This window comes from Halobacillus seohaensis, assembly GCF_042663045.1.
Classification (GTDB): domain Bacteria; phylum Bacillota; class Bacilli; order Bacillales; family Halobacillaceae; genus Halobacillus_A; species Halobacillus_A seohaensis.
Genome location: NZ_JBHSZV010000004.1, coordinates 115343 through 164723 on the forward strand (window position 1 = coordinate 115343; position 49381 = coordinate 164723).

The 49381-nt window shown below is 37.6% G+C and carries 52 protein-coding genes (1 of these 52 only partly in view); 4 read left to right on the forward strand and 48 right to left on the reverse strand.

Annotation, left to right across the window (positions count from 1 at the left end; translation table 11 throughout):
- On the forward strand, window positions 1–1419 hold the 3' end of the coding sequence (locus tag ACFQIC_RS00840) for an efflux RND transporter permease subunit (protein ID WP_204706347.1). 1650 nt of this gene lie to the left of the window's left edge; only the last 1419 of its 3069 coding nucleotides appear in the window; the start codon falls outside the window, past its left edge; the stop codon is at window positions 1417–1419.
- A 363-nt stretch (window positions 1420–1782) separates the two neighbouring features.
- Here ACFQIC_RS00840 and ACFQIC_RS00845 read toward each other — a convergent pair whose 3' ends face one another.
- Together ACFQIC_RS00845 and ACFQIC_RS00850 are read right to left on the reverse strand one after the other, a co-directional pair.
- On the reverse strand, window positions 1783–2148 hold the full coding sequence (locus ACFQIC_RS00845) for a YppE family protein (RefSeq protein ID WP_204706349.1): 366 nt from the start codon (window positions 2146–2148) through the stop codon (window positions 1783–1785).
- 57 nt (window positions 2149–2205) lie between these two features.
- Window positions 2206–2472: a hypothetical protein gene (locus ACFQIC_RS00850; RefSeq protein WP_204706351.1), complete on the reverse strand. Its 267-nt coding sequence runs from the start codon at window positions 2470–2472 to the stop codon at window positions 2206–2208.
- Window positions 2473–3041: 569 nt separating this feature from the next.
- Here ACFQIC_RS00850 and recU point away from each other — a divergent pair.
- Both recU and ACFQIC_RS00860 read left to right on the forward strand, forming a co-directional pair.
- The gene (gene recU / locus ACFQIC_RS00855) at window positions 3042–3626 is read left to right on the forward strand and encodes a Holliday junction resolvase RecU (protein ID WP_390216894.1); all 585 of its coding nucleotides are present in this window, start codon (window positions 3042–3044) and stop codon (window positions 3624–3626) included.
- A gap of 16 nt (window positions 3627–3642) precedes the next feature.
- Window positions 3643–6288, forward strand: coding sequence for a PBP1A family penicillin-binding protein (locus ACFQIC_RS00860; RefSeq protein ID WP_204706355.1), 2646 nt, complete (start codon window positions 3643–3645; stop codon window positions 6286–6288).
- Window positions 6289–6333: 45 nt separating this feature from the next.
- On the opposite strand, the gene nth is transcribed toward ACFQIC_RS00860, so the two are convergent.
- From nth to ACFQIC_RS00940, 16 genes are all read right to left on the reverse strand, one after another.
- Complete coding sequence (gene nth / locus ACFQIC_RS00865; RefSeq protein ID WP_204706357.1) at window positions 6334–6993, reverse strand: endonuclease III; 660 nt, start codon at window positions 6991–6993, stop codon at window positions 6334–6336.
- A gap of 12 nt (window positions 6994–7005) precedes the next feature.
- Entirely contained in the window at window positions 7006–7710 is a 705-nt protein-coding gene (locus ACFQIC_RS00870) for a DnaD domain-containing protein (protein ID WP_204706359.1), read from the reverse strand.
- Window positions 7711–7776: 66 nt separating this feature from the next.
- Window positions 7777–9069, reverse strand: coding sequence for an asparagine--tRNA ligase (asnS, locus tag ACFQIC_RS00875; protein WP_204706361.1), 1293 nt, complete (start codon window positions 9067–9069; stop codon window positions 7777–7779).
- Window positions 9070–9084: 15 nt separating this feature from the next.
- On the reverse strand, window positions 9085–10269 hold the full coding sequence (locus ACFQIC_RS00880; protein ID WP_204706363.1) for a pyridoxal phosphate-dependent aminotransferase: 1185 nt from the start codon (window positions 10267–10269) through the stop codon (window positions 9085–9087).
- Window positions 10270–10291: 22 nt separating this feature from the next.
- Window positions 10292–10720 (reverse strand): hypothetical protein, encoded by a 429-nt coding sequence (locus tag ACFQIC_RS00885; RefSeq protein ID WP_390216895.1) that lies wholly within the window; start codon window positions 10718–10720, stop codon window positions 10292–10294.
- Between the two features lie 46 nt (window positions 10721–10766).
- Window positions 10767–10937, reverse strand: a complete 171-nt coding sequence (locus ACFQIC_RS00890; RefSeq protein ID WP_204706367.1) for a YpmA family protein — start codon at window positions 10935–10937, stop codon at window positions 10767–10769.
- Between the two features lie 88 nt (window positions 10938–11025).
- Complete coding sequence (gene dinG / locus ACFQIC_RS00895; RefSeq protein WP_204706369.1) at window positions 11026–13815, reverse strand: ATP-dependent DNA helicase DinG; 2790 nt, start codon at window positions 13813–13815, stop codon at window positions 11026–11028.
- 169 nt (window positions 13816–13984) lie between these two features.
- Window positions 13985–14386 carry an aspartate 1-decarboxylase gene (gene panD / locus ACFQIC_RS00900; protein WP_204706371.1) on the reverse strand — a complete coding sequence of 134 codons (402 nt, stop codon included), beginning with the start codon at window positions 14384–14386 and terminating at the stop codon, window positions 13985–13987.
- A gap of 21 nt (window positions 14387–14407) precedes the next feature.
- A complete protein-coding gene (gene panC / locus ACFQIC_RS00905; protein ID WP_204706373.1) occupies window positions 14408–15271 on the reverse strand; it encodes a pantoate--beta-alanine ligase in 864 nt (287 codons plus the stop codon).
- Between the two features lie 12 nt (window positions 15272–15283).
- The gene (gene panB, locus ACFQIC_RS00910) at window positions 15284–16105 is read right to left on the reverse strand and encodes a 3-methyl-2-oxobutanoate hydroxymethyltransferase (RefSeq protein ID WP_204706376.1); all 822 of its coding nucleotides are present in this window, start codon (window positions 16103–16105) and stop codon (window positions 15284–15286) included.
- Window positions 16095–17090 carry a biotin--[acetyl-CoA-carboxylase] ligase gene (locus ACFQIC_RS00915; protein ID WP_204706378.1) on the reverse strand — a complete coding sequence of 332 codons (996 nt, stop codon included), beginning with the start codon at window positions 17088–17090 and terminating at the stop codon, window positions 16095–16097. The genes panB and ACFQIC_RS00915 overlap by 11 nt, the downstream gene beginning before the upstream one ends.
- Window positions 17066–18259 carry a CCA tRNA nucleotidyltransferase gene (locus tag ACFQIC_RS00920; protein WP_204706381.1) on the reverse strand — a complete coding sequence of 398 codons (1194 nt, stop codon included), beginning with the start codon at window positions 18257–18259 and terminating at the stop codon, window positions 17066–17068. The genes ACFQIC_RS00915 and ACFQIC_RS00920 overlap by 25 nt, the downstream gene beginning before the upstream one ends.
- On the reverse strand, window positions 18249–19379 hold the full coding sequence (gene bshA, locus ACFQIC_RS00925; RefSeq protein WP_204706383.1) for an N-acetyl-alpha-D-glucosaminyl L-malate synthase BshA: 1131 nt from the start codon (window positions 19377–19379) through the stop codon (window positions 18249–18251). Before bshA ends, ACFQIC_RS00920 begins: the two co-directional genes overlap by 11 nt.
- Before the next feature lie 5 nt (window positions 19380–19384).
- Window positions 19385–19798 (reverse strand): methylglyoxal synthase, encoded by a 414-nt coding sequence (gene mgsA, locus ACFQIC_RS00930; protein ID WP_204706385.1) that lies wholly within the window; start codon window positions 19796–19798, stop codon window positions 19385–19387.
- Window positions 19799–19813: 15 nt separating this feature from the next.
- Window positions 19814–20614 (reverse strand): 4-hydroxy-tetrahydrodipicolinate reductase, encoded by an 801-nt coding sequence (gene dapB, locus ACFQIC_RS00935; protein ID WP_204706387.1) that lies wholly within the window; start codon window positions 20612–20614, stop codon window positions 19814–19816.
- Window positions 20607–20948: a nucleotide pyrophosphohydrolase gene (locus tag ACFQIC_RS00940; protein ID WP_204706389.1), complete on the reverse strand. Its 342-nt coding sequence runs from the start codon at window positions 20946–20948 to the stop codon at window positions 20607–20609. Before ACFQIC_RS00940 ends, dapB begins: the two co-directional genes overlap by 8 nt.
- 145 nt (window positions 20949–21093) lie before the next feature.
- Here ACFQIC_RS00940 and ACFQIC_RS00945 point away from each other — a divergent pair, with 145 nt between their 5' ends.
- Window positions 21094–21969: a YitT family protein gene (locus ACFQIC_RS00945; RefSeq protein WP_204706391.1), complete on the forward strand. Its 876-nt coding sequence runs from the start codon at window positions 21094–21096 to the stop codon at window positions 21967–21969.
- A 39-nt stretch (window positions 21970–22008) separates the two neighbouring features.
- Here ACFQIC_RS00945 and ACFQIC_RS00950 read toward each other — a convergent pair whose 3' ends face one another.
- The 30 genes from ACFQIC_RS00950 to ACFQIC_RS01095 form a co-directional block, all read right to left on the reverse strand.
- Window positions 22009–22683, reverse strand: a complete 675-nt coding sequence (locus tag ACFQIC_RS00950) for a zinc metallopeptidase (protein WP_204707544.1) — start codon at window positions 22681–22683, stop codon at window positions 22009–22011.
- A gap of 67 nt (window positions 22684–22750) precedes the next feature.
- Window positions 22751–23440, reverse strand: a complete 690-nt coding sequence (locus ACFQIC_RS00955; RefSeq protein ID WP_204706393.1) for a sporulation protein YpjB — start codon at window positions 23438–23440, stop codon at window positions 22751–22753.
- Between the two features lie 57 nt (window positions 23441–23497).
- The gene (gene lhaT, locus ACFQIC_RS00960) at window positions 23498–24073 is read right to left on the reverse strand and encodes a lipoprotein heptaprenylglyceryl N-acetyltransferase LhaT (RefSeq protein ID WP_465260864.1); all 576 of its coding nucleotides are present in this window, start codon (window positions 24071–24073) and stop codon (window positions 23498–23500) included.
- Window positions 24074–24152: 79 nt separating this feature from the next.
- Window positions 24153–25004, reverse strand: a complete 852-nt coding sequence (locus tag ACFQIC_RS00965) for a menaquinol-cytochrome c reductase cytochrome b/c subunit (protein WP_204706397.1) — start codon at window positions 25002–25004, stop codon at window positions 24153–24155.
- Between the two features lie 29 nt (window positions 25005–25033).
- A complete protein-coding gene (gene qcrB / locus ACFQIC_RS00970; RefSeq protein WP_204706399.1) occupies window positions 25034–25708 on the reverse strand; it encodes a menaquinol-cytochrome c reductase cytochrome b subunit in 675 nt (224 codons plus the stop codon).
- A gap of 12 nt (window positions 25709–25720) precedes the next feature.
- The gene (locus tag ACFQIC_RS00975; protein WP_204706401.1) at window positions 25721–26218 is read right to left on the reverse strand and encodes a QcrA and Rieske domain-containing protein; all 498 of its coding nucleotides are present in this window, start codon (window positions 26216–26218) and stop codon (window positions 25721–25723) included.
- 131 nt (window positions 26219–26349) lie between these two features.
- Window positions 26350–26805: a DUF2487 family protein gene (locus tag ACFQIC_RS00980; protein ID WP_204706403.1), complete on the reverse strand. Its 456-nt coding sequence runs from the start codon at window positions 26803–26805 to the stop codon at window positions 26350–26352.
- Between the two features lie 95 nt (window positions 26806–26900).
- Window positions 26901–27458: a ReoY family proteolytic degradation factor gene (locus ACFQIC_RS00985; protein ID WP_204706406.1), complete on the reverse strand. Its 558-nt coding sequence runs from the start codon at window positions 27456–27458 to the stop codon at window positions 26901–26903.
- A 26-nt stretch (window positions 27459–27484) separates the two neighbouring features.
- A complete protein-coding gene (locus tag ACFQIC_RS00990) occupies window positions 27485–28738 on the reverse strand; it encodes a tetratricopeptide repeat protein (protein ID WP_204706408.1) in 1254 nt (417 codons plus the stop codon).
- A gap of 20 nt (window positions 28739–28758) precedes the next feature.
- The gene (locus ACFQIC_RS00995; RefSeq protein WP_204706410.1) at window positions 28759–29634 is read right to left on the reverse strand and encodes a hypothetical protein; all 876 of its coding nucleotides are present in this window, start codon (window positions 29632–29634) and stop codon (window positions 28759–28761) included.
- Window positions 29635–29693: 59 nt separating this feature from the next.
- Window positions 29694–30983 (reverse strand): 3-phosphoshikimate 1-carboxyvinyltransferase, encoded by a 1290-nt coding sequence (gene aroA / locus ACFQIC_RS01000; protein WP_204706412.1) that lies wholly within the window; start codon window positions 30981–30983, stop codon window positions 29694–29696.
- Between the two features lie 13 nt (window positions 30984–30996).
- Window positions 30997–32097, reverse strand: coding sequence for a prephenate dehydrogenase (locus ACFQIC_RS01005; protein ID WP_204706414.1), 1101 nt, complete (start codon window positions 32095–32097; stop codon window positions 30997–30999).
- Window positions 32094–33188, reverse strand: coding sequence for a histidinol-phosphate transaminase (hisC, locus tag ACFQIC_RS01010; protein ID WP_204706417.1), 1095 nt, complete (start codon window positions 33186–33188; stop codon window positions 32094–32096). Before hisC ends, ACFQIC_RS01005 begins: the two co-directional genes overlap by 4 nt.
- Window positions 33189–33203: 15 nt before the next feature.
- The gene (aroH, locus tag ACFQIC_RS01015; protein WP_204706419.1) at window positions 33204–33566 is read right to left on the reverse strand and encodes a chorismate mutase; all 363 of its coding nucleotides are present in this window, start codon (window positions 33564–33566) and stop codon (window positions 33204–33206) included.
- Window positions 33550–34641: a 3-dehydroquinate synthase gene (aroB, locus tag ACFQIC_RS01020; protein WP_204706421.1), complete on the reverse strand. Its 1092-nt coding sequence runs from the start codon at window positions 34639–34641 to the stop codon at window positions 33550–33552. Before aroB ends, aroH begins: the two co-directional genes overlap by 17 nt.
- Entirely contained in the window at window positions 34641–35807 is a 1167-nt protein-coding gene (gene aroC / locus ACFQIC_RS01025) for a chorismate synthase (protein WP_204706423.1), read from the reverse strand. Before aroC ends, aroB begins: the two co-directional genes overlap by 1 nt.
- Window positions 35808–35916: 109 nt before the next feature.
- A complete protein-coding gene (locus tag ACFQIC_RS01030; protein ID WP_204706425.1) occupies window positions 35917–36693 on the reverse strand; it encodes a CheR family methyltransferase in 777 nt (258 codons plus the stop codon).
- A gap of 144 nt (window positions 36694–36837) precedes the next feature.
- Window positions 36838–37284, reverse strand: a complete 447-nt coding sequence (ndk, locus tag ACFQIC_RS01035) for a nucleoside-diphosphate kinase (RefSeq protein ID WP_204706426.1) — start codon at window positions 37282–37284, stop codon at window positions 36838–36840.
- A gap of 94 nt (window positions 37285–37378) precedes the next feature.
- Window positions 37379–38347 (reverse strand): heptaprenyl diphosphate synthase component II, encoded by a 969-nt coding sequence (gene hepT / locus ACFQIC_RS01040; protein WP_204706428.1) that lies wholly within the window; start codon window positions 38345–38347, stop codon window positions 37379–37381.
- Window positions 38348–38362: 15 nt separating this feature from the next.
- Entirely contained in the window at window positions 38363–39076 is a 714-nt protein-coding gene (locus tag ACFQIC_RS01045; RefSeq protein WP_204706430.1) for a demethylmenaquinone methyltransferase, read from the reverse strand.
- Between the two features lie 3 nt (window positions 39077–39079).
- Entirely contained in the window at window positions 39080–39859 is a 780-nt protein-coding gene (locus tag ACFQIC_RS01050; RefSeq protein ID WP_204707547.1) for a heptaprenyl diphosphate synthase component 1, read from the reverse strand.
- A 113-nt stretch (window positions 39860–39972) separates the two neighbouring features.
- On the reverse strand, window positions 39973–40197 hold the full coding sequence (gene mtrB / locus ACFQIC_RS01055) for a trp RNA-binding attenuation protein MtrB (protein WP_204706432.1): 225 nt from the start codon (window positions 40195–40197) through the stop codon (window positions 39973–39975).
- 123 nt (window positions 40198–40320) lie between these two features.
- The gene (locus tag ACFQIC_RS01060) at window positions 40321–40593 is read right to left on the reverse strand and encodes an HU family DNA-binding protein (protein WP_082233987.1); all 273 of its coding nucleotides are present in this window, start codon (window positions 40591–40593) and stop codon (window positions 40321–40323) included.
- A 349-nt stretch (window positions 40594–40942) separates the two neighbouring features.
- Window positions 40943–42421 carry a stage IV sporulation protein A gene (gene spoIVA / locus ACFQIC_RS01065; protein ID WP_204706435.1) on the reverse strand — a complete coding sequence of 493 codons (1479 nt, stop codon included), beginning with the start codon at window positions 42419–42421 and terminating at the stop codon, window positions 40943–40945.
- A gap of 1103 nt (window positions 42422–43524) precedes the next feature.
- Window positions 43525–44247, reverse strand: coding sequence for a hypothetical protein (locus ACFQIC_RS01070; protein ID WP_204706437.1), 723 nt, complete (start codon window positions 44245–44247; stop codon window positions 43525–43527).
- Window positions 44248–44262: 15 nt separating this feature from the next.
- Entirely contained in the window at window positions 44263–44460 is a 198-nt protein-coding gene (locus ACFQIC_RS01075) for a DUF2768 domain-containing protein (protein ID WP_204706439.1), read from the reverse strand.
- A 191-nt stretch (window positions 44461–44651) separates the two neighbouring features.
- On the reverse strand, window positions 44652–44912 hold the full coding sequence (locus ACFQIC_RS01080; RefSeq protein ID WP_204706441.1) for a stage VI sporulation protein F: 261 nt from the start codon (window positions 44910–44912) through the stop codon (window positions 44652–44654).
- A gap of 59 nt (window positions 44913–44971) precedes the next feature.
- Window positions 44972–46012, reverse strand: coding sequence for an NAD(P)H-dependent glycerol-3-phosphate dehydrogenase (locus ACFQIC_RS01085; RefSeq protein ID WP_204706443.1), 1041 nt, complete (start codon window positions 46010–46012; stop codon window positions 44972–44974).
- 20 nt (window positions 46013–46032) lie between these two features.
- Window positions 46033–47343: a ribosome biogenesis GTPase Der gene (der, locus tag ACFQIC_RS01090; protein ID WP_204706445.1), complete on the reverse strand. Its 1311-nt coding sequence runs from the start codon at window positions 47341–47343 to the stop codon at window positions 46033–46035.
- Window positions 47344–47561: 218 nt separating this feature from the next.
- The gene (locus ACFQIC_RS01095) at window positions 47562–48161 is read right to left on the reverse strand and encodes a YphA family membrane protein (RefSeq protein ID WP_204706447.1); all 600 of its coding nucleotides are present in this window, start codon (window positions 48159–48161) and stop codon (window positions 47562–47564) included.
- Window positions 48162–49381: the final 1220 nt, after the last annotated feature.

Here is a 49381-nt window from a genome sequence, read left to right on the forward strand (position 1 = left end):
GATCGTCCAGAAGTCACAGTTTCGGTGGAATTTCCTCAAGGTACAACCTTAGAAAATTCTCTGAACCAGTTAGGAGAAATGGAACAATATATTTCCACTAAGGAAGATACAGTGACGGAAACCGCAATCTATGCGGGCGGTGGGTTACCTAATCTTTTTAACGAAACGTTAACACAATCCGGGAAAAATACTGGTCAGTTATTAATACGTGTAGACCGAGATGTAACTAGTGCAACAGCATTTATTAGCAAGTGGGAAGACTCGTTACGAAAAGAATTCCCTGAAGCAGAGATTTTCCTAAATACCATTGTATCTGGTCCTCCCCCCTCACCACCAATTGAACTTAAAATACAAGGTCCAGAAACCGAAGTAATAGTCGACGAAGCTAAGAAGGCTCAAACTCAATTAGAATCCTTAGCTGAAACAGAAATCGTCACTCTCAATATAGGAAGTTTACAACCAGTAGTTCATTACCGTCCTGATCGAGAACGGCTAGCAGAAAGTAATATCTCAATTGCCAGCGTCACTTCTCAGCTTCAACTTGCAAACAGAGGAATCCCATTAGGGACATATGATGACGGCAATAATCGGTTGCCTGTACAACTAATTGTAGATGACGGGGAGCCCGATGGAGTTAACTTAAAAACAGTTACTGTAGGAAGTATGGAAAATACTGATGGACCACCTGACTTTTTAGCCCTTGATGAAGTGATTGAACGGGAGGAAAGCGAACAAATAGGTGTCATACCTCACCTCAACGGGGAGAGAACGATAACAATTGAAGCTTATCCTACCGAAGATGGAGCTGACAATTTTGCTTCGCAAACAACTGATGTTATCGATTCAATTGCTAACGGGTTGCCAGAGGGATATAAAGTAACTGAAGCAGGAGACTCGAATGCTCAAACTGAATTCTTTGTGGAAGTTTCCAAGTTATTTCTGATTGTTTTATTCTTAATTTATATTACGATTGCTTTGCAGTTCAATTCCTTAACCATGCCTTTACTGGTAACAAGCTCTGTATTCATTGCAATAACAGGTGCCATAATCGGACTATTTGTTTCCGGCGAACCTCTTAGCTTTTTAGCTGTATTAGGTATCGTATCGCTATCGGGTATTGTTGTTCGTAATTCTGTTATTCTCATAGAGTTTATCGAGCAAAACAAACAGCGATATAGCTCAACCGTGGAAGGTGTTATTGAAGCTGGACGTGCGCGCATGCGTCCTATTGTATTAACATCTCTTACGTCAATCGCTGCACTTACACCGATTATTTTTACCGGAGATGTGTTATTCAAGCCCTTAGCTATTTCAATTGTATTTGGTCTCATGTTCTCGACCGTACTCACCCTCATTTTAGTTCCGGTATTTTATTTGATATTAGACCGATTAAGAAGTAAGTGGAGAGCAAAGACATGAAAATGAATACACCAGTTACTGATAAATAGTTCAGAATTGAGATGCAAATATTTAAAAATGGAGCCAATTAATTACAAAGCAATTTAATGCTCCATCACAATAGCTTGCGAGCTAAAATTCATAGATGCCAATAAATATTGCAATTCAGGACATAAAACAAGAGTAAATCCTTAAAGGCAAATGTTTTTTGCCCCAATAGGCCGTGTTGATTGAATGGGAGTACCTGTTCGCTTTCCGCTGTAGTATTCAAAATATAGAATGTTTTCCTGTCCTAAATCAACTCTCTTTCAATTTTCCATAAAAATAGTTCAGTAAAGGGGTACAAGATGCGTCTTGTACTCCAGAACTGAACTACTTAAGTTACTAAGAATGTTCTCTTTTATTTACATCATCCAAAATCATATCTAAGACGTAATGGGAAGATTGATGTAACTCCTTAAACCTTTTTTTTTCAACATCTAAATAATAACTGTGTAAAATTAACATTTCCAAGTTCTCAAACGTTGATTGAACTTGATTAGGGTGAACATTGACTCCACGAGCTTTAACAAACTCCTCCGCTTCACTTAACCACTGGTTTGTTAAATCGAACATCGGTCTTGTTTCTTCTTTTACTCTATTAAAAAATTCGAAATCCTTTTTATCAATAGGACCTTCCGTTGTTAAGAACTTTTGATGAAGTTGATCAATTAATTCTTTCATTTCAATCGTTAGTTTACGGACGACCATAAAACACCACACCTTTTTTCCTAACCATACCATTTTTAAAAAGGAACAGGCAAAAATTTATCCTACAGACTTCTTTCTAGAAGACAAAGGAAAATGGCTTCTATATTCTCCTTTTTGATTCCTCTTCACTTCTTTCAATTGTTCTCTAAGTCGAATGACTTCATCTTTTAGTTGGTCGATTTCTTTACGATGCGAGACTGCCATTGTAAAAACAATTTCATCCGCTTTTAATGACAAACGTTTTTCCAGTAAAACAAATTTCTCACGTAACTGATTAAGTTGTTGATCATACGTATTACGGGAAACAACTTGATTTTTTCGCATAGATATCTCCTCCTAATGATAGCTCTTAACACAATATTTCTCTATCCCTTGAATAACTCCTTTAAGGTTGACAAAACTAGAACCAATGCAACAAATAAAGACATTATGAACAAAAGTCTAACGATCAAGAATTTACCCAATCAAATGGGAAGGAGGTGCCTCCAGTGAGTGAACAGAAAAAAAGAAAACAACGTGAGCAAAAACAACATAAACCTACCCCAGCAAAAACTGATAATCCGAAACTAGCTGGTGAAAACAGACCTTCCACCTAATCATTTTTCTTTCAAAATTCTAATTATCATTAAAGACGCTGCTTATTAAAGCAGCGTCTTTTTAAACAAACATCCCCTTAAACATCCATCCTTTTTCGAATAGTCTTTTGGTGGATATTTAACCTGATCAATATAAAATTTGTCGTTAAATGGCTAACATCGTATAATTAAGTGAAACATTCTATTGTTCTTAAACGTTAATGATCATAAGGGATGAAAATGAAGAAAGGAAATTTTGTTCACACCTAGTGGTAATTTTTTGATATGATACCCTCATGACGTTAGGAGGGAATGTTTGTGAAATACCCAAATGGGAAAAAGTCTTCTAGTCCTCTTTCTAAGAGTAAATCAAAACCAGACTTCAGTAACAGAGGGATGAGTTTAGAAGAAGATATAGCTGCAACAAATGAATACTATCGCGTAGCAAACATTGCAATCATTCATAAGAAACCAACACCAATCCAAATAGTTAACGTTGATTATCCCAAACGCAGTGCAGCTGTAATTAAAGAAGCCTATTTTAAGCAAGCTTCAACAACAGATTTTAACGGAGTTTATCGGGGACGTTATATTGACTTTGAGGCCAAGGAAACAAAAAATAAAAGTTCCTTCCCTTTAAGTAACATTCACCAACACCAAATTGATCATATGAAGGATTGTCATAAACATGAAGGCATTTGTTTTTTAATTATAAAATTTTCTGTCCATGATGAAACTTACCTTCTACCAGCTCACCATTTCTTTCCTTACTGGGACGATCAATTTAATGGCGGTCGAAAATCGATACCCTATAATGATATAAAAGCTAGAGGAGTATTACTCCCCTTTCATTATCAGGCACGAGTAGATTATGCTAAAGTTTTAGATAAGCTCTATTTTTGAATGGAGGAATGACGACATGGCAAATGAAAGTCAGTCGAGAACAGCTAGAAGAAAACAACTTAAAGATAATAAAGCTAAAGGAAAGCGTAAACCTGTATTTAAGAAGATATTCATGACACTTTTAACAATTGGGATCATTCTAATGTTAGGTGTGGGTGGATTGTTTGCTTACTATATTTCTCAAGCACCACCATTAGATGAAGCGCAATTATCTGATCCATTTTCTTCTAAAATCTACGATAAAGACGATAACCTTATTACAGATGTAGCTGGAGAAGAAAGACGGACAAGAGTGAATTACAATGATCTTCCTCCACAATTAGTGGATTCTGTATTAGCAACAGAAGATGTCCGTTTTTTTGACCACTTTGGAATCGACTTTCGTAGAATCGGAGCGGCTGTACTAGCTAACATAACGAATGGCTTTGGATCAGAAGGAGCCAGTACAATTACTCAACAAGTTGTTAAACGATCCTACTTAACGAGTAATAAAACGCTAGAACGAAAAGTCCAGGAACAGTTTCTAGCTATCAAACTTGACCAGGAGTTTTCAAAGGAATCAATTCTAGAAATGTACCTTAATAAAATTTACTATGGCCAAGGAGCTTATGGCATAGTCGAAGCAGCAGAAACTTACTATGGCAAGGATAATTTAAACGAACTATCCTTACCTGAGTCTGCTTTGCTTGCCGGCTTGCCACAAAGACCTTCAGGTTATGACCCATACCGACACCCTGATCTTGCTCAAAAACGAATGAGTACAGTTCTGAATTTGATGGTTCAACACAATAAGATTACAGAAGAAGAAGCAGAAGAAGCTAAACAAACAAAAGTAGAAGATTTATTAGTGGAACCTTCTGATGATGACTCACCTTATCGTGCATTTATCGATCAAGTAAACAAAGAAATAAATGAAAAGATGGATGCCAATATTTATGAAGATGGTCTTAACATCTATACAACCATTGATCCAGATGCTCAAGATTATGTTGAAGAAATGTTAAGTGAAAATAGTTCGATTGATTGGCCAGATGAAACGTTACAAACAGGAATAGCGGTTACAGATACAGAGACTGGTGCTATACGTGCAATCGGCGGTGGTCGTAACTATATTAAGGATCATTTCAATTTTGCTACTGATATCGAACGGCAACCTGGTTCTACCTTTAAACCTATTACCGCTTATGGTCCGGCCATAGAACATGGGAAACTTTCGACCTATCATCAAATCAATGATGAAGCAATTGATATTAATGGTTGGACTCCAAAAAACTATGATGACCGGTTTAGAGGCTGGGTAAGCATGCGACATGCGTTAAGTCGTTCCCTTAACATTCCAGCGATTAAAACGTTGCAGGACACGGGAATTGATAAAGCAGAACCGTTTGTTGAAGGCTTAGGTTTTCAGCTAGAAAATGATATGGTACTGAGTGATGCTATTGGCGGCGGTGTTCTAACTAATCCCGTACAAATGAGTGGAGCATATGCAGCATTTGGTAATGAAGGCGTGTATAACGAACCACATACAGTTCGTAAAGTGGAATCGTCTGATGGCCAGACAACCGACCTAAAACCAGAAGCACAATCAGCAATGAGTGATTATACAGCCTATATGATCACCTCTATGCTACAATCCGTTATGACAGATGGCACGGGAACAGCAGCAAACGTTTCTGGTATACCGGATGCCGGTAAAACAGGTACGACAAATAGACCTTTAGAGGATGGTACTTCCATTGTTCCCGATGTTTGGTTTAGTGGATACACGAGCAATTATTCTGTTTCAATTTGGACGGGATATAGCGATAATAACCAAAACTTATCGAATATCTCCCAACAGATTCCTAAACAAATATACAAATCTGTTATGGGGCATATATCTGAAGGTGAAGAAACAGCAGATTTCAATAAACCAGATTCTGTGGAATGGATTGGTATAGAGTCTGGATCACGACCGGGCAAACTACCAAGTAACTACACTCCAGAAAGCCAAATAGTCAGTGAACTGTTTCACGTAGACAACAAACCTACAGAAACATCCGAACAATTCGAAAAATTAAATCCTGTTCAAGGACTGACTGCTTCTTACAATGAAGAAACAGAAGCCATTGATCTTGAGTGGGAATATGGAGATACTGATAACATCACCTTTAAAGTTTCTGTTGCTACTGATGGTGGTCAAGCTAGGGAGCTTACAACAACTAATAGTATGGGTATGGAGGTCTCTCAAATTCAACCCGGATCCAGTTACCAATTTACTGTTATTGCGGTTAGTAATAACGGAGATGCAGAAGAAAGTAATCCTGCCACTACTACAGTAGAAATACCGGGTGGTGAAGACGAAGAACAAGAAGAACAGGAGGAAGGATCCGAAGACGACTCAGATTCTGAAGAAGAAGGAGACGAATCTGAAGGAAACGAAAATAACGGTGAAGGCAATGGCAACGATAACGGCAACGGCAACGGCAACGGTAATGGTAATAATGGAAACGAAAATAACAATGGTAACAATGAAGACGGCGAAGCCCCTACTGGTGAGGAGCCAAGTGAAGAAGATGAAACTAGTGAGGAGGAATCAGGTGGTGGTGAAGGTACACCTGATTCTGACACTAGTGGGGATTCTCCAGAAAATAACGACGAAGGATCACAAGATGAGGAATAAGAAGAAACATAAAAAAGCTCCAAGACTGAAGAGTCTTGGAGCTTTTTATGTTATCTTTTCTTCTTTACGCTTTCTCTTCTGTCCTTCTCTACATAAGAACAGCAAGGGACATTCTCCACAATTTGGATTTTTTGCTTTACAATGATAACGTCCGAAAAATATCATACGGTGATGAGTATCACTCCACTCACTTTTAGGGATCTTTGTCATTAATGTCTTCTCCACTTCAAGAACAGTATCTTTATAGCGACAAATCCCTAAACGTTTAGAAATACGTTCTACATGAGTGTCTACAGCAATGGCAGGTTCATCAAAAGCTACCGATGCTACAACGTTTGCTGTTTTTCTACCAACGCCTGCCAAACCTTCCAATTCATTTTGAGTTTCCGGTACTTTGCTGTTAAAATCATCAATCATTGTTCGACAAAGCTTCTGAATATTTTTCGCTTTACTTCTGTATAATCCAATTTTTTTTATATCTTGTTCTAATTCTTCTAAAGGAACTGCTAAATAATCCGAAGGGTCTTTATACTTCCTAAACAATTCAGGTGTCACTTTATTTACAAGGACATCGGTTGCTTGGGCAGATAGTACTACAGCTATTAGTAGCTCAAATGGATTCTTATGTGTTAGTTCACATTCTGCTTCAGGAAACATTTCTTCGAATACATCTAAACAGTATCGTATTTGAGTTTTATTCAGCATAATAAACCCCTATTACTCTTCTTCCAGCCAATTATAATATAAGGATACATCCCTTTTGGTATTGGATTTGTCAGAAGTATTTTTATCTTGGCCTTGCCTGAATTTTTTTCCATGCTGCCTTGCTTGGTCAACTGTCTGTATCCCTTTTTTCTTCCATTCCCTTAAAATTCGATCAATATATTTAAAGTTTAATTTCCCCATTAGGACAGCTTCACGAAGAGCTGCCTTTATTAAAGCGGGTTCCTGTTCATCTTGATCAAGCCATATATTAATATTTTCTATTTCAAACGGAGAAAGTGGTCTGCCAAACTCTTGCTCAAACAAAGGAAATAAGTTTTCAGTTTGTTCAGGTATTTGCTTCTCTTGCATGGGGATGTTGAATAATTTTTCCCATAAAGGCTCTAATGAATAACATTCATTTCCTACTTGTTGATTTTGATGTTTTTGTTCAATAATTAGAAGACCCTTTTGTAATAGACTTCTTAAAATTTTAGAACACTCTTCCGTAGTAAATGATGTTCGTTCAGAGATTTCGTCTGGTGTAGGAAACAAATTTCCGTCTGTATGGAATTGATGGATTTGTAATACAGCAACTAATTCTTTCTCTGCAATACCTAATCCTCTATACTGAGTAATCAGTGCTTTTGGAATTGAAATCTGACTATCCAATATGGACTGGAACCTTTGATAGTTAGCGATTACTCTCACCTCATTCATAGATGTTTAAATAATGAAAACACCGATAGTAAAGCTTCCAATCGGTGTTTTCATCAACTAACTTTATTATGGATACAATCGATTCAGTAATCTTGGAAAAGGAATCGTTTCGCGGACATGTTCGACTCCAGAGATCCAAGCAACTGTTCGCTCAAGCCCTAACCCAAACCCTGAGTGTGGTACACTTCCATACTCGCGGAGTTGCAAGTACCAATTGTAAGCATCTCCTGTTAAATCATGTTCTTCATAGCGTTGACGCATCAATTCCAAATCATCAATTCGTTGTGAACCACCAATAATCTCTCCGTAACCCTCAGGAGCAATTAAATCAGCGCACAATACTACGTCAGACCGGTTGGGATCTGGTTTCATGTAGAAAGCTTTGATCTCTGTTGGATAGTTTGTAATAAATACCGGCTTTTCATAGCTTTCTGCAATAGCCGTTTCATGAGGTGCACCAAAGTCTTCACCCCACTCGATATCCTCAAAACCTTTTTCTTTTAATAAATCAATGGCATCGTCGTAACTAATACGTGGAAAAGGAGCCTTTATTTTCTCTAAAACTGAAGTATCACGACCTAATGCCTCTAAATCAAGTTTGCAATTTGCTAACACAGCTTGAATTACGTGAGAAACATATTGTTCCTGAACCTCTAGACTATCCTCATGGTCCATAAAAGCCATTTCCGGCTCAATCATCCAAAATTCAATTAAGTGTCGGCGTGTTTTTGATTTTTCAGCCCGAAAAGTAGGACCAAAACTAAACACTTTACCAAAAGCCATAGCCGCAGCTTCCATATAAAGTTGACCACTTTGCGAAAGGTACGCATCCTCGTCAAAATACTTCGTATGGAAAAGTTCAGTCGTCCCTTCCGCAGATGCCCCAGTTAAAATTGGTGAATCAATTTTAACATAACCATTTTCGTTAAAAAATTCATAAGTAGCTCGGATAATTTCATTTCTAACTTTCATTACAGCGTGTTGTTTCCTAGAGCGTAGCCATAGATGACGATGATCCATTAGAAATTCAGTTCCGTGTTCTTTTGGAGTAATCGGATAATTTGAGGCTTCTTGAATAATTTGAAAGTCAGATATTTGCATTTCATATCCAAAAGATGATCTGTCATCCTCAACAATAACTCCTGTGACATATAACGAAGATTCCTGAGTAAGTGCTTTGGCTTCCTGAAACTTTTCTTCTCCTAAATCAGCTTTAACGACAACTCCCTGCATGAATCCAGTTCCGTCTCTTAACTGCAAAAAAGCAATTTTACCGCTAGAACGCTTATTTTGAAGCCAAGCTCCAATAGTAACTTCTTGTCCTACATACTTTGACACTTCAGCAATCGTAGTTTTCACAATACATACCTCCAACTAACCCTTATGTTTTTCAATAAAATGTTTAATTCGATTTGCGGCTTCTTCCAACTGGTCTAAGGAAGTAGCATAGGAAAGACGCACATTTTCAGGAGAGCCAAACCCTGATCCTGGCACGAGCGCAACCTTTTCTTCATCCAATAAAGCGGTCACCCAGTCATCGACTTGGTCATATCCACATAAGGCTGCTGCTTGCTTTACGTTTGGGAATAAATAAAAGGCCCCTTTTGGTTTTTCACAGTGAATTCCAGGTATGTCAACTATCCAGCTATACAGCTTTTCTAAGCGATCACTAAAAGCTGATCTCATTTCTTCTATATCTTGATCTGATCCATTATACGCAGCAAGTGCTCCGTACTGAGATATAGACGTAGGATTAGATGTAGAATGGGAAGCCAAATTAGTCATAGCTTTAATAATTTTAGCTTGTCCTAATGCATAGCCAATTCTCCATCCTGTCATAGAGTGTGATTTGGAAACACCGTTGATAATAATTGTTTGATTAAACAGAGAATCAGATAATTGCGCTATTGAGATGTGTTTTTCCTCAGTATAGATTAACTTCTCGTATATTTCATCAGATACAATTAGAATATCATGCTTTAAACATATTTCACCAATAGCTTGTAATTCCTCTTTTGAATACATCATCCCTGTTGGATTACTTGGTGAATTAATGATAACAGCTTTTGTTCTTTCAGTAATTGATTGTTCAAGTTGTTCTGGGGTCAGCTTAAATTGTTGCTCTTCTTTTGTTTGAACAACAATTGGATTCCCTTCAGCTAACTTAATTTGCTCTGGATAACTTACCCAGTAAGGAGCTGGAACAATAACTTCATCTTTCTTATTTAACAAAACTTGAAATAATGTAAATAAAGCATGCTTAGCTCCAGTGGTAACAATAACTTGATCTTGATTGTACGTTAAATTTTGATCTTTTTGCATTTTATCAATAATGGCGCTCTTTAAGGCTGGAATACCACCAGAAGGTGTATATTTAGTTAGTCCTTCATCCATGGAACGTTTAGCTGCCTCGATAATATGGTTTGGTGTGTTAAAATCAGGTTCACCTGCACCAAGTCCTATAACGTCATGTCCTTCTGCTTTTAGAGCTTTAGCCTTTGCAGTAATAGCTAGAGTGCTTGATGGGGTTAATGATTGTACACGTTGTGCTAATTCCAATTTAGTCACTTCCTTATTAACTTTAAGATTTGGCTTGTCGAAATGCAAACCTTTGTACTTCCCGTCCATTCTCTAAATCGATATATTCAAAAACATACCGATTGCTTTCATCTGTATAAGTAACTTCCCATACAGGTCGATTTTCTTCATATGCTAATCGCGTATCAATAAGTTCACATTCATTGCATTCTGTTACAGACTTTTGAGCTGAGTTTATACCAATCATATCTTTGCTTGCAATAGTAGCCAATACTTCATTTGCTTCAAGATCCACAAACAGATAAGAACCTTCACCATTTACTATATATATAGGAGATTCTCCATTATAACGTACCACTTCTTCTATATTATTAAGTATATTTTCTGATTCAACAAAATTTCTTACGTCATCATAGTGGTTCGTCCGACTATCTTCAATGTGAAGGTACATCCAAGTGAGAAAGCTAAACATTATAATAAAAAGTACACCGATGATAAGAAGAATCCAACGCACCCAGCTAGGTACGGTAAATCGTGAAGACGGCTGTGTCCCGATCATCTTCATCTAACGCCATTCCAAACATTAAATTTTTCTCCTTCAACGTGCGATTTAAAGTGTCTACAATTTTATATAGATCATCAGTTTTTTGAATACGCACGGTCGAGAGTGTTTCTACTTTATTTGACATAGAACATATCTCCTAACATCTTCTTCCTCGGTAATTACCTTGTTTATTATAACAGGTATGACAAAAAATTCATCTTCAAATCCATTCCTTACAACCATTCTTCCATTCGTTTTAAAAGCTTTGTGGTAGAATCATGAGTCAGTGGTATGTTTGGTATCGATGACATAAAGTACTTTCCATATTTGGATTCAACAATTCGTTGATCACAGACAAACACCACTCCACGATCAGTACTAGATCGTATAAGCCTACCAAATCCCTGCCGAAACCGAATAATAGCTTCTGGTAGAGAATATTCCATAAAAGGATTCTTACCTTTATCTTTAACATGTTTGTCTCTTAGCGTTTGTACAGGCTGTCCTGGTGGCTGGAAAGGTAACCTTACAATAACTAAACAAGATAGATCGTCACCTGGAATATCAACACCCTCCCAAAAAGAGCTCGTCCCTAACAATATCGATTGATCAAATGCTTGAAAATTTTTCTTCAAACGATCCCTACTCCCGCTTGATACACCTTGGCCAAAAACCATATATTCTTCTGGATTAATCATTTCCTTTAGTAAAAAATACGTCTTTTTCAGCATATCATAGGATGTAAATAAAACTAGCATTCTCCCTTTAGTTATATAAGCCATCGAGTAAATTGCTTCACTTACTGAATATATAAATTCCTCGGGGTCGTCTCTTACATTTGGAAAATCATTTGGTACCATTAAGTTTACATTCTCATCAAAAGAATAAGGAGACGGTATATTTACCTGTATTAGATTATCTGTTTTGTTAAACCCTAACGTTTTTCTCATAAAGCTAAAGGATTGATTTGTTGTTAGAGTGGCACTTGTTAGAATAACACTTTGCTTCTGGGTGAACAGTCGCTTCTGAAGAAGCTGATTTAGATTGACTGGTTCACTAAACATATATATAGAATGATTTAGCCCATCTCCGTCCATTTCAATCCACTTTGCTTCATCCTGCTGCAAATCTGTAAAGTATGTGCTCAGTTGGGTGACCATTTTCTCGCAAACTTGTATGAAATGGTCTAATCGGGAAAGTACGATTTTAACTTTTTCGTCATTTGAACTCGTTGTTAAAGGTAATAATTGATCGACCATAGATTCAAGTCCTCTTTGAATCCGTTGAACTTTAGACAGAAATCGGTTCGTCATCTCTGCAGCAGTTGAAAGAAACGATTGATCTTTTAACTCCTGCAGCGAATATTGCATTCGTCCAACATCACTCTTAGATGTACTAGATTGTCGACTTCTTCTCATTCGATTAAATATAAACTTTGATAATTGACTCAGTTCTTCTTTTGCTTCCTCAACCGCTGCTTTATTGCGATCTAACAATGGATTCATATCATAAGATAAAAATTTTACATAACGTTCAGAAAAATTTTCGCTAATATAAGAAAGCTGCTTTTGCAATTCTTTGTAGTTTAAACGCATTCCAAAATAACGACTTGCTACCGATTCAAGCTGATGCCCTTCATCAATAATCACCTTTTCAAAAGGAGGCAAATGACTTTCAGCACTAATGAGATCTAAACAAAGGATCGAATGGTTTGTAATAATAATATCAGCATGCAGTGCTTTTTGCTCAGCCCAATAAAAATAAGACTGTTCTGATTTTAGATTGACAGACTTACCAGACTGCTCGGCAGATACTTTATGCCAAAACTGTTGACCATTTGATGGTAACTGGATTTCATCGATATCTCCTGTTGTTGTTTGAGTTAACCAAACTAATATCATTGCTTTAGCCAATGCTTCATCGTAGTTATCATATTGAGAATTTTCAAGCTCGTAGCTGAAGTGAACAAGGCTAATGTAATGGCTTCTTCCTTTATACAAAACCGCTTGGACTGGTTTATCAAACAAATTAGCTAACTTTGGTACTTCCTCATATAACAATTGATTTTGTAACGCCGTAGTATGTGTTGAAATAATAACTCTTTGCTTATTTATTATTGAGTAATATAGGGTCGAAAGCAAATAGGCTATCGATTTTCCAGTACCGGCCCCTGCTTCAATTAATGCGTGTTGGTTTTTTGAAAGGGACTGATATACAATGTCCGACATTTCCTTTTGACCTTTTCTTGATTCAAATCCATTGATAAATTGTTTCAATCCCTGTTCTCCCGTATAAGCTTCATTAATCCAAGTTTCATAAGCTGAAGAAATTGCATGTTCATCACTTGATAGCAGGTTTACTTTCTTGACTGCTACACCATACCATATATGAAACTTTTCTTCTTGAGCAGCATGGTACCTTGCTTTGTTAATAGCTTCATCTAAAAGAAGATCTAAGCGACTCTTTAATTTTGATGTTATTTTAAGTAAGTGTTTTAACGTACGTTCTGGTAAATTTCGTAACAACTTTAGAAGATGTATAAGAAGGTCACTTGTAACTTGCGCATCTGAAAGTGCACGATGTGGACGATCGTGTCCAAAATTTAATTGCTCTGATAATTGCCCTAATTTAAAACTAGGAGATGAGGGCATCAAGATTCTCGCTAACTCCACCGTATCTATTATAGGGTTATATAGAGAAGGATAGCCACATTTGTTTAATTCGGCATTTAAAAACCCTAGATCAAATTCTATGTTATGTGCAACTATGTACGCATCATTAAATAAATCATAAACTTCTTGTGCTATTTCTGAAAACAAAGGTGCATGTGATACATCTTCTTCACTAATTCCAGTTAATGAAGTAATAAACGGAGGGATTTCTCGGTCAGGGTACACCAAACTTGAGAATTCATTTGATATTTTATTCTCTTTCATGACGACCACACCGATTTCAATAATTCGATCTTTTTTAGACGATGAGTTGCCTGTTGTTTCCAGATCGACTATTGCAAAAGTAGTCATAGCTATCCCTCCTTTAACACGTTATGTACATAAAGTAAGGATCCTGCCTTTTGCCAGGCAAAGATCCTTACTTGGTCAAATTTATATTTCCACCTTAACGGGCAAGTAAGCCATCCACTAATGTATGGTAGAAAAGAGTAAGGGAAGCAAAATAAAGAAACTTCGTTCATTAAAGTTCACTTAATAAAGTACAAGCCGTTAATGGTGGTTCTTCCTCAATTATCTCAACCACATGATTATCTTCATCCATAATTGCAATTTTCGGTTTGAACTCAGCTAATTCTTCTTTGCTTAGTATAGCATAAGAAACGATAATTATAACGTCCTCCGGTTGTACAAGCCTAGCAGCAGCGCCATTTAAACACACGACACCACTCCCTCTCTCCCCGGAAATGACATAAGTCTCTAATCTAGCTCCATTATTATTATTCACAATTTGCACTTTTTCATGAGGTAATATATCTACCTGATCTAATAAGTCTTGATCGATCGTTATACTGCCCACATAATTTAAATTCGCCTCAGTTACCCGAGCACGGTGGATCTTAGCCTTCATCATCGTTCGAAACACGATGTATACCTCCTTGGTCGATTATCCTGATGTAACACCAGCATCGTTAAAGACTACATTATCAATGAGTCTTGCTCGCTTATAAAATACAGCAGCAGCAAGTATAACCTGACAGTCTATGGTCTCAATTGGCTCAAGTTCAGGGTAAGATAAAAACTCAATATAGTCTATTTTACCATGAGTTCGAAATTCAAGAAACTCCCTAGTTTTTTCTAAAATTATGTTTGGGTCGGTTTCTCCTTGTTCAACAAGTTTTTTACCATACTGTAACGCCTGTTGAATGGAAGGGGCTTCAGCACGCTCTTGATCTATTAAATTTACATTACGACTACTTTTAGCCAATCCATCTGATTCTCGAACGGTTTCAACAGGAATAAGCTTGATCGAAAAATTAAAGTCATGAATAAGAGCATCTACAACGGCTATTTGCTGTGCATCCTTCCTTCCAAAATACGCTCTAGTTGGCTGGCATATATTGAAGAGCTTTGTTAGTACAGTTACAACACCTTCAAAATGGCCCGGGCGAGTCCGACCGCACAATACATCTGCGCGTCTCACAACTGCAATTTTAAGAGATAAGGGAGTTGGATACATAGTGGAAGTGCTTGGGAAGAAAACTAAATCTACACCACTCTGTTCTGCCTGCCGTAAATCATGAGCCTCATCTCTAGGATAAGCATCTAAGTCTTCATTTTCTCCGAATTGTAAAGGATTAATAAAAATGCTTAAAATAACGAAATCATTTTCTTTTCTGGCATTTTTAATCAGCTTCATATGACCTTCATGTAAATATCCCATAGTAGGGACAAAGCCAATACTTTTCCCATCTAATCTAATTTGTTGTGCTTTTTTTTGTACATCTCTTATATTTGTTAATACATCCATACCCATGACTCCTTATACTTTTGGAAGCAACGAATCGTCTATCGTAAACGTATGTTCTTCTTTAGGGAATGAACCAGATTTAACTTCTGTTACATAAGACTGTACGGCTTCCTTCATATGTTCGTTACTATCAAAATATGTTTTAACAAACTTCGGTAAACGGTCTACACCATATTTTAAAATATCATGATAAACAAGGACTTGCCCATCCACATCTGCTCCTGCACCAATACCAATGGTAGGGATCGAGAGTTCCTCCGATATCAATTGTGCAAGTTCTTTCGGTACACATTCTAATACAAGTGCGATCGCACCAGCTTCTTCAACTCGCTTAGCATCATCTAACATCTGTTGTGCTGTTTTCTTATCTTTTCCCTGGACTTTGTATCCCCCTAGCACATGAACAGATTGAGGAGTCAAACCTAAGTGTCCCACAACTGGGATTCCACCGAACGTTAATTTTTCAATCGTGTACAATACATCTCCTGCACCTTCCAACTTAAGTGCTTGAGCTTCTGTTTCTTGAAAAAGCACGGTAGCGTTTTTCATCGTCTCTTCTAAGGAGACATGGTAGGACATGAAGGGCATATCCACTACAACAAAAGTATTCTTGGCCCCTCTTCTTACAGCTTTACCGTGATGAATCATATCATTTACTGTAACAGGAATAGTGGATTCATAACCAAGTACAACCATACCTAAACTATCACCTACTAAAATCATCTCTGTGCCAGCTTGTTCAGCAATTTTGGCTGAAGGATAATCGTAAGCTGTAATCATTGTAATTTTATTTTGCTCTTTTTTCATCTTTGTAAATTTAGATTTAGTCAGCATCGTAAGCACCTTCCCCCCACTCAATTTCAGCAGAATATAGTTTTTCTTCTGTACCATACATATCTCTAGTATTTAGGGCCCCATCTGCTTCAATACCTACAAGAGTAGCTTCCCATTTTCGCTTCATGGTTGTAATGGTAACTTTATCACCAATTTTATATCCATATTGTTCCCATATCTCTTTCACATGATTAAAACCTTCAACACTAAATTCATCATAGGTTGTTTCGAAGTTCATTAGAATGTCTTGAATAGTTTCAGCAATCAACCAATCTTGCATTGATTCCACTTGAAGAGAGGAAGCTTTGTGTCGGATCTCGCTAGGAATTTCTTCGTCCAGCTGGTTTAAGTTAATGCCAATGCCTAACACTACATACTGAATTTGATCGTGCTCTGCCTGCATTTCTGTAAGAATGCCCGACACCTTTTTATGGTTAATGAGAATGTCATTAGGCCACTTAATTTGCGGTGAAAGATTAGATCGACGAGCGATCACTTCAGCTAAAACTGTAGCTGCTAATAACGTGAGCTGAGGAGCTTGTACAGGTGAAAGGTCCGGACGTAATAGTATGCTCATCCATATACCTTTCCCTTTTGGTGAGTGCCACGGTCTAGCCATTCTGCCTTTTCCTTCTAACTGTTCATTTGCAACCACTACTGTACCATGTGGTTTTCCTTGCTTTGCCAATTGATGAGCAATTTCCTGTGTAGAAGAAACCTCATCATAATGATATAAATGATGACCGATCCAGCTTGTGTTTAATCCCCATTGAAGAGTATTCTCACTCACTTTATTAGGCGAAGATAATATACGATAGCCTTTTCTTTGAACAGATTCCATTTCATAGCCGTCTTTTTCTAGTTCTTTCATATGCTTCCAGACCGCAGTTCTTGAAATACTTAATTGTTCTGATAGTTGTTGACCTGATATATAACCTTCTTCTTGGTTTAGCAATTGAATTAAACGATTTCGGGTGGTTTCCATGTTTTTACCCATTCCTTTATAGCTTGATATTCATTAGGGATTTCCCCTAAAACTACCGCTCTCTCAATACGCTTAATACTTCTCCCTATCCAGGCACCTTTCCTTTGATCATGGAAAACAAGCAATAGATCATTTGCTTGAAAGGCTAGTTTTTTTCTGGATTGAATCGGTAATTGTTCATAGGTTTTTTCTAGAGATTGTTGATTAACCTTATAATTCAGCGCATTCATAACATTAGAAAATTTAACTATAAGGCTTCCAGAAAGATTATACAATATCCAGTTCAACTCACGATCATTCTCCCTAAAACGCCGAACAGCTTTTAAAAGCATAATAGATTCCCGCTTAACTTTATTGGACTGTTTCCACTTCTTAATCCAGTCATCCTCTTTATAAATCGAACCTTTTTCACAATAAAAGGCAACAATCTCTGCGAAACTCGTTAATCTTGACTGAGGCAGAATTTTTATAAGTTGTGGCTCATCTTGAAATATAGGGATATTATTACTAATCCCGATTGTGAAACAAAGTGGAAGTACGCGGTTATAATCGCGACCCGTACAGAGTTTTTCAAATTCTACTGCAATCCTTTCAACAGAGATTTGCTTTAGTAGATGAGCTTGTTTTTGTATTGCACTGTAAGTATTTTGTTCTAACGTAAATTGAAGCTCGCTGGCAAACCGTAATGCTCTCATCATTCGTAAGGGGTCTTCTTTGAAGCGTTCTTCAGGATGACCAACAGCGCGCAAAACTTGGTGATTTAAATCCTCCATGCCTTTATAAGGGTCTATGACCTTCTGTCTAGAGTTTAAAGCCATTGCGTTTATCGTAAAGTCTCTTCTTGCTAAATCCTCATTAATAGAACGAACAAATTGGACTTGGTCAGGGTGTCGATAATCCTCATAACCTTCTTCTGTTCGGTAAGTAGTTATCTCGTAAGATTCAGACTTATACCGTACGAGAACGGTTCCATGTTCAATACCAAGAGGGATGACTTTATTAAACAGCTTCATCACTTGGTCTGGCTTAAAAGACGTAGCCAGATCAATATCTTTTGTCTGTCGCTTTAAAAAAGTATCTCTTACAGCCCCCCCAACTACGTGGGCACTTCCGCCAGCTTCCTCAATGATTTTTATAATTTCCAAAGCCTTATTTATTTTAGGATTCATGTTGAACCACCTGATCATAAAGTTGTTCATAGTGTTTAACTATTGCTTCCGATGCAAACTTCTCTCTTACAATTGATTCACCTTTAACAGAAAAGTTATGAAGCATTTTTTCATCAGTCAACAACTGTATCGCATAGTTGGCGATAGCCTGAATGTCTCCAAGTTCTCCAATAAAGCCCGTCACTCCATGATCAATCACTTCTGGAATACCTCCAACGTTTGTTCCTATACATGGCACACCACAAGCCATCGCTTCTAGTAAAACAAGTCCAAAGCTTTCTTTTTCAGATAACAACAATTTCAAATTTGAGATTGAGAGCAGTTCACTGACATTTTCCTGTTTACCGAGAAATAAGACTTTATCCTCTAACTTTAAACTTCTAACGAGTTGATAACAAGTTGAATATTCAGGCCCATCGCCCACGAGTATTAATTTGCTAGGGGTACGTTTTTGAATCTCTGCAAAGACACGTATTACATCAGGAACACGCTTAACCTTGCGAAAATTTGAAATATGAATGATAACCTTCTCATGTTCTTCGATGTGATACTCCATTTTCAAGGAGGAGTTAGGTTCACGGTAATATTCACGTTCATCAACAAAATTATAGATCACATCTATCTCTTTATCCGTCTCTAATTGTTCCTTTGTTTGTGTTACTAAACTTTTTGAGACTGCGGTTACACGGTCAGAATTTTCAATTCCAAATTTAATCATTTGTTTCAAACTAGAATCGATACCTAAAACAGTGATATCTGTTCCATGCAATGTAGTTACAATTTTTATATCCTTCTGGCTCATCTGTTTTGCCAAAATTGCTAAAACTGCATGTGGCATCGCATAGTGAACATGCAAAATGTCTAATTCTTCGCGCTTTATTACTTCAGCCATTTTATTAGCTAAAGAAAGGTCATAAGGAGGGTGTTGAAATACGGGATAATTACTAACTTCGACTTCATGATAGAAAATATTAGGATATACTCTATTAAGACGAAAAGGAACTTGTGAAGTAATAAAATGAATTTCATGCCCTCGTTCAGCTAATAATTTCCCTAACTCTGTTGCAATTACTCCTGATCCCCCAACCGTGGGGTAACAAGTTATACCGATTTTAGCCATAAAATTTACACCTGATCTTTCCTGTCTTTAACAATCTTTCTCCATTCAATATCTCCACGATCTAAAGCACGAATCATAATCTCTGCTCCAGCAAGATTTGTAGATACAGGAATTTGATGGACATCGCAGAGTCGTAAAAGAGCAGTAATGTCAGGTTCATGCGGCTGAGCCGTAAGAGGATCCCTAAAAAAGAAAACCATATCCATCTCATTATCTGCAATTTTCGAACCAATCTGTTGATCACCGCCTAAAGGGCCAGATTGAAAACGAAAAATCGATAACCCTGTAGCTTCAGCAATCTTCTGTCCAGTTGTCCCTGTTGCAAAAAGTTGATGTTCTTTAAGAATTTCATAATAAGCTGTAACAAAGTTAATAATTTCTGGCTTTTTCTTATCGTGGGCAATTAAAGCAATATTCATTTTTGAGCCTCCTGATTAGTCTAGTAAGTGTTCTAAGCCATATACTAATACTTCAAGGTTCATTACCTCAGTTGCTGCTAATTTCACACCAGACATGAACGATTCACGATGATAGGAATCATGCTTGATCGTTAGTGTTTGTCCCAAGCCTCCAAAAACAACTTCTTGGTGAGCGACTAATCCAGGTAAGCGAACACTGTGGATCCTCATGCCATCTGCGTCTGCTCCTCGAGCTCCTTCTATTGTTTCTTTTTCATCAGGGTGTCCTTGCTGATGAGATGATCTTTCCTCTTGGATCAGCTGAGCCGTCTTAGCTGCAGTTCCAGAAGGTGCGTCAAGCTTTTGGTCATGATGCTTCTCTATTATCTCAACATCCGGAAAATGTTTGGATGCCCACTTAGAGAACTGCATCATAAGAACAGCTCCTACTGCAAAGTTTGGAGCGATAACAGCTCCCAACTGTTTGGATTCAGCTAATTCCCTTAATTCATTTAGTTGTTCCTCAGAAAAACCCGTGGTTCCTACCACAGGACGAATCCCATTCTCTAATGCCAACTTTGTATGCTTATATCCATACTCAGGAGTTGTAAGATCAATCAAAACATCAGCTTCAACTTCCTGGAAACAACTGTCAACATCTGTATAGATCATAGCATCAAATGATGGCAAGCCTTCCATTTCCTTTATTTGTTTCCCATCAAATTTACGATCAATACATGCAGCTAACTCTAGTGTATCTTCCTTTTCGATCATACGAAGCGCTTCGCTCCCCATCTTCCCTCTTGGTCCCGCTACAATACACTTAATATTACTCATGGTTTGACTCTCCTTCTATTCGTGTCCAGCGATCACGATCTCTTGTTTCGATTTTATTCATTGATTCCTCAAAAGCAGACGATAAATCTATATCTAGTGAATTAGCGAAACAGGTCAATACAAATAGCACATCACCCAACTCTTCTTCTAAAGCCTTTTCTGTCTCAGATGACTTTTTTGGTTTTTCTCCGTATCTATGATTCACTTCTCTAGCTAACTCTCCGACTTCTTCTGTTAACCGAGCCTGGAGACTTAACGGTGAAAAATAGCCTTCTTTAAATTGTGATATGTAACGATCAACTCTTTGCTGTATTTCTTTCGTATTATAATCCAATCTTCCAACCCCCTTGCAAATGGATAATCCTACTGTAATGGTAGCCAAAAGGAGTTGATTTGACAAATTTTTAGCTCTATTTATTGTAGATTATCTAACAAAACTTTATAATTATAGCCGTGACAATCAATTGGAGGTGAATAAATTGAAGGTATTTGGTTTAAAGATAAAGAATATCTTTTTTATCCTGATAGGATCGGCCATTTTTTCATTTGGACTCGTTCACTTTAACATTCAAAACGAACTAGGTGAAGGAGGTTTTACTGGGATTACTCTCCTACTTCTTTATTTATTCAACTGGGACCCCGCTCTAATGAATATTATTTTAAACATCCCAGTTCTCATCGTTGGATGGAAAATTCTTGGTCGCACAACCTTTTATTATTCATTAATCGGTATCATAGCTGTATCTGTTTTTATCCGCATTTCTCAAATGTATCTAATCGAGATTGACCTTGCCTCTGATTTGACGTTGGCATCCCTCTTTGCGGGTGTTTTTATAGGAGTTGGTCTTGGAGTTATTTTTAGGTATGGAGGGACAACAGGAGGCGTAGACATAATTGCTCGTCTCATACATAAATATTTAGGTTGGAGTATGGGGCGTGCTATGTTTTTATTTGACGCTATAGTCATTATGATATCTATCCTTACCTACTTAGAGCATATTAAAGGTATGTACACACTCGTAGCCGTATTTATAGGTGCTCGTGTAATTGACTTTATTCAGGAAGGAGCTTATGCAGCAAGAGGAGTGACAATCATTTCAGAAAAAAGCGAAGACATTTCTCAAAGGATTATGAATGAAATGGATCGTGGCGTGACTGTATTACAAGGAAAAGGTTCATTTACCGGATCCAGCCGTGACGTATTATATTGTGTAATAGGTAAAAATGAGATTATCCGATTAAAGAATATTATCGAAAACGTTGATTCTCACTCTTTTGTTACAGTTAGTCACGTACATGACGTTATTGGAGAAGGATTTACATTAGACGAAGACAAAAAACCACTAAATGATTAAAAAACTCCCTCTTGATACTTGATCAAGAGGGAGTTTTCATTAATCTTGGTTCATTCCGAAAAACATGAATATAAATCTCAAAAGTTCGGCAAGAGCTACTAGTGCGCCAGCAACGTAAGTTAACGCGGCTGCGTTTAGCACTTTTTTCGTCTTACGCTCTTCATCATTTCGAATAACACCAGTGGAGACGAGTTGTCCCATCGCTCGATTGGAAGCATCAAATTCTACTGGCAACGTAACAAACTGGAACAATACTGCTGCAGCAAAAAATACGATACCAATAAGCAGTAATCCTGACCATTGTAGTAACATTCCACCTATAATTAAAAAGATGGCACTGTTAGAACCAAGACTAGCCACAGGTACTAATGCACTTCTAAACTTCAAGAAAGCATACTCCTCAGCGTCTTGAATGGCGTGACCTACTTCGTGTGCAGACACGGCTGAAGCAGCCATAGACCGCCCATGATAGTTATCTGAAGAAAGTCTAATAACTTTTTTCCTAGGATCATAATGGTCGGATAACATTCCCTTTGTCTCTTCAACCGATACATTGTTAATTCCATTATCATTTAATATCTTTCGTGCAACTTCTGCACCTGTCATTCCAGAAGAAGTAGCAACTTTCGAATATTTCTTGTACGTGCTTTTTACTTTTGAAGATGCCCAAATCGGCACAATCAAAATAATTGCAAAATAAATGAGAAATTGCATTAGACCCATTTTTTCATTCCTCCATCTTAGATGTATAGGTCAATTTTAGTCAAATTCACATAAAAAATCAACTATTAAGTTTTCTTTTTTCTTTATTAAGTTCTCTTTCCGCTTTATACTTTCGGTACCCTACGTAAACAAGTGTACACAATATAGTCGTACCAATGATAATGGCTGTCCATATGAACGCATCATATTTTCTTTGTTCTGATGATTCAGTAGATATTAATTCTAGTTGTTGCATAACAAACTGCTTTGTTTCGAGCGATTCACTTGATTGGTAGTGTGACATGGCTTCATTTACTCTTTGTATTTCTGTCGGTTTCAAGAAATAATTTAACGTAGGAGCTATTGTTGTCCATTGCTTGATCACTTGTTTCCGTTCCATAACTTCGACAGAATTTAAAATGTCCATTGTTAAACCGACCGCGAATTCGTTCGGATCAGGTTGAATAGAGGCTTTCAAAAAATAAATCAATTCCTCGGCTCGTTTCGGATCATCAATGGCAGCTGTAGACAGTTGCTCCAATTTTTCTTTTTGTGCAGGAGATTCCCCTTCAAAATAGCTTTCCATTTCACTAAAACGATTATTCAACATTCGTTCGGCTAGTTCGTATTTTTCATCTTGTATTAAATATCTATATTGGGTTATAAATGAATCCCACTTTTGATCTTCGGAACTAGCCAGGAGCCAATGATTGCTCAAAAAAACCAAACAAGCGAACGATAAGATAATAGTGAGAATAGCTCGTCCCATAATGTCTCTCCCTTTCTACATCTACCTTTATGATAGTGTATGAAGGAAGTTTCAGGTTTAGACCGTACGAGTTTTTGATTGTGTCAAGTAGTAGCAAACCCCTATGCAAAAAATACTTAGCCAGAAAGTGAAATAGCCAATCTCATCCATATACTCCATGATAGCAGGATAAACGGGCATTTGCTCAAACACATAATCAATTATGTCGTTATGTATAGTCCATAAGGCAGCCAAGATAATGTGTTTCATCTTTATTTTATAGTAAGGAGCATATAAAAGACCTTGTATCGCCATAGCTCCATGAGATATAACAAGCATATAACCCGACCAAGGAAGTCCACCATATTCCATAAGTGTAAGTCCATTCATAATTACAGCCCAAACTCCATACTTTAGAAGTGTAATTATAGCTAATGCTTCAATATAAGGAACGTTTTTCCCAACTAAATAAAAACCTAAAAATATAGTAAAAAACAAACTAGCTGTAGGACTGTCAGGAACAAAGATCCAGAAAATAGGATCCGTTTGTAATAGCTGATACTCATACCAAATAAATCCATAAATCGTTCCTAATAGATTGATGACAAATAACAATAATAAGAAGCTGCGATGGTTTAGTATATAAGGGATAATCGCCTTCATAAAAATCCTCCAATGATAAATGAGCCGCGCTCTGAAGGGAGAGCACGGCTCATTTATTTATAGTAATATATTACTCTTCAGCAGCTTCTTCTTCAGAACCCTCTTCGGATCCTTCCTCAGCACCTTCTTTACCTTCAGAGTCCCCTCCTCCATCAACGGTAGGACTTGTAACAAAAGCAGCTAGTGCTTCTAGCTCTTCATCTGATCCTTCAAAAATTCCCGATGGCATTTCTCCAATACCGTTTTGGGCAATTTTTTTAATTTGATCTGCTGGAAGTTGTGTATCAATTAGAGCAGGATAGCTTCCTGTTCCTTCAAGGCTTCCACCATGACAACTTGCACAGTTCTGTTCATAAATCTCATAACCGGCAGCTTCAGTATCAATTTCAGTTTCTTGCGCCTCAATACTTACGCCGTACTCTTCGCCACGCTCTCCATAATCGACTGAAGAAACGGACTCATAAGTTAGCCAGAAGGTAGCAATGAAACCCAACATCATTAGACCTACAGCAATTGGACGTTTGTGCGGACGACGCTCTGGTCCTCTATCGAGAAATGGCGCAAGCAGTAAAGCTCCAAAAGCTATACTTGGCGCGACAATCGCTCCAAATACGATAAAGTCTCCACCAGCAAATTGATATTTTAAGAATTGGTATAAGAATAAGAAATACCAGTCAGGCAACGGAATATATCCGGCGTTGGTTGGATCTGCCTGCTGCTCTAGTGGTGATGGATGAGCGGCAGTCAAAATAAGAAAACCAATGAGGAAAACCGAACCAACTAACCATTCTTTAAGAAGGAAGTTCGGCCAAAACGCTTCCGTACGACCAGGGTATTCTGAATAATCTTTCGGTAAATTGGCTTTTTGTTCAGCGGTAATACGTGAATCACCGACAAACTTCATACCTTTTCCCCTATGCACAGCTATCCCTCCTTTACATCATTTCCATTTTATAGTGGACCGGCAATTCCTTGTTTACGAATCAAAATAAAGTGAGCACCCATTAAACCAAATAGGGCTGCAGGTAAAAAGAACACATGGATCGCAAAGAATCGTGTTAGCGTTTGAGCTCCTACAATTGAAGGATCTCCTGCTAATAATGTTCGAATACCATCACCGATAAATGGTGTAGCGGCAGCAATTTCTAAACCAACTTGAGTAGCAAAATAAGCTTTGTTATCCCATGGTAGTAAATATCCTGTGAATCCTAGGCCTAACATGACAAAGAATAAAAGAACACCAACTATCCAATTCAATTCACGAGGCTTCTTATAAGCTCCTTGGAAGAATACCCGTAAAGTATGTAGAAATAACATGACGATAACTAGGCTGGCTCCCCAGTGGTGCATTCCACGGACGATCTGGCCGTATGCAACTTCTTTTTGTAAGTAATACACGGATTCCCAAGCATTTTCGATATCAGGTACGTAATACATGGTTAAAAACATCCCTGATAAAATTTGAATCACAGTGATAAAGAATGTCAATCCACCAAAACAGTAGACAAATGCTGAAAAATGATGGGCTGGGTTGACATGCTCAGGCACTTCGTGGTCGGCGATGTCACGCCATATAGGTGTGATGTCTACGCGTTCATCGACCCAATCATAAATTTTTTGTAGCATGAATTACGCCCCCTATCTATCTTGTGCTTGTCCAAGGTATAGCATACCCTCTTCGACTTTGTGATCGTATACTGGCAAAGGTGCTGTAGGCGGTGTACCTGGCACATTAACACCATCTTTTGTATAACGACCAGCGTGACATGGACAGAAAAATTGGTCAGGATAATTTTCATCGGAAGCCCAATCGACTGTACAGCCTAAGTGAGTACAAATCGGTGAAAGGGCAATGATTTCATCTTCCTCCGTCCGATATACCCATGCCGTTTTTTGCACTTCTGACTCATACCATCCATCAACTTGATCAACAATCCACTCAAATCTTTGTGGTTCATTTGTAATTTCATCAACTGAAACCACGGACTGGAAATCTCCAACAGCCGATGGTTTTAACACAGGATCAATAGCAAACCTGACCATTGGCGCTAGCATTCCTGCTGCCATGAAACCACCAACACCAGTTAGTGTGTAGTTTAAAAATTGACGACGGGATACTCTTTGTTTATCGCTCATTCTTTTCCCCCCTCTGTGCTGTAATCCATGCATCATGGATTGATAACATACAGTTTACTAGGACATTACTATGATAGCGTAATCTTAAAGCGCGGTCAATATAATATCAGGGGTAACCCAAAGTTTTCCCCTTACCAGTAAGCTTGAATAAGTTCACTCACCTGACTAACCTGTTCTTTAACAAATGATTTTGTTTCCGTTGACTTGAGGTCTCTATCATTCATGCTAGGCACCCAGATTAAATGTCCTGCGAGATTTTTCTCCCATCTCTTCCATTTTGTATCAAAAGTAAATAAAAATACATGATCGAAGGGTTGTTTTTGAAATTTTTCAATCCAATGGTTAATTCGCTCCACTTCAGTTTCATAAAAATCAGTTAAATAGTTGTAATCTGGGGCTGTGAAAATTCGTCCCCGATAGTCTTTTTCTAAAAGTTGTGTAAATACTTGATTCAATTCTCTTTGGAAAGCCTCTTTCACCATTTTTTCGTCTGAATCTGGACTTAACGGGATAAGAGGGATGAATAGTGTATCTACATACTCTTTTTCAGAAACATATAATTTTGTATCGTTTTTAGTCCACTGCATAATTATCCCTTTCCTTTCACCTATTCCTTTCTATTTTACTAAAAAAATACAAAAAGAAAAGCTAAGAGGAACATTTCCTCTTAGCTTTTCTTAAATTAATAACATTTCAAAGCTTCATTAACTTCGACTAGAGCTTTTGCTAAATGATTAAACTCACTTTGATCCCCTTCTTGAAGGGATTGATCAATTCGCTTTTCAAGTTGTTGCTTTTTGTATAACAGAAGGCTTGATGAAAGCAACTGTTCAGCCTCTTCGCGATCATTTTCATTCTTGTAATGATCTTTAGGTAAATAAGGATTTTCTTCCAATACTAAAGCATACATCGAACACTGATGAGCATTCTCAAAATTCATTTGAATGTAGATAGGCTCCTCTTGGTTCATCCGTAAATCGTGAAATGACTTTTCTGCATCATTTGTCATAACTTGGCCTTTGTAAAAACGAAATGGAGGATCTTTTACTCCCTGGGCTGTTATTTCCATTCCACGGGGACATAACTTTACATCTTCTACGAAACACACATACGTAAGTAATGATTCATGATTCATCAAATAATTAAGAATCCAGACACTTTCACGCTTTTTTAGTTGATAATGATTTAAGAACCAGCGGACAAATTCTTTTTTTTCATTAACAGAAATCGGTGTTTGCATAGGCGCCCCCTCCTGCGCATTGGTATTTACTTTTCCTTTAATCGATTGATAAATTCTTCTACTTCTGTGTTAGACGGATCAATTAAGAGATACTCTTCCAATACTTTCTGGCCTTCTTCCATTTTGCCTTCTTCAATTAAGAAATATCCATAGGCCTTTAAGAATACGTCATCTTCCTTCAGAGAAGGATATGCACTTCTATAGTATTCTAGAGCCTGGCCGAAGTCTTCCTCTTCTTCATAAGCTTTAGCAAGTTCAAACAAGTAACCAGGATCTTCTTCGCCCAACGTAATAAGTTGGTTAATTAATTCTATGATTGATTCATTGTCACCATCACTCTTATAATTCTCAATTAAGAAGAGAACCGCTTCTTTATAACCAGGATCAAGCGCAACTGCTTCTCTCATATAATTATACCCGGATTTTATATCTCCTGACTTATGAGATAAAGTTCCAGCTAAATGATAAAGTTCTTTATTATACTCATCTTTGGCCAGTCCTTGTTTCGCCATTTCCAGCGCTTCCTGAGGCATTCCTTCTGTTTCATAAGCTTGAGCAAGCAAAGGATAGACGGATTGAAAATAAGGATCTTCATCAATTAATCGTTCCCAAACGTGAATCGCGATATCATTACGCAAAGCCTGAAAAGCTACAAAACCATAGCGGAACATAACATCCGGATTATCTTCCTCGACTTTTTGGAAGTATTCTAATGACTTTTCAAACTCTCCATTAGCAGCGAAAGCTTCAGCCAATCGTGTGGCTACTTCAATCTCCGCTATTACCGGCTGATGATGCATAGCATTCTCGTAAAAAGGGATACACTTATTATATTCACCGTTTGAAAAAGCTAGTTCACCTAGTCCAAAATCAATTACAGCTTCGTTAGGTTCTATTTGCTTTGCTGATAACAATTTTTGCTCAGCTACTTCAAAAAGCCCTTGAGATTGATACAGGTCAGCGAGTTGAAGTAAAGATTCTAGATATCCTTCATCCTCAGGGTTAAACTCGTTGAGTAAATTTATCGCGTCTGCATCTTCATTTAAATCAATATGAATTTCCGCCATCATTACCTTTAGTTCTTGTTCCTTAGGATAGCGTTCCATCAACTCTTGGAGTAACATCTTTGCGTCCTCTAACAATCCCCACTGTATATATAGCTCGGTAATCGTAAAGCGTTCCTCTTCATCTGCTTCGGGTAGATATTCCTGTAATATAGTTAACGCTTCTTCGGTTTTTTCTGCTTCCATTGCCTGGATCGCTTTATGAATTTCCTCCATAGATGACTTCCTTTCAACATTCAAACAAAATGTTTATAGATTGAACTTTTAAAATGTATTCCTTTTGTTAAGGATTCCAACTTCTGATTGATTTGAAGAAGCTGACCTCTCATTACTGTAACATTTGGAATAGCATCATGATATAAAAAATAACCGCCCTCATCAACTAACTCGTCTACATTCCGCTCATAGAGATTATAATCGGCGAAAGCAGAATCCGTTAAAGCTCCTTTATAAGGGTAGATTCCAGTATCTTTTATATTATTCAAAGTTAAAAGTCCATCTTTAATCGGATTTGTTAATTTAATGATACCATATTTGGTACAGATATTTGTCCAAAACCTTTCGTAATTCATCTCGGAATTTCTACGTTTTTTGACAGAGTAAGTAAAGGGAATACGACGATTACATTGCGCTTGGACCATCCAGCCCCAAGGGATATCTTGCAAATCTTCAAGATTCTCAACACTAACGATAATAAATGGTGATTTCTGCCTTGCATAAAAGCGTATCATCTCTGGTTGTAGCACATGAGAAGAAATTCGAGGAACAATCATAAAATCAATTGCCAAATCACTCATCTTTTTAACGAGCTGTTCGTATTCCATTCGATAATGACGATTGGTATATATAAACTGTTGGACAAGTAAAAGAGTACAGCCTTTTTTAATATACGAGGTACAATCTTCTAATGGAGATGGAGAACGACTTAAGGGAATACACGTATCTACCATGACTTGACCAGGTGCAACAATAAATCGATCAATACCCATATTCACGACTTGCTCGTTTAACTGCTGTGACGGTTTATTAAATTTGTCCCCGTTGACGAAAAGCTCCCCATATTTCGTTTGATCACCTTCAAACATCGTTCCATGAAACCAATAAGCTCCCATACGAAAGACCTCCAAAAGGCTTTATATATCGTATGAGAGCTTATATTATTCTATGAATTCTATTTGCAAACTTCATGTAAATGATCAAAAAAGTTAGGGTAGGAAATATTAATACAATCCTTATCCTCAATGGTAACAGGTGATTTGGAAATTAAAGAAGCAATCGCTCCCATCATCCCAATCCTGTGGTCCCCATATGAGTGAATCGTCCCTCCCTGAAGAGTTGTATCACCATAAATAACCATACCATCTTCGGTAGGTTCCACACGAGCCCCTATGTTATTCAAGTTAGTCGCTACGGCTTTGATACGATCAGTTTCTTTCACTCTTAACTCTTTCGCATCTTTAATGACAGTTGTCCCTTTAGCCTGTGTAGCAGCCAATGCAAGAATTGGGATTTCATCAATTAAGTTAGGGATAAGATCTCCTTCAACCGTTATCCCGTGAAGGTAACTAGATTTCACACTTATTCTGCCAACCGGTTCATGACCAACTCTCTCTGTTTCTTCTACCTCTAACTCAGCACCCATTTTTCTAAGAGCTGTTAATATCCCATCTCGAGTTGGATTCAATCCAACTCCCTCAATAGTTATCTCACTATCAAAAACTACAGATGCAGCCACTAGGAAGAAAGCTGCTGAGGATATATCTCCTGGAACTCGCAAATCTGAGGCTTTCGGCTGCTGATCTCCCTTAATCATTAACTCATTGTCTTTTTTTGTAAGATGAATTCCATACTGAGCCATTAGCATCTCTGTGTGGTTTCTTGTTATTCCTTGTTCAATGACAGTAGTCTCACCTTCAGCAAGCATACCAGCTAATAATAATGCTGATTTCACTTGAGCACTTTTCACGTTCATCTTAATCTCTTTTCCAATTAGCTTTTTCCCTTGAAAAGCAAGTGGAAGCAGTTTAGACTGTTCTCGACCATAAATTTCAGCCCCCATTTTAGATAAGGGAACAACCACACGGTCCATAGGTCGCTTAGATAAAGAAGGGTCTCCGTAAGCCGTACTAAACATAGGCAAGGCTGCCAAAATACCACTCATCAACCTAGCCGTCGTGCCTGAATTACCAAAATTAATAGGTTGTGTGGGAGCTTTAAGTGAGGCGATTCCTTTTCCATGAATAGTTACATTTGTCCCTATTTGTTCAATTTCTACACCAAACTCTCTAAATGCTTGAACAGTTCGCAAACAGTCCTCTCCAATTAAAAAGTTTGAAATATGGGAGGTGCCTTCTGCCAATGCCGAAAAAATGACAGCTCTGTGGGAAATTGACTTATCACCAGGTACAGATAAAGTACCATTGATACCATTAAGTGGTGGGTTTAACTGAACTTGATTCATTTTTTTAGCCCCCTTATTGTTCAATCATTACCTCATAACCTATTTGTGATAATAAATCATGACTCTGCTGTTGCTCTTTACTGGATGAAAAGCTAATACGCAATACTCCAGTTATTCCTTCTCTAATTTCTAAAATTTCAATATTCTTTATGCTGATCTCAATCTCAGCTAACCGCTGGATCACTTTATAAATGGCACCAGGCTGATCATGAATATCCACATACAAATCGTAGAAAGCCGGAATAGCACCTTTTTCTTTCATCGGGAGACCATCTCGATACGTCTTAGCCTGGGCTAAATAATCATATGTAGATTGCTTCTCTTCTTTCTCCAACAACAATTTGATCTCCTGCATTTCGTCGATCCAATCATCGAGCATCTTCATGAGTAACGTACGATTTTGAAAGAAGATATCTTGCCAGAGTTTTGGATTACTAGATGCAATTCGAGTAATATCCCGAAAACCACCCGCTGCTAAATGTTCTAAATAAGGATGAGTCTTCTGCCATTCTTTTGCCTGATGGACAAGTGAGGAGGCGATTAGGTGAGGAAAATGAGAAATGACTGCAGTCATTTCATCATGCTCCTGGGTACTAAATGTTAAAAAACGCGCTTTTGTTTCTGAAAAAAGTTGTTTTAACCGTTCAGCTTGGACATCTGTCGCTGATTCACTAGGTGTTAATACATATATAGCATTTTCAAATAAATGCGGTTTAGCTGCAGAATACCCCTGTTTATGAGACCCCGCCATTGGGTGACCACCCACAAATGAAACATAAGGATTTATAATCTTCTCAGCAGCCTCCAGCACTTGATTTTTCACAGACGACACATCAGTAACAAGTAAAGGTTTATCCAGTGTACATTCATTTAATTTGTTTAGATAATTAATCGTTAATGAAATAGATGTTGCCAAGACCAAAACATCCGCTCTTTGACATCCTTCTATAAAATCATCTACTTCTTCATGAATAACGCCTTGCCTCTTAGCCAATTCAATAGTTTTCTGATCATGGTCCAATCCAATTATCTTATAGTGGTCCTTTGCAGCTACATTCATAGCTAAGGATCCACCAATTAAGCCAAGACCTACAAAAAATACGGTTTGACTCATCTTGTCACGCTCATTAACTTTTCTTTTATTTCTGACTGAATAATTTCCATATCTTCTTTCTTACCAATTGTTAGACGGATTGAGTTTGGTAATCCTAATGCTTCACCGGACCTAACAATAAATCCTTTACTCAACAAGTGGTCAAACATTTCATCCCCACTTACAGGCAAGTGTACAAGGACAAAGTTTGCTTCTGAAGGATAGTAATCTACTTGAAGATCATCAAGAAAACTCATTAACGCATTTTTATTCCTAGAATTCTCTTTAGTTGTCTCTTGAATAAAGTTCTGATCATCTAGTGCTAATAGAGCAGCAGCTTGACCAATAGTTGATGTGTTAAACGGTTCACGCGCAGGCTCTAATGTTGCAATCAACTCTTTAGAAGCAACTCCATAACCTACTCTTAATCCAGCTAAACCATAGGCTTTAGAGAATGTACGCAACACCATTAAGTTGTTGTATTGTTTCAATGCTGATATTGACTCAAATGCATCAGTTGTTTCCATATATTCATAGTAGGCCTCATCCATTACAACAAGTACATGATTAGGACACTTATCTAACACACCCCTTACACTTTCTTCTGATATGTGCACGCCTGTTGGATTGTTCGGTGTACACAACCAGAGAACACGAGTGTTTTCATCCACTTGTTCTAGCATTGCTTCAAGATTATGGTGCCCTTCTGACAAGGGAACTTCCCTTACTTCAGCACCTTCTATTAGTGCATTGTGCTTGTATTGCGGAAATGTTGGAGTCGCCATAACTGTATTAGCACCTGGCTCCAAAAAAGTCCGACAAATAATTTGAACGATTTCATCGGAACCATTTCCAAAGATTAGGTGTTCCTCGCTCACATTCAAAAATTCAGCGACCTTCGTACGTAGGGATGCTGAATAGCCATCTGGGTACTTTTCTAGCTGTTCGATTAGTTTAGGAAGTTGGTTTTTAACTTGTGGAGAGAACCCAAAAGGATTTTCATTAGATGCTAGCTTAACAATTTTATCTAATCCGTATTCCTTTTTAACTTCATCTATTTGTTTCCCTGGTTTATAAGGTGTCATTTGTTTTAATATCTCTTTAGCCTTCACTTACGACACTCCTCTTTAGCTTTTTAAGTCTGGTCTTAGAACGGTTGCTCCCTGATGATAAATGTGTTCAATTTCATTTTGTTTACTTGAGGTGTTTACTGTCATCATGACACGTACACATTTACCTAAGCTATCAGGTACGGGGATTTCCCGCATACACATTACCGGAACATAAGTCCAGCCCTCAAGCTTCCTTACTGACTTTGCTGGAAATGTAGCATTTAAATCTTCCGTTACAGTAAATAGCACAGAAGCAACATCTTCAGCTTTCACATTATTTTGATGAACCATATCGGCTATAAGTTCATGGGATCGGGATACAAGTTCTTCCGAATCATTGGTTTCCACAGTAGTCGCTCCTCTAATTCCTCTTATCAATTTGGCTCACCTCTTCTACAAAATCATTTAAATATTGATGAAGTTTAGTTTCACTAATCTTTTCGACTGTCGGACTTCCTACAGCTTCTAATAAAACGAAATGAATATTATTATCTATCGTTTTTTTATCCCATCTCATTCTGTTTACTAGCTTCTCAGGATTTACTTTTAATAAAGTATCAATTGGATACTCATTTTTTATGAGCCATTGCACATATGATTTAGTAGGGAGAGAAACTTTAAAGGAATCCTCACTTATTTTCATAGCAAACCATATTCCAATAGCTACTGCTTCTCCATGAGTAATCTCACCATAACCTAATTCAGCTTCCATGGCATGGGCAAGTGTGTGACCTAAATTCAGATGTCTTCTTACACCATGTTCTTTTTCATCTTGTTCAACAACCTCCGCTTTCACTTGTATACCTAAGGTTAAATGATCTTCCAACTGTTGATATGAAAGAGCAGATAAATCCTCCACCAGCAGTTGTTCACACCATGACATATCACTCAGCAATGCATGTTTAACCACTTCGCCATATCCTGAGCGAATTTCTTCTACTGGTAAAGTCTGAAGTGTTTCTGTGTCATAAATAACCTGAATAGGACTATAAAAGCAGCCTATTAGATTTTTTCCTTGTTTATGATTTATAGCTACTTTCCCACCAACACTGCTGTCATGAGCAAGAATCGATGTCGGCATTTGCAGAAAATCAACACCTCTTAAATAGGTAGAAGCAACAAACCCTGATAGATCACCAACCATACCGCCACCTAACCCAATGATTAGCGAATTACGATCTAGTTGGTTTGTAATACAGGCATTTAATAAATTACTATACTGTTCCATACTTTTTGAAGCTTCTCCAGCTGATACGATACTATGGGAAACTTCAACATCTTCAGGAAATGCATTGATCACTTCATCTAGATAAAGAGGACCTACCTTGCTATCAGTTATTACTAGAACCTTCGCATACTTTTTATCTAAATGGTCTTTTAGTTGCGTACGCAAACCCTTTTTTATAACAACTTGATAAGAATGTGTCGAAGATGAAATCATTAAAGTACTCATTAAAATTCACGCATTTCTTCACGATACTCATCAACAGCTTTCTTTAATCTTGGAAAGTAGTCAGCCGGAAATTCTTCAGTGATAGCTTTAGCCAATTCGAATGCAACAACGTGCTCCATAACCACAGATGCCGCGGGTACAGCACAAGAGTCTGAACGCTCAATACTAGCTTGGAAAGGTTCTTTTGTTTCGATATCCACACTTTGAAGAGGTTTATAAAGCGTAGGAATCGGTTTCATGACTCCTTTAACTACTATAGGCATTCCAGAAGTCATGCCCCCTTCAAAACCACCTAAACGATTGGTTCGACGGTAATATCCACGATCTTTGTCCCATAGTATTTCATCATGTACTTCACTACCGTTGTGACGGGCTGCTTCAAATCCTAATCCAAATTCAACACCTTTAAAGGCATTAATACTCATTACAGCTCCAGCAATTTTCGCATCTAATTTACGGTCGTATTGCACATAGGAGCCCATTCCTGGAGGCATACCTTCGACGTAGACCTCACAAACGCCTCCGATGGAATCTCCTTCTTTTTTAGCAATATCAATAGCTTTCATCATCTTTTCAGCTGCTGATTCATCAAATGTACGTACTGGAGAATCTTCGGAGATACGAGCACGCTCTTCTACACTTAAATTTTCATCGACTTCACTAACAATACCAGCAATTTCTCGAACATAACCTGCTACCTCAATACCTAATTCGCGAAGAAGTACTTTTGCAACGGCTCCAGCTCCTACTCGCGCTGCTGTCTCTCGTGCTGACGAGCGTTCGAGTACATTTCTCATATCTCGATGTCCATACTTCATTCCACCATTCAAGTCGGCATGCCCTGGTCTAGGTCTTGAAATAGTACGCTTTACGTCAGCGTCCTCTGGCAGTGGGTCTTCCCCCATTATATTGATCCAATGTTTAAAATCGTCGTTATGAACGACTAAAGAAATTGGAGATCCCAAAGTGTAACCATGACGAACCCCACTTGTAATATCTACTAAATCTTTTTCAATTTGCATACGGCGTCCTCTACCATAGCCGCCTTGTCTTCGTATTAAAGATTCATTTATTTGTTCTGGAACAAGGGGTAAGTGTGATGGTACTCCCTCAATGATTGTTGTGAGTTGCTTCCCATGTGACTCCCCTGATGTTAAATAACGCATAATGAACGTCCCCCTAGTATTAAAATTTACGTACTACTATATCATAAGGATATATCTTTGTGTTCTTCAAATATTCAATCTATTAGAAAAAATCAATGTAAACGTTTACCTAACTAGATTTTTGGTAAAAAAACGTGTCGAATACTGAAAACTGATAATGGTTCGGTGAAAAGATCTGTTCCGTGCTTCCTACAAAAAAGATACCGTCCTTTTTCAACGATTCACTAAATTTTGTATATATCTGCTGTTTGGCTGATTCGGTAAAATAAATAAGAACATTTCTACAAACTATAAGATCACAATCTTTTTCATAGCGATCGGCTAACAAGTTATGTTTTTTAAACGTCACACACTTTTTCGCGTTTTCACTGATTCGAAATAGTTGGTCTTCCTTTGTAAAGTATTTCTCTCTGATCTCTAGTGGCACTTCTTTGAGAGAACGCTCGGGATACAAACCAATTTTCGCCCGCTGCAATGCATTACGATCAATGTCAGTTGCTATTATTTCCAATTGATGCTCAGGAATAAACTTCAGTAAGACCATAGCAAGCGTATAAGGCTCTTCACCTGTAGAACAAGCTGCGCTCCACACTTTTAATTTCTTTTGACGCTTTAATAGATGAGGAATTACTTTCTGTTCGAGAATATCCCATCGTTTTTTATTACGGTAAAATTCTGATACGTTAATCGTCATACGGTCCAAAAGCTCATTGAAAAGTGTTGGAGTTGCTTGTACCGCTTCAAAGTATTCAGCGAAGCTTGTGAAGCCTCGCTTATCACGAAGAGAGGTTAACCTTCGCTTCATCTGCGCTTCTTTATAAAAAAGCAGATCAATCCCAGATTCTTTTTTTAATTTATGTACGAAAATTTCATAATCATTTTCCATGAACGATAAGCTCCTTACAAAACATCTTCTTTTACAGAGTAAAGCATTAAATTAATGCTGTAAAGTTTATCTATAAAAAAGAAGCTATCTCAGTTAAGGTTCCACGTTGAGGCCCCTCTTTGAGATAGCTTCTTTACATTTAAGTTAATAAACCCACGACAAGTTATCTTTACTATAGTTAAGTAAATCAGTTTGGTCAAAGAATAAACCAATTTCACGATCAGCACTTTCCTTAGAATCTGATCCATGAATTACATTCTTACCGACTGTTAACCCAAAATCTCCTCGTACTGTTCCTGGTATAGCTTCTTTTGGATTGGTGGCGCCCATCATCTGGCGAGCTGTGAGAATTACATTTTCCCCTTCCCAAACCATACCAAAAACTGGACCGGAAGTAATGAAATCAACAAGATCTTTAAAGAAAGGTTTTTCTTTATGTTCACCATAATGTTCTTCTGCCAAAGCCCGATCGATTGTCATTAGCTTTGCCCCTACTAGTTTAAATCCTTTTCTTTCAAATTTGGCAATAATATCTCCTATCAAATTACGTTGAACTCCATCTGGCTTAATCATTAAAAATGTTTTTTCCATGATAAACACCTCAGTTTATGTAATTTATGAAAGCGCTTTAGTCAGCGCCATTAAAAATTTTATCAAAAGAATAGGATTGTGGCAAGCAAATTTACTAAGTTCTTCTTTTTCCGATATACTTTGCGATTCCTTTTAACGTTTGTTTGGCTTTATTTTGAGGAAGCTGCTCTAGGGCTTGATAAGCTTTCTTTAAATATCGATCGCTGACTGCAAGAGATCTTTCAATAGACCCGTTTGTCTTTATTGTGTTAATAACACGAGATAGATCTTCTGCTGTAGGATCTTCTTTTTGAAATAACTCATGAAGCTCCGTTTTAACATCTTGATCTTCTAGAGAATACAACACAGGCAAAGTTATGTTCCCTTGTAATAAATCACTACCCGCTGGTTTACCTAGTTCTTGTTCAGAAGCAGTGAAATCTAATACATCATCAATAATTTGATAAGACATCCCAACATAGTACCCATAACGGAACAAGGCCATTTCTTCCTGTTTATTAACATTAGAAGCGATGGCTCCCATTCTACAGCTTGTAGCGATAAGAATTGCAGTCTTTCGCTTAATACGCCGCAAGTAATGACGTAAATTTTGATCAAGGTTATATTTATCCCTGATTTGTTCTATTTCCCCTAAACAAAGTTCTACCATCGTTTCAGCTAAAACTTGATGGGCACGCGGGTTATTCAGTGTAGATAAATTTTCTAAAGATCGAGCAAATATGTAATCACCTGTGTACATGGCAATTCGGTTGTCCCATTTTGACTTTATCGTAGGTTCTCCTCGCCTCATTTCAGCTTCGTCTATCACATCATCATGAACTAACGAAGCCGTGTGGATTAACTCCAGAGAGACAGCCACTGCTTTCATTCTTTCAATATCATAATCTCCAAATTTACCTGCAAGTAACACAAACACAGGTCGAATTCTCTTTCCGCCCGCTCTCAACAGTTGACTAGAAGCTTCTCTTAACACGGGGTTATTTGATTGGATCGTCTCGTTTACCGCGTCCTCAATAGTCGCTAAGTCTTGTTTTAAAAATGAATATATCATGGCTAATTTCATATTTTTCATCCTCAATTAATGCGATTGCTTTTCACCCATATGCATAGCCGCTACGCCACCTGTAAAGGATTTAACCTCAACATGAGCCAATCCGGCTAGTTCAAACATTGCTGTAAGATCGTTCTTACCTGGAAAATCTTTTGCAGATTCATGGAGCCAACTATATTCCTCATAGCTTTTGGCAAGAAATTTACCAAATAGAGGCATAACATGTCCGAAGTATATATAATATAGACGCTTAAAGATTGGATTAGTCGGTTGTGAGGTTTCTAGACAAACAACTTTCCCTCCAGGCTTGACTACTCGCTGCATTTCTTTTAAAACTTGTTGATAGTCTGGGACATTTCTTAAACCAAATCCAATCGTTACATAATCAAATTGATTATCTTCAAACGGTAAATCCATCGCATTCCCATGTTCAAACTCTACATGTTTCTTACCTGAAGCTAACTTCTTTTTAATCGCTACAGATAACATATTGACACTAAAATCAAGTCCGATAACTTTACCTGATGGACCCACTCGATCAGCCAAAGACATCGTCCAATCCCCCGTACCACAGCAAACGTCCAAAGTATAATCACCTTCTGTAACCTTCATACACTTCATTACATCATTTCTCCAAAGACGATGTTGCTGAAATGATATAATAGAGTTCATTGTATCGTACCGACTATATATTTTTTCAAAAACGCTATGAACACGTTCTTCTTTAGACTGCGGTTGCATGACTTACCCTTCCTCTACAATATGGGTTTTATAAAATTTATGATAAATAGTTGAATCAAAATAGTTTTTTAACCAATTAAAGTGAATAGGTAACTTAGATACAGTTGTTTCTAAGTTTGAAATATGTTTTTGGAGCAACTGTTCAATGTTAAAAACAAGCTGACCGCCTGACTCAAAAGAACCTGGTCTTTTTACGAGCAGGTCCATTACTGGCGAAAAACGTCCTTCTTGATAACTATTTTTCTCTTCAAGTAACTTTTTAGCCAATAACCAATCCCCAGCCATATCATTAATCGTTGTTCTTTGCACATAAGTCGCCACTCGTTGGATAAGAAGAGACTCGATCTTTTTTAAAGACCCTAGAAATTCTTGAAACGAGCTTACATCCTTATAATATAATTCCATTTTTAATTCATTGATTTCTTTTATGGCACCCGCCAATGTACGAATCATTGGAATATCGTTTAATTGTGATAAAACATAGTAATACAATCCACTATAATAATCCCCAGCTAAGACTGTCAATTGTCTTGTTCGGACAGTCTCCTGTTCTTCCTCATCTTCAGACAATGTCACCAAATCATGAGTATCAAGGGCTATTTGGACAAGCATTGTTGTGACAATATACTTTTCCTTCTTAACTGAAGAAAGAGTGGTGTGATCCATAATGGAAGTCAGAATAGCAAGTTTATCTTCGTCAATGACAGGGTCAGCTATAAACTTTGCCAAAAAAGGATGACGGACTTGAGCAGCTATTTTATTTTTCAAATGTTCTATGTGCATTTCTGTTGGAGTCACCTTTTATCACCTGATCCCTTTCGTGGACACGCCTAAAACATGTTTATTATAGCATAATCTTACTAGTAACGCTTTATTATGTACTTGGCAGAGCCACATTACTCTGCTTCGTTAGTGATTTCACCATGACTTGTCTGAATTACAGCTTTACCTCGAATCTTAACAGCTGAAGTATGTTCAGTAAATTGAGCGATCATGACCTCATTCCGATCTAACTTTTCCGAGTGGTGAAAGCGTGTATCTGTCCCTCTCGTTAAACCTATTACATTCACTCCATCTTCTAAAGCTTTTATTACAAAAAAATCATTTTCTGAAGTAGTCATTTTTTCTGACTCCTTTCTTAAGACTTACTATCTCTTACTCCTACTATTATGTCAAAAATTCTACCTTTTTACCACAAAAAAAGGGTGCTATAAAAAGCACCCCCTTCTATGCCCTATGTAGCTTTACTTTACAGCATCTTTTAGGGCTTTACCAGGTTTGAAAGCCGGAACTTTACTGGCAGAGATTTCGATCTCTTCACCTGTTTGTGGGTTACGACCTTTACGAGCCGCACGTTCACGTACTTCAAAGTTACCGAATCCGATAAGTTGAACTTTCTCACCGTCTTTTAGTGAATCCATGATAGATTCGAATACAGAATCAACCGCTTGAGTTGCGTCTTTTTTGGAAAGCTCAGCTTTCTCAGATACTGCATTGATTAGGTCTGTTTTGTTCATGACATTCACCTCCTTCCAAGAAGGTTGGTCTTTTAAGTGACGATTCATTCACTTAAAGTGCCTCATTTATCACCAACATATGATGACAAGCCTTATATTAAACGACTTTGTACTGAAATTCAATAGAGAATACTTTTAAAATGCCTATTTCTAGCCATTTCTCTGTAATTATCGCAATTATAACTGGTAAAAATGGTTGATTTTACTTTTCACACAAAAACCGCAGAAACCCTGATATATCAAGGTTTCTGCGGTTTTTGCTTCGTTTTGTTCAAAGAAAATGATTCTAGAAAAATAACAGTGCGAAATTTCTTTAATAAAAAAATTAAAACGGCCCGAATAGGAGCCGTTAGAGGATAATTGCAATCATTCCGCCAGAACCCTCATTTATTATTCGTTCTAAAGTTTCTTTTAATTTATAACGAGCATTTTCTGGCATTAAGGACAACTTAGCCTGAATACCTTCCCTTACAATCGAACTCAGTGACCTTCCAAAAATATCTGATTTCCAAATGGAGAGAGGGTCTTCTTCAAAGTCCTGCATTAAATAACGTACAAGTTCTTCACTCTGTTTCTCTGTTCCAATAATTGGAGAAAATTCGGATTGAACGTCTACTTTAACCATATGAATGGATGGAGCTACTGCCTTTAGTCTGACTCCAAACCTAGAGCCTTGACGAATAATCTCTGGTTCGTCTAATGCCATATCTTCTAGAGAAGGAGCCGCAATTCCATATCCAGTCTGTTTCACCATCTGCAAGGCGTCAGCAACTTGATCATATTCACGTTTAGCATGAGAAAAATCTTGCATAATTTCAAGTAAATGATCCTTGCCGCGAATTTCCTCACCTACGATCTCTTTTAGAATATGATCATACAAATATTCAGGGGCCTGTAAATCTATTTCCGCAATTCCTTCTCCAAGATCCATCCCTGAAATATGAGCTCCTGTAATATGTTCAAACTGATCAAAGTTCCCAATAACTTGATCGACGTCTCTCAAGCGTTTGATATCCTGAACCGTTTCCTCAATGGCTGTCTGCAAATGTTTTCTCAACCAATGACGAGAATCAAGAACCATGACCCAGCTCGGTAAGTTTACATTAACCTCTAATACCGGGAACTCAAACAATGCTTCGCGAAGCACATTATGAACATCCTGCTCCCTCATACTTTCTACAGATAAAGCTAAGACAGGAATGTCATATTTTTCTTGTAAATCATTTTTTAATTTCTCAGTCCTTTCACTATGAGGCTGCGCAGAGTTAACAACCATAATAAAGGGTTTACCTACTTCTCTTAACTCCTCCACTACTTTTTCCTCGGCTTCCACATAATCAGCACGTGCAATCTCGCCAATCGTTCCATCCGTGGTCACAACAATACCTATGGTAGAATGCTCTTGAATAACTTTCTGAGTACCAATCTCTGCTGCCTCATTAAATGGAATCGCGTCTTCATACCATGGTGTATGAATCATGCGAGGGCCATGCTCATCCTCGTATCCCACAGCTCCCTTAACAGCATATCCTACACAATCAACCATTCGAACACGCACATCTAAATGCTCATCAAATTGAATAGAAGCTGCTTGATTAGGAACAAACTTAGGTTCAGTAGTCATAATCGTTTTTCCAGCAGCACTTTGAGGCAATTCATCCATGGCTCTTTCTCTTTCTGCACTATCCTCCATGTTTGGAATGACAACTAATTCCATGAATTTTTTTATAAAAGTAGATTTTCCTGTACGAACGGCACCTACAACTCCCAGATAAATATCTCCGTTCGTTCGCTTGGAAATATCACTGAAAACATCAACCTTCTCCAAAGGATCCCCTCCCAGATAAATTTCACTAAATTACAAGCTTGGACACTTTCATTCTATGACATTGCCTTACTGAATTATGCTTGAAATTATAAGAAATCGAAGAAGTACTGAAAGTAACACACCCCTTTAAAATAGAGGTCATCAATAAAGTCTGGTTCTCTGTCAAATGTGGTGGTGGAGAATGATCTCCATCACCCTTTTGATTTAGCTGCTTTCGCATAGTTTGTTGCTTATGCCACCGCAGCCTGAATACACTTCGCTTTCCTCGGGTGACCCGCGAGGTTTCCTCGAACTTGTATATGGCATTTATTCTTTGCAGATTTTTGCAGCATGTTTATTAGAAATGTGTGATAAATAAATGAGCTTTTAAATGAATGGAGAGGTAATTTATTCAATTGTTTTGAGTAGCTTTATTCAATTATTTTGAGTAGCTTTATTCCATATAAGTGCAGAATTGCTGAAGACTCGATTCCGAGAATAACGCAATTGAAGCCTGATACAGACCAGGGAATATGGCCATCACACGTTCTATTGAGCCATTAGATAATTTGTTAAAAATTGGGTGTGATAACCCTATTTATATGAAGTGTACATAGGAAAAAACTCGGTGGCAATAACTTCAGGCCATAAGCGGCAGCTATGAGCTTACCTGATGTGTATGCCCACCCTCACCACCACTCCTTGTGAAGACCGTTTCTGAATTTATAGTACAGGATCTATTAGTGGCAGAAGTGGATCAATTTCATGGCACAAACAGATCATTTCAATGCCAATATTCCCACAGCAAAAAGGTTTCGTTCCACTCTTCATAGTAATGAGGGATGGGACACCTCGGCCTTTTTGTGACGCAACTTTAAGGTCAAAAGAAAGAATGGAGTGCATTTTTTTTATTCTCCTGAGCTACTGTTAGATCAAGCATGACCACAACATTCATTATAGAGCCTTTTTCTAAGAACCCTACAAATATAGAAAAATAAAGGAAGGGGATCACCATATATTGTAGGTGATCCCCTTCCTTTATTTTTCTATATTTAGATTAATTTTGTTCTGATTTTCTTAAATTATCAGTTTTTTAGCGCCTCAAGATAAGAGAGGGTCTCATATTATGAGTCACTGCTCATGAATACTGGTTCTTCCCCCTCAATTGTATAAGCTGGAGAATATGCTGGAGCGAAAGGTTCATGATCTGTTAAGAGATAACGAATATCATCTCCTTCTGTATAAGAATGTTCCTTCTGTCTCATAAGCTCATATAATTCTTTTCGATAATCAACTAACAGTTCTCCACGTTCATTAATATAAACAGGCAATTGTTGATCCGAATAAGGACTGTCCACTGTAGGAGGGTTATCGAGGCCCATCTTTTCATACTTAAGGTTATATACCCCTTTCGAAATCTTTTCGTTAAGAGGAGGATATTTGTTTTCATTTTCATAGAAATCAACTTTCGCTTGCAGAGAACGTAAGGATTGGGACATACGCAAATCTACAATTTTCACCGTGGGATCCTCTTCAGGATTTATAATAACATATTGATAATATCCACCATTTTCAAAAGAATTCCCAGGAGATTCGCCCATAAGACCACGGTCACGTAGAGCAGAAAAATCAATCAGATACTTTATAAAGATAGAAGTTTCTTGATCTTTTGTTTTGATAGGAAGCAATCCGGACTCCTGTTCGTGAAATTGATTAACAGCCTGTTGAACCGCGTCCAGCTGCTCCTGATTTGTAGGTTGATTTTGTTTCAGATTTGAATTGGGATATAAACAACCCGATAACATAAAAAGAACAAGTGGGATGGTAAATAATTTCAGCCATTTCATGTTGCGCTCCTCCTTTTAACCTGTGGGTCCACTAAAAACAATATATAGAATGATAATCCCACCAAAAATCATAAATAAATAAGCAATAACAGCGACAATTACAGAAAGAACACCTGATAATTTAAAACGACTTAAATAGATTAGTCCTGTCGCTAAAAATAAAGAAATAATACCTGCAAAGGATATGTACATTTTCAACATAGATACTGACATAGCAATCTCCTCCTAAACTCCCTTAAACCCGATGGCATTATACCACAGGAAGCGAATTCTTCGCAGCAAAAAAATCCGGAGCAATGCTCCGGCTGACTAAATAATTCCCTTTTATAGCTCTTACGTATTTATTGCTACGGATATAGTATGCGTAGTAGTGGAGTACTGTCTCCTTAAACGCCTACATAAAATTAACCTTTAAAGTATTTACTTAACGTATTCATATCTAGAGGTACATTTTGTTTAATGATAGCTTCAACAATTTTATCCTCTTTTTGCTTTGAAACAGGCTTATTGGCTATCGTTGCTAATTGTCTCACCAGACGACGTACAACCTTTTCGTCCGTGAAATCAGCATTTTTTACAGAATCAGCTACTTTATAAACCTCTTCAGGATTAATATTCGCTTTATTTTGCAAATGATCAAAAATATTCTTCTGGAAATTACTCAATTATTTGACCTCCTCGTGCTATTGATTCTTGGTAGTATATGCACGAGGAGAATGAAGTGTTAGTTATTCATTTGATCATCCAAAATGTTTGTTAGATCTTCCATTTCATGCCTGCGTATTCGTGTCATAAGTTGAGTAACAACATCCCGAGGATTAGCTCCTTCAAATAAGATTTGATAAATACCTGAAGTGATAGGCATATCCACATGTTGTTTCTTTGATAATTGATGGGCTGCTTTTGTCGTACGTACCCCTTCAACCACCATACCCATTTCTGCGAGGACCTTATCCAATTTCGAGCCTTCACCTAATTTATATCCAGCCCTCCAATTACGACTATGAGAACTTGTACAAGTAACAATAAGATCACCAATACCAGTCAGACCGGAGAATGTGAGAGGATTTGCTCCCATAGATGTACCAAGTCTAGCAATCTCGGCAAGACCTCGAGTAATTAATGCTGCTTTCGCATTATCACCAAAGCCGAGACCATCGGAAATCCCTGCACCTAAAGCAATAATATTTTTTAATGAACCACCAAGTTCAACACCAACAAGATCTGGAGAGGTATAGACTCTAAACTGTTCGTTGATAAAAAGGTCCTGAACCTTTTCAGCTACGGTTAAGTCTTCAGCTGAAACCGTTACCGTAGTAGGATGCTTTAAACTTACTTCTTCCGCATGACTCGGACCAGACAAAACAACGATGTCATAATAATATTCTCTAGGAATTTCTTCAGAGATAATTTCCGATACACGCTTATAAGTTACAGGCTCGATTCCTTTAGAAGCGTGTGTAATGATCACTTTCTCGCTTACATGTGAAACAAGCTCTTTACACACCTCACGAATCGCTTGGGTTGGAGTAACAAGAATAATATGTTCGACTCCATTAACAACAGAGCCCATATTAGAACTTGCATGAATAGATGACGGGAGTGTAATTCCCTTCAAATATTTTTCATTGGACCTTGTACGGTTAATTTCACTTGCATGGTCTTCGCGGTGTGACCATAAGTGTACTTTGTGACCATTATCAGCTAGGACAATAGCAAGAGCTGTCCCCCAGCTGCCTGCTCCTAGTACAGCTACTTTACCCATGAATCCATTCTCCTCTCAAGCTAACTGCGTTTTCTTGCAATGATTTTAATTGGAGTACCTTCAAATCCAAATGCATCACGAATTCGATTTTCTAAAAATCGCGCATATGTGAAATGCATTAATTCGGACTCATTAACAAATACCACAAAAGTTGGAGGTTTAACCGCGACTTGAGTAGCGTAATATATTTTTAACTTTTGCCCTTTAATAGAAGGAGCCGGATTCATGGCCAAAGCATCCATGATAACTTCATTTAAAATATTTGTCTGAACCCTTCTTGCATGGTTTTCACTTGCTTCGATTACTTTTGGTAATAATGTATGTGTTCTTTTTTTGGTTTTAGCTGATAAGTATACAATGGGGGCATAATCCAAATAGCGGAAATTAGAACGCACATCATCCTCAAATTCCTTCATCGCTTTTTCATCTGACTTGATCGTGTCCCATTTATTAACGACAATAATGACAGCTCTACCTGCTTCGTGAGCATAACCAGCAATTTTTTTATCTTGTTCTTGAATCCCTGTTTCTGCATCTAGCAAGCTTAAGACAACATCAGAGCGTTCAATGGCCTTTAATGCTCTCATAATGCTATATTTTTCAGTGGATTCGTACACTTTACCTCGTTTTCTCATTCCTGCTGTATCGATAATAACAAAATCGCGTTGATCTTTTGTAAATGGTGTGTCAACTGCGTCTCTCGTTGTACCAGCTATATCACTTACAATTACCCTTTCTTGACCTAACAAGCTGTTAACAAGAGATGATTTCCCGACATTTGGACGACCAATCAAACTAAAACGAATGGTATCATCATCCTCCTCTTCTAGAGGTTGTTCTGGAAAGTGTTGCACAGCAGCATCTAATAAATCACCAAGTCCTAGCCCATGAGTACCTGAGATGGGATAAGGCTTTCCAAATCCCAAAGAATAAAACTCATATATAGTTTCCTGCATTTCAGGATTGTCTACTTTATTGACTGCAAGTACGACTGGTTTATTAGATTTAAAAAGTACTTTAGCTACTTCTTCGTCTGCCCCAGTAATGCCATCTCGACCATTTACCATAAATATAATAACATCTGCTTCATCAATAGCAACTTGGGCTTGAGCCCTCATTTGAACGAGTAATGGCTCATCGCCAAGCTCAATACCACCCGTATCAATTATATTAAAATTCGTTGTTAACCATTCTGCTTCAGCATAAATCCTATCCCTAGTCACACCAGGTGTATCTTCAACAATCGAAATCCGCTCGCCTACCAATCGGTTAAAAATTGTAGATTTTCCGACATTTGGGCGACCTACTACTGCAACAACAGATTTTCTCATGAAAGGGTCATCCTTTCTTTACCTTAAGTATATTTTCATTTTAAAAGTAGTAATCTAAAATTACCACTTTCTATAAACTGTCAATTTTCACTCTATTTCATTAGAAAATCAGAAATTATCTAACCTTATCATACTAGCAAATTCATCCTGAATATACAATTAATTTCTTAAAGATGGGTCAACTTATATTCACTGAGAGGTCGTATATATCAAAAAAATTAGGCAAGAGCCCTTTTCCTTTTCCGTTTTTTTCGACTTCGCTTATAACGAACGAGTGAAATTTTCAAATGGGAAACACCTCCAAATAATAGAAGGAGAACCATCCCTTTTATTATAGTTGCATGCATATAAGCAACATCCATCATAAAGACTACGGAAAGACTTAAACTAACAAAATAAGCAGCAACCAAACCTAATGTATTCATAAGAACCCATAACCCAATCTGACTAGATAACGACAATGTTAATTTGTTTATTAAATAGATCAATACAATCAACCCTATAGGCGTACCCGGAAATAAGTACCACACAGGATTTGTCAACAAAAATAAATGAACCAATGTCCATAAAAAAATGAATAGAACAGGCCAAAATTGAGCTAATAAAGGTTTGGATTCTGCCCAGAAATAAAGACCAAAACCTACATGTAAAATGATTGCAACCATACTATTACCTTCAGGTTGAAGCACAGTGGCCCCCATAATCATCTGAATTAAAATATAAAAGAGCAAAGCATCTCTTTTTTTAGAACGCGAATTCAAAAAAAATAGTATAATAATTAAAGTAAACCAGGCAAACCAATAGTAATTATTAGCCATAATCTTCTCTCCTTATACTTATTATGGCTAAAAAATCTTTCATTTAAACTTGAACATATCCAATATCGTTTTAAAGTTATTTATCAGTCAACATGAACTTTCACTCTTTCAATTTAGGCTCTGTTAAAGACGATTATTGATATATGATACAAAAAGGAAACTTCATATTTTCGATCCCCCCCTAAAAAGCTATTTGAATTTCTTGTAAGAGACAATAACCAACACAGCTATTAAGAAACCGAAGAATGTAATAATTATAGGATTAGTGACCAAATTAAATATGTGAAAAGGGGCGTCGTGTGAGTATACAGCTTTAACCCAATTATCCTCACTTTCCTCAACCGCAATTTCAGCACTTGATGATTCACCTTTAATTTCATAATATTTAGTACCTTTAGAATACACATTAGAAGCATTCCCATAATATTTCCCCGTGTTGTTATTGGGTGTTGTCTTCACTTCACCAATAGCTTCGCCAATTTCAGCTTCTGGAACTATTTCTTTTTTTACATCATAAGTTTTACCGTTCCAGATAAGAAAAGGTCCCCAATCTAAAGCACTAACCGGTACAGAAGAAAGGGAAAATACTATAAAAAACGCTATAGTTTTTTTCAGAATAACCCCCCCCCATTTGAAACATCATTTAGATTAACTTGTATACATGGATATGTTACGGCAACTCAGGATTACCTTTTAGGCCTCGATCTGCTCACATGACGTAGCTTATCCGATGCTTCCCGTTCTCCTTACGAAAGCAAGAAGGTCCGGGAAATCGCGAGACTCCACCTTTAAAAGCGAGTGGTTTCCCTTCCCCCATTCTCCGATAAAAAGCAACAAAACCACGATTCTTTTATTGAATAATCCGAAGCTTTAAGCGATATGCAAGAAGGCACCTTCCAGCACAATTCTCACTCGTAAGGAATGCTTTTCACTTGAAGCACCACATCTGATGCTTCCGTTCTCCTCACGAAAACAAGAAGATCCGGGAAATTGCGAGACTCCACCTTTAAAAGCGGAGGCGCCTTGGTCAGCGACGTATGGACTGGACTGAGCTGTCGGAGATAAAGGAAACACGAAGAACATCGTGATTCGATGTTGACTTATCGTACAGAAGCGAGGGAAGTCTCACTAGACGCTAGGCGCTGGAGCTGGATAACGCCGATGTGATTGATGAACTAGATGTAGCCTTCGTCCTTATAAAACGTAAGAGCTGGGATGAA

Excerpts from the sequence above, each read along its gene's own strand:
- mtrB (WP_204706432.1), bottom strand. The coding sequence starts at position 40,197 with ATGACTACTTCAGAAAATGATTTTTTTGTAATAAAAGCTTTAGAAGAT.
- ACFQIC_RS01070 (WP_204706437.1), bottom strand. The coding sequence starts at position 44,247 with ATGAAATGGCTGAAATTATTTACCATCCCACTTGTTCTTTTTATGTTA.
- ACFQIC_RS01060 (WP_082233987.1), bottom strand. The coding sequence starts at position 40,593 with ATGAACAAAACAGACCTAATCAATGCAGTATCTGAGAAAGCTGAGCTT.
- ACFQIC_RS00870 (WP_204706359.1), bottom strand. The coding sequence starts at position 7,710 with ATGAATGAGGTGAGAGTAATCGCTAACTATCAAAGGTTCCAGTCCATA.
- nth (WP_204706357.1), bottom strand. The coding sequence starts at position 6,993 with ATGCTGAATAAAACTCAAATACGATACTGTTTAGATGTATTCGAAGAA.
- panC (WP_204706373.1), bottom strand. The coding sequence starts at position 15,271 with ATGGATGTATTAACAAATATAAGAGATGTACAAAAAAAAGCACAACAA.
- ACFQIC_RS00985 (WP_204706406.1), bottom strand. The coding sequence starts at position 27,458 with ATGCAAACACCGATTTCTGTTAATGAAAAAAAAGAATTTGTCCGCTGG.
- ACFQIC_RS01045 (WP_204706430.1), bottom strand. The coding sequence starts at position 39,076 with ATGCAACCGCAGTCTAAAGAAGAACGTGTTCATAGCGTTTTTGAAAAA.
- ACFQIC_RS00990 (WP_204706408.1), bottom strand. The coding sequence starts at position 28,738 with ATGGAGGAAATTCATAAAGCGATCCAGGCAATGGAAGCAGAAAAAACC.
- ACFQIC_RS01030 (WP_204706425.1), bottom strand. The coding sequence starts at position 36,693 with ATGGAAAATGATTATGAAATTTTCGTACATAAATTAAAAAAAGAATCT.
- ACFQIC_RS00975 (WP_204706401.1), bottom strand. The coding sequence starts at position 26,218 with ATGAGCGATAAACAAAGAGTATCCCGTCGTCAATTTTTAAACTACACA.
- mgsA (WP_204706385.1), bottom strand. The coding sequence starts at position 19,798 with ATGAATATTGCTTTAATTGCCCACGATAAGAAAAAGCCAGAAATTATT.
- panB (WP_204706376.1), bottom strand. The coding sequence starts at position 16,105 with ATGCTGACTAAATCTAAATTTACAAAGATGAAAAAAGAGCAAAATAAA.
- ACFQIC_RS01050 (WP_204707547.1), bottom strand. The coding sequence starts at position 39,859 with ATGCACATAGAACATTTGAAAAATAAAATAGCTGCTCAAGTCCGTCAT.
- ACFQIC_RS01095 (WP_204706447.1), bottom strand. The coding sequence starts at position 48,161 with ATGGCTAATAATTACTATTGGTTTGCCTGGTTTACTTTAATTATTATA.
- ACFQIC_RS00850 (WP_204706351.1), bottom strand. The coding sequence starts at position 2,472 with ATGCGAAAAAATCAAGTTGTTTCCCGTAATACGTATGATCAACAACTT.
- ACFQIC_RS00955 (WP_204706393.1), bottom strand. The coding sequence starts at position 23,440 with ATGGGACGAGCTATTCTCACTATTATCTTATCGTTCGCTTGTTTGGTT.
- ACFQIC_RS00860 (WP_204706355.1), top strand. The coding sequence starts at position 3,643 with ATGGCAAATGAAAGTCAGTCGAGAACAGCTAGAAGAAAACAACTTAAA.
- ndk (WP_204706426.1), bottom strand. The coding sequence starts at position 37,284 with ATGGAAAAAACATTTTTAATGATTAAGCCAGATGGAGTTCAACGTAAT.
- ACFQIC_RS00920 (WP_204706381.1), bottom strand. The coding sequence starts at position 18,259 with ATGAATCCTAAAATAAATAAGGCTTTGGAAATTATAAAAATCATTGAG.
- dinG (WP_204706369.1), bottom strand. The coding sequence starts at position 13,815 with ATGACTACTTTTGCAATAGTCGATCTGGAAACAACAGGCAACTCATCG.
- ACFQIC_RS01075 (WP_204706439.1), bottom strand. The coding sequence starts at position 44,460 with ATGTCAGTATCTATGTTGAAAATGTACATATCCTTTGCAGGTATTATT.
- ACFQIC_RS00890 (WP_204706367.1), bottom strand. The coding sequence starts at position 10,937 with ATGTCAAATAAAGTAGAAACACTCTCGACCGTGCGTATTCAAAAAACT.
- aroB (WP_204706421.1), bottom strand. The coding sequence starts at position 34,641 with ATGAGTACTTTAATGATTTCATCTTCGACACATTCTTATCAAGTTGTT.
- ACFQIC_RS00885 (WP_390216895.1), bottom strand. The coding sequence starts at position 10,720 with ATGTTTAGCTTTCTCACTTGGATGTACCTTCACATTGAAGATAGTCGG.
- ACFQIC_RS00980 (WP_204706403.1), bottom strand. The coding sequence starts at position 26,805 with ATGCAGTGGACTAAAAACGATACAAAATTATATGTTTCTGAAAAAGAG.
- ACFQIC_RS00995 (WP_204706410.1), bottom strand. The coding sequence starts at position 29,634 with ATGGGAGCTTATTGGTTTCATGGAACGATGTTTGAAGGTGATCAAACG.
- ACFQIC_RS01005 (WP_204706414.1), bottom strand. The coding sequence starts at position 32,097 with ATGAGTCAAACCGTATTTTTTGTAGGTCTTGGCTTAATTGGTGGATCC.
- der (WP_204706445.1), bottom strand. The coding sequence starts at position 47,343 with ATGAGAAAATCTGTTGTTGCAGTAGTAGGTCGCCCAAATGTCGGAAAA.
- ACFQIC_RS00950 (WP_204707544.1), bottom strand. The coding sequence starts at position 22,683 with ATGCAATTTCTCATTTATTTTGCAATTATTTTGATTGTGCCGATTTGG.
- dapB (WP_204706387.1), bottom strand. The coding sequence starts at position 20,614 with ATGAGTAATATTAAGTGTATTGTAGCGGGACCAAGAGGGAAGATGGGG.
- aroA (WP_204706412.1), bottom strand. The coding sequence starts at position 30,983 with ATGAATCAAGTTCAGTTAAACCCACCACTTAATGGTATCAATGGTACT.
- hepT (WP_204706428.1), bottom strand. The coding sequence starts at position 38,347 with ATGAAATTAGCCATGATATATTCATTTTTAAAACAAGACTTAGCGACT.
- bshA (WP_204706383.1), bottom strand. The coding sequence starts at position 19,379 with ATGGCTAAAATCGGTATAACTTGTTACCCCACGGTTGGGGGATCAGGA.
- ACFQIC_RS01085 (WP_204706443.1), bottom strand. The coding sequence starts at position 46,012 with ATGGGTAAAGTAGCTGTACTAGGAGCAGGCAGCTGGGGGACAGCTCTT.
- qcrB (WP_204706399.1), bottom strand. The coding sequence starts at position 25,708 with ATGCTACAAAAAATTTATGATTGGGTCGATGAACGCGTAGACATCACA.
- ACFQIC_RS00845 (WP_204706349.1), bottom strand. The coding sequence starts at position 2,148 with ATGGTCGTCCGTAAACTAACGATTGAAATGAAAGAATTAATTGATCAA.
- aroC (WP_204706423.1), bottom strand. The coding sequence starts at position 35,807 with ATGCGTTATTTAACATCAGGGGAGTCACATGGGAAGCAACTCACAACA.
- ACFQIC_RS00915 (WP_204706378.1), bottom strand. The coding sequence starts at position 17,090 with ATGGAAACCACCCGAAATCGTTTAATTCAATTGCTAAACCAAGAAGAA.